Consider the following 57,364-nt stretch of genomic DNA (forward strand, 5'->3'; position numbering starts at 1 on the left):
TTACACCAACGGTCAGAGTGAGGGTAACGCGTCATGATGCCTGAAATCGGCAATTTCCTGTTATGTCTGGCGCTGGCGATATCGCTGCTGCTGAGCATTTACCCCCAGTGGGGCGCGGCGCGGCAGGACGTGCGAATGATGGCTGTAGCACAACCATTGACCTACGGTATGTTTGTGACCGTAGCGCTATCGTTTATGTGTCTGGTGTATGCCTTTGTAGTGAATGATTTTACTGTTTCCTATGTAGCGGCTAACTCAAATAGCCAGTTGCCGGTTTATTACCGAATCGCCGCTACTTGGGGGGCGCATGAAGGCTCGCTATTACTTTGGGTGTTGCTGCTAAGTTGTTGGTCACTGGCGGTAGCATTATTCAGCCGTCAAATGCCGCAGGACGCCGTGGCGCGAGTTTTATCCGTATTAGGCATGATTACCGGCGGTTTCCTACTGTTTATCATCATGACGTCTAATCCTTTCACCCGAACTTTGCCTAACTTCCCGGTTGATGGTCAGGATTTGAATCCGTTGCTACAGGATGTCGGGCTGATTTTCCATCCACCATTGTTATATATGGGATACGTCGGATTTTCTGTGGCGTTCGCCTTTGCCATCGCTTCGTTGATGGCGGGGCGTTTGGATACCGCATGGGCACGATGGTCACGGCCCTGGACGCAGGCGGCTTGGGTATTCCTCACTCTGGGGATCGTGCTGGGCTCGGCGTGGGCTTATTACGAATTGGGCTGGGGCGGTTGGTGGTTCTGGGACCCGGTAGAAAATGCGTCATTTATGCCGTGGCTGGCCGGAACCGCGCTGATTCACTCTCTGGCGGTGACGGAAAAACGCGGTACTTTCAAAGCGTGGACGGTGCTGCTGGCTATCACCGCTTTCTCCCTGTGCTTAATGGGAACCTTCTTGGTGCGTTCCGGCGTATTGGTTTCGGTGCACTCTTTTGCCTCCGATCCGGCGCGAGGTATGTTTATTCTGGCCTATCTGGTGATTGTGATAGGCGGTTCCTTACTGTTGTACGCGGTAAAAGGCGCACAGGTACGCAGCCGTACTCAGCATGAAGTGTTCTCTCGAGAGACATTTTTGTTAGGAAACAACGTATTGCTGATTGCAGCCATGCTCGTTGTGCTATTGGGGACTTTGCTGCCGCTGGTGCATAAACAACTGGGGCTAGGTAGTATTTCCATCGGGGAACCCTTCTTTAATACCATGTTTACCTGGCTGATGGCACCGTTGGCACTGTTGCTGGGGATTGGCCCGTTGGTACGCTGGCGTCGGGATGAACCGAGCAAATTGTGGCGTCGTTTGGGGATGGCCTTAGTGGCAACCACGTTACTGTCAATTTTAGTGCCTTGGTTAATGCAGGATAGTATCGCCGGAATGACGGTAGTGGGTTTGATGATGGCTTTCTGGGTCATTATTCTGACGCTAATGGAATTGCATGAGCGAGCGACGCATCGCCACGGTTTCTGGCGTGGCCTGACTCACCTTTCCCGCAGTCATTGGGGAATGGTTTTAGGGCATCTGGGCGTGGCAGTTACGGTGATTGGCATTGCCTTTAGTCAGAATTACAGCGTTGAGCGCGATGTCAGAATGAAATCGGGAGATGCTATTGATATCCACGATTATCACTTTGTTTTCCGAGATGTTCACGACATTAAAGGGCCAAACTACACCGGTGGAGTAGGTATTATCGACGTTACCCGTAACGGTAAACCCGAAGCGACGCTGCACGCAGAAAAACGCTATTACAGTACCGCTCGCTCCATGATGACCGAAGCGGCTATCGACGGTGGCCTGACTCGGGATCTGTATGCGGCGTTGGGGGAAGAGCTGGAGGATGGTTCCTGGGCGGTGAGGTTGTATTACAAACCTTTCGTCCGCTGGATTTGGTACGGCGGTGTATTTATGGCGGTGGGCGGCATCCTGTGTATGTTGGACCCGCGCTATCGGATGAGTAAGAAATTAAAACGCGGTATCGCACCGGAGGTACCGTAATGAAGTCTAAATTATTGTTTATTCCGCTGGTGCTTTTCCTGCTGCTGGTGGTGGCATTTTTAGTGCAATTGAGCCGCAATGCCGGTGGGGAAGATCCTACGATGCTAGAATCGGCGCTGATTGGTAAACCCGTCCCGACCTTTAAACTAGAATCTCTGGATCAGGCTGGAAAAACCTACGATCAGGCGGTATTGCACGACGGTAAACCTATGTTGCTTAACGTGTGGGCTACCTGGTGTCCGACTTGCCGTGCCGAGCATGAATATCTGAATAAACTGGCGGCGCAGGGAATTCGTGTGGTGGGGCTGAATTATAAGGATGACCGTACCAAAGCGGTGAACTGGTTGAATACGCTGGGGAATCCTTACGCGTTGAGTTTATATGACGGTGATGGAATGCTGGGGTTGGATTTAGGCGTTTATGGCGCTCCTGAGACCTTTTTGATCGACGGACAAGGGATCATTCGCTACCGCCATGCGGGGGATCTTAACGATCGTGTCTGGCAGCAAGAAATTCTGCCGCTCTATAAAAAGTATCAGGAGGGATCATGAGGCTAATCAGTCTGGTCCTCGGCATGTTACTGAGCTGGGCCGCGTTCGCAGCCATTGATACTTATCAGTTTAGTTCGGTTCAACAGGAGCAGCAGTATCGGGAATTAACCGAGCAACTGCGTTGCCCCAAATGCCAGAACAACAGTATTGCGGATTCTAACGCCATTATTGCCGCTGATATGCGCAATAAAGTGTATGAGCTGATGCGCCAGGGCAAAACCAAGCCTGAAATTATCGATTATATGGTGGCGCGTTACGGCAATTTTGTTACTTATGAACCACCAGTGACTGCCGCTACGCTCATTTTGTGGGTGGGGCCAGCGCTGTTTGTGCTGATCGGCGGGGCGGTCGTAATTTTACGCGGGCGTCGCCGTAACCAGATGCTTGCTGAACACGAGTTACCGGAGCAGGAACGGCAGCGTCTGGCTGTCATACTGGCGCAGAATGAAGCGGAAAACCGGAATTTGGCAAATACTGACGGGAAACAACCATAATGGCTTTTTGGCTAATAGTAATCATTGCGCTGGCCGGAGCGGGTGCCCTGTTAGTGGTTCCGGCAATGAAACAAAGCAGTAATAACCGCAAAACAACGCGGGATGATCTGAATAAAGCCTTTTATCAGGATAGATTAAACGAACTGGCAGAAGACGAAGAGCAGGGCGTGGTCGCTGAGCGGCCGGAACTGATCAAAGAGCTACAGCAGAATCTACTGACAGATATTCCTGAGCAATCTGCGGAACAATCCAGCCCGATAAGCCGTTGGGCATTATTGCCCGGCGTGGTGATTTTGGTCGTGGTTGCCGTAGGGTTTTATGTCAAAACCGGTGGTTTAACCCAGTTGCACGCGTGGCGGGAAGTACAGGCGCAAATGCCGGAGTTACGTGCCAGAGTCGCCAATGAACGGGCAGAGCCGCTGACGATGGAAGAAGTGGCGCGCTTGGGTTTAGGGCTGCGCACCTCTTTACAGCAAGACGATAGCAATGTTAACGACTGGATGATGCTGGGCCGAGTGGGTATGGCGCTGAATAATGCCACTACTGCGACGCAGGCGTTTGAAAAAGCCTATCAGCTCGCGCCGGATAATATGGACGTGAAACTCGGCTATGCCGAGGTGTTAACCCGTTCTAACGATCCGCAGGATAACCAGAAAGCCACGCAAATGCTGCGTAGCATGTTAGCGCAGGATCACGGCAACACGCGCGTGCTGAGTCTATTAGCATTTAATGCCTTTGAGCAGGGAGATTTCAAACAAGCCATTGGCGCGTGGGAAGTTATGCTAAAATTGCTGCCTGCCGGCGATTCTCGTGCTGAAGTAATAAAACGCAGTATTCAGCAGGCAAAAGCACAGTCTGGTCTGGAAACAGCTAAACTGGAAGTGACGGTTTCTTTGTCCCCCGACGCAGCTAAAAAATTACCGCAACAAGGGACTCTGATTATTTCGGTCACTGACGGAGTGAGTCCGGTGCCAGTGGCCGTTAAACAGCTACCGCTGAGCCGATTCCCACTGACATTATCGCTGGATGACAGTAATGCGATGATGCCGGAATCGTTGCTTTCTGCTTTGCATCAGGTAAAGATTCGGGTGCGTTTATCGCTGGACGGTACGGCAAATCCTCAGCACGGCGACTGGTTTGGTGAAAGCGTGGTACAGGAATTCAGCGGTAACGGGCAGATTAGCGTCCAGATAAATAGACAGATCCCCTAAGCGCAGGGGCTGAACGTAATTTCATGGAGAAACATATGAATTTTCGCCTGACAGGGCTGGCTTTCGCGAGCGTATTATTGGTGGGTTGCGCCAGTTCTTCACCGGATCAGATGGAACAAGGCCGCTCCGATCCGTTGGAAGGTTTTAACCGGGCGATGTTCAACTTTAACTATGAAGTTCTTGACCCTTATGTGGTTCGCCCCGTTGCCGTAGTCTGGCGTGATTATGTGCCGCAGCCTGCGCGGAACGGCGTGAGTAACTTTATGGGTAACCTAGAAGAACCGGCGAGCATGGTGAACAGCTTCCTAGTCGGCGACCCGTACAAAGCGATGAAGCACTTTAACCGTTTCTTCCTTAACACCTTATTGGGTATGGGGGGGCTGATTGACGTCGCGGGAATGGCCAACCCTAAACTGGCGAAAGAAGTACCACATCGCTTCGGGAGCACCTTAGGCTACTACGATGTGCCTTACGGGCCTTATGTGGTGTTGCCGGGTTATGGCAGCTTTACCGTGCGTCAGGAAGGCGGCGACTTGGCTGATACTGTGTATCCGGTGCTGAGCTATCTGACGTTCTGGATGTCTGCGGGCAAATGGATGATTGAAGGGATTGAAACGCGTGCGCAATTGTTGGATTCCGATGGTTTGCTGCGTAATTCTTCCGATCCGTACCTGATGGTGCGTGAAGCTTACTTCCAGCGTAACGATTTCCTCGCCAGCGGCGGCGTGTTGCAACCGGAAGCAAATCCAAATGCTCAGGCCATTCAGGGCGATCTGGAAAGCATCGATTCAGCCAACTAATCAGGTTGAGATGTCAGAGCGGGTTAAGATGTCAGAGATAGAAAAAAGCGCCTGAAGGCGCTTTTTTTGTTGCCGCGAATTCGTCAACTTCCCGATTCAGGGCGTACAGTCAGATCATCCACCCTGCGGCGCATTACTCGACTTGAATTGGGATTAGAACGCGTAGTTAAAGTTCACGCCGTACAGCATTGCCGTACCTTTGGAGTTGAACTCGTAGTTTGTGCCGCCCAATGCTGGTGGCGTTTTCTCGTTGATGGTCACGTTCTGGCCGTGCATGTAGGAGATACCCACGTCAACAGATGCGTCTTTGTTGAACGCATAGGTAGTACCGGCACTGATCCAGAAACGGTCCTGATCTGGGATCGAGATGGAGCGGTTTTGAGCTGGAACCGGGCTGTCATCGAATGCGATACCGGTACGGAAGGTCCAGTTATCGTCGTAGTAATAGGTCGTACCTAGCGCGATACGGTATGCGTCTTTAAAGCCTTCGTGCTTCTCGAACAGTACCTTACCGTTGTTACCTGTGGCTTTCAGCTCCTGGAATTGGCTCCAACTGGTGTAAGCGAGGCTATAGTGAATCGCCCACTGCGGTGCCACTTTGTTATAGCCGGATACTTCCCAAACTTCTGGCAGGTTCAGCGTCAGAGCACCAGGAACGATTGCACCGCCAGTTCCACCAAAGGCTACTGGTAGCTGGTTGCTGTAATCGCCATCAAAGTCGATTTTCACTTTAGAACGATAAGTGAAGCTGTAACGGTTTTCTTTATCGATTTCATAAAGCACGCCGGCGTTCCAGCCGTAGCCCCACTCTTTACCTTCCATATTGGCGACTTCGGTGCGCGCTGGCAGACCGAAACGGCCACCCGCTTCACCAATGTGACGCACAATTTTCGCATCGGCATAAACGGCGTTGAAGCCCAGACCGAAGCTGAAGTTTTGGTTCAGACGATACGCAGCCGCCAAGTTTAGGTTAGCGGTTTTCAGATCGGTTTTACCGCCCAGAGAGCCGGCGATATAGTCTTCATTAAATTCGGTGGCTAAACCGTAGTTGGAAGTACCGGACGCGCCGATAGCCCATTGTTCATTCAGCGGCATAATGAAGTGGATGTTAGGAATCCACTCAGATGGCGCGATATTTTTAGCGTCGGTGCTGCGGCCTGTCAGCGGAGATTGACCGCTGATATCTACATTAGGATCAACGTAGACAAAACCGCCGGAGAATGAAGGACGGTCAAACATCGTCATAGCAGCTGGGTTGCGGCTACCTACGGATGCGTTGTCGGCGACGGCGCCTTCACCAGAGAAAGAACGGCCCAATGCAGCCGCTGAATATTCATTCAGCTGAAAACCGGCCGCAGAAACGTTCGAAGAAATAATTGCCACTGCAGCTGCCAGAGCTGATCGGGTAAACAGGTTTTTCTGGTTCATGACCAAAACCTCATTTTAATGTGTTTATTATTTAAACTATGTTACATAGCGTAACAAGAGAGCGCGGGATTGTAGGGTCCGTTACCAATCTGACAAATCAGACCAGTGGCTGAAGTATAGGTCTGACCTGCGGGAATGTTGCAAGAATGTTTTTGAAATTGATTGAAATAGATTGCAAAAAATAGATCCACTTAACAAAAAACTTACATACCCATATCAATAAATCTATGACTTATTATATTTGCGATGCTCTAACTGAGATTTTCGTCACTAAATAGGCACATAAACAGTAAGTTCTAGTGATGCGAGGTTTGCAGGAGTAAAATAGCGGCAGATAACAATTTTTGAGCCAGATCACAAATGGCAACTTGCACCTATTTGAAATGTCCCTTGAGGAGAATTGAAGATGTCAGATGCAATTAAACGCTGTAATGCAGAAGAAACCGCAGCCTGTTGCTGTGTAGATGTCGGTACCGTGATGGATAACACCGATTGTACAGCGTCCTACAGCAAGGTATTTGCCAGCCAGAGCGAAGCCGAAGCAATGCTAAACACCCTGATCGAAAAAGCGCGTTCCGTTGAATCCGACCCTTGCCTAATTGAGCCAAGAATCGAGACGGTAGCAGAAGGCGTTCAACTCAGCGTTGACTTTACCTTTGCCTGTGAAGCAGAAATGCTGATTTTCCAGCTGGGCCTGCGTTAATCTTGCCGTATTCAGTGCGGAGCGAAAGCTCCGCGCTATTTAATCACTGAATCTATTTCCTTTTATTATTCTTTCTCCGGTCTCTTCGTTTTCCTCTTTCCCCATCTCTCTTTTTTATTCTGAAAGTTGCTCCTGCTCGCATTTTTGGCCTCTACAGGTTTGCCAAATGTAAACGTTTGGTTAACAATAATCGGATCAGGTCAGACCTGTTAACCTAGCATCCTAATAAATGCCAATTTATCTCTCAGGAGCCTTTATGAGTAAGCCACTTCCGTTAGTGACGCGTCAGGGCGACCGCATTGCGATTGTTAACGGCCTGCGCACCCCGTTTGCTAAACAAGCTACCGCCTATCATGGGGTTCCCGCTGTTGATTTGGGTAAGATTGTTGTCAGCGAGCTGTTGGCAAAAAGTGGAATTGCACCTGAGTTGATCGATCAACTGGTATTTGGACAAGTGGTTCAGATGCCGGAAGCGCCGAATATTGCTCGTGAAATCGTATTGGGCACCGGTATGAGCGTACACACCGACGCCTATAGCGTCTCCCGAGCCTGTGCCACCAGTTTTCAGGCGGTGGCGAACGTGGCCGAAAGTATTATTGCGGGGTCGGTGGGGATAGCCATCGCCGGCGGCGCCGATTCTTCCTCCGTTTTACCTATTGGCGTCAGTAAAGCGCTGGCGCGTACGCTGGTTGATGTCAATAAAGCGCGTACTTTGTCACAGCGCCTGAAACTATTCAGTCGTTTGAAATTCCGTGATTTATTGCCGGTTGCACCTGCAGTGGCGGAGTATTCCACTGGTTTGCGTATGGGGGATACCGCCGAGCAAATGGCTAAAACCTACGGTATTAGCCGAGAAGATCAGGATGCGCTGGCGCTGCGTTCTCACCAACTGGCGGCGGAAGCTTGGCAAAAAGGCTATTTACAGGATGAGGTGATGACCGCTTATATCCCACCATACCGCGCGGCTATCAGTGAAGATAATAATGTGCGCAAAGATTCCACCATGGCGCAATACGCGAAGCTGCGCCCGGCATTCGATCGCAAGCACGGCAGCGTAACGGCAGCAAACAGCACGCCACTGACCGACGGCGCCGCGGCAGTTATTATGATGAGCGAAGGGCGAGCCAAAGCATTGGGGCTGAAACCTTTGGGTTATTTACGCAGTTTTGCTTTTTCCGCTATCGACGTTTGGCAGGATATGTTGTTAGGGCCGTCTTACGCCACGCCGTTGGCATTAGATCGCGCCGGTATCACGCTGGCGGATCTGACGTTAATTGATATGCACGAAGCCTTTGCCGCGCAAACGCTCGCTAACCTGAAAATGTTTGCCAGCGATAGTTTTGCTCAGCAATATCTGGGGCGCAGTAAGGCAATCGGCGAGGTTGATATGGATAAATTCAACGTATTGGGCGGTTCTATTGCCTATGGTCATCCTTTTGCAGCAACTGGAGCGCGGATGATCACGCAAACGTTGAATGAACTGCGTCGTCGCGGTGGCGGATTGGGCTTAACGACCGCCTGTGCTGCCGGTGGTTTGGGTGCAGCCATGATTGTAGAGGTGGAGTAATGGAAAATCGCGTAGAACAGGGCAGGGGAGAAGCTACAATGCCTTCGACCGAGTCGGTGTTTCAGCTTAGTATCCGGCCGGATAACATCGGGGTTATCACCATCAATGTCCCGAATGAAAAGGTCAACACCTTAAAGGCTGAATTTGCAGAGCAAATTGCCGAAGTGCTGCAACAAGTACAGGCTTCGCCGCAATTACAGGGGCTGGTGATTATTTCGGGCAAGCCAGATTCATTTATTGCCGGAGCTGATATCACCATGATCGCCGCCTGCCGCACCTCACAGGATGCAAGGGTTCTGGCGCAAAAAGGCCAGACGACGTTGGCGCAAATTGCCGCGTTCCCGATCCCTGTGGTGGCGGCCATCCACGGAGCCTGCCTGGGCGGTGGCCTGGAGCTGGCTCTGGCTTGCCATAGCCGCGTATGCTCATTGGACGATAAAACCGTTCTGGGGCTGCCTGAGGTCCAATTAGGGCTATTGCCGGGTTCCGGCGGCACACAACGATTACCTCGATTGATCGGCGCGAGTAAAGCGCTGGATATTATGCTGACAGGCCGCCAGATTCGCGCTAGGCAGGCGCTGAAAATGGGGCTGGTGGACGATGCCGTTCCGCAGGATATCTTATTGGAAGTGGCCGTTAGCCGTGCCAAAGCGGGCTGGGTGGATAAGCCGAGCCTGCCGTGGCAGGAGCGTTTGCTGAATGGGCCGCTTGGAAAATCTCTATTATTCAATATCGTGCGGAAGAAAACGTTGGCGAAAACCCAAGGCCATTATCCGGCGGCAGAACGGATTATTAATGTTGTTCGCCAGGGGCTGGATAACGGCGGTCCGAGCGGCTATGAAGCGGAAGCTCGGGCATTTGGCGAGCTGGCTATGTCTCCGGAATCAGCGGCGTTACGCAGCTTATTTTTCGCGACGACGTCGTTGAAAAAAGAAAGTGGTTCAACGGCACAACCACGCAAAATTAGTCAGGTCGGCGTGTTGGGCGGAGGTTTAATGGGCGGCGGTATCGCCAATGTCACCGCGACCCGGGCCGGCTTACCGGTCCGAATTAAAGATATTAATCCGCAGGGGATTAATCAGGCGCTGAAATATACTTGGGACACATTGGGCAAACGGGTACGCAGTAAACGGCTCCGGCCAGCGGAACGGCAGCGCCAAATGATGCTGATTTCCGGCACTACCGATTACAGCGGCTTCGAAAATGTGGATATCGTTGTTGAAGCGGTGTTTGAAGATCTGGCGCTAAAGCGGCAGATGGTAGCCGACATTGAAGCGCACGGAGCGCCTCATACTATTTTTGCCTCCAATACTTCATCTTTGCCTATCAGCCAGATAGCCGCCGAGGCAAAACGTCCAGAACAGGTTATCGGTTTGCATTACTTTAGCCCAGTAGACAAAATGCCGCTGGTGGAAGTGATTCCTCACGCTGGAACCAGCGAAGAAACTATTGCAACCACGGTGGCGTTCGCCCGCAAACAGGGGAAAACGGCAATTGTGGTCGGCGATCGCGCTGGATTCTATGTAAATCGCATTCTTGCTCCCTATATCAACGAAGGGGCGCGCTGTTTGCTGGACGGCGAGCCGATTGAGTCAATCGATAAGGCTTTGGTTGATTTTGGCTTCCCGGTCGGGCCGCTGAATTTACTGGATGAAGTCGGGATCGACGTGGGCACCAAAATCATGCCGATTCTAGTGGAGCAGCTTGGCCCGCGCTTTGCCGCTCCGGCATCTCTGGACGCAATTTTAAAAGATGGTCGTAAAGGGCGTAAGAATGGCCGTGGTTTCTATCTGTACCCGACCAAAACGTCGGGCTTTAAGCTGAAGAAAAACCCAGTCAAGCAGGCCGATCCGAACGTTTATGGGCTATTAGGCGTCACGCCGAAAGCACATATACAGCGTGAAGTTATTGCTCAGCGCTGCGTGATGATGATGCTGAACGAGGCGGTACGCTGTCTGGATGAAGGTATCATTCGTAATCCGCGTGATGGCGATATTGGCGCTGTTTTCGGCATCGGTTTTCCTCCTTTCTTGGGCGGGCCATTCCGTTATCTGGATCGTCTAGGGCTGGATACCGCAGTCCGAACCTTGAAGCTGCTGGAACAGCAATATGGCGAGCGTTTTGCCCCCTGTGAGCGCCTGGTGGTGATGGCTGAGCAGAAGGCTGTGTTCTACCCAGAAACTGAGCTGCCAGCGGAAGAGTCTACTGCGGCAGAATGAGTGGGAAGCCGAAGGAATTCTGCGTTCAGAATTCCTTTTGGTTAGAATGTGAGCGGGATCACCGCCTGTAACTATGCTGTTTTTACCTGCTGTACAGGTGCCAGTGCTCGCGTTACCTTAGCCATAATTTACTGGCTAAGATTTAATAAGCTTTTAAGTTAGTAGCTCTGCATTGTGTAGAGAATAAATAATGGATTAAACTGTTGAGTAGGCTATTTATTAAACAGTAATGGTTGGCGGCGTGTTTTGTTGGTGTAAAAACAGCCGTTTTATTTATGTGAAGTTTCAGGCAAAATGCCCGGCCGCCATAGAGAGACGGCGCGTTATCGTGATGAAGTTGCTTTGTCTTAGGGCAAAGTTCTCGGCGGTACAGCACGCGTTGCGTTTCTGTATAGCGTTATTTTGTTAACAAAAGCGGTGCAATATGCAAGTTCTAATCATGCGTCATGGCGACGCGGCTCTTGACGCAGCCAGCGATGCACAAAGGCCTCTGACCCAATGTGGCAGTGAAGAATCACGGCAGATAGCCGCTTGGTTAAATAGCCAATCGGTGGATATTGAGCAGATACTGGTCAGCCCTTATTTGCGTGCGGAACAAACCCTTGACGTGGTAAGAGAAGCGCTGACGTTGCCGGACGGGCAGGAAGTGATGCCGGAACTGACCCCAGGTGGGGATCCTGCGATGGTGGCTTGTTATCTACAGGCTTTAGCCAAAGAGGGTTGCGCTTCGGTACTGTTGATTTCGCATCTTCCGCTGGTGGGCTATTTGGTTGCCGAGCTGTGTCCGGGCCAATGTGCGCCGATGTTTGCGACTTCTGCGATGGCCTGTGTCGATTTAGACATGAACAGCGGAATGGGCAAGTTGGATTGGCAAGTGAGTCCCTCTCAGCTGATGGCCAAAGTCTGACGGCTTGGGATGATGACCTGAAAACGGATTAGCGGCTGCGGTGTGATACAAACCTCTGCGCCAAAAGCACGATTAACCGGTATCCTGAAAAAAGGCGTGAACAGTTTTGCTGTCACGCCTTTATTTTATTTGGCTAATTTATTATTGGGTTAATTTATTCGGCTAATTCGATCAAAACCAGCAAGGCAGCGGTGCCACCCCATTCTTTCGGCGCCTGATGGAACGCCAGTACGTCCGGATGCTGCGCTAACCACAACGGTGTCTGTTGTTTCAGAACGTGCTTACCGTGTCCGTGCATTACGCAGGCGCAGTGTACGTATTCGCGTTTACAGGCTGCGAGCAAGGCACCCAGCTCTTGTTTGGCCTGCTTTTGGGTGAGTCCATGCAGATCGAGAAACATCTCCGGTGAGTAATCGCCGCGTCGCAGCTTTTTCACTTCAAAATGATCAACTCCGGGGCGTACATAACGGGTAGGGCCTTCGTTATCTATATGAGGTTGGAATTCATCAGAGAAATAATAGCTAGCATCGACCTGCTCTTGTAGCAGGCGAACCGGCGTAATTTTATGCATTTTCTGTGGCGCCTGGCGATGTAAGATGGTGTCTTGTTTGAGTTTTTTGGCACCCGCGATCGATTCCCTGAAAAGTTGCAGCTCCTCATTGCTCAAGTGAAATTTATTTTTCATTATTTATTCTTAGTACCTAATCAATTTCCTCAGTTTACCTGCTGGATATTATCTGTCTAAATAAATGTCGACAAAGTTTTGCATCCTTTTGGCGTATTTTCATCGCTTGCGTATCATTCACATGTGTATAGCTGCTGATTTGTCGCGGGCTTCATGGCAAACTAGGCGCATAAACCTTGATTTTACGCATACCTGTTGGAGAATAAATTGGACAAAATTTTCGTCGATGAAGCAGTGAAAGAACTGCACACCATTCAGGATATGTTGCGCTGGGCTGTCAGCCGTTTTAACGCGGCTAATATTTTTTACGGTCACGGCACGGATAATCCGTGGGACGAAGCCGTTCAACTGGTCTTTCCAACTATCTATCTTCCTATTGATATCCCTGAAGATATGCGCAACGCCCGCCTGACATCCAGTGAGCGCCATCGTATCGTTGAGCGGGTTATCCGCCGGGTTAACGAACGCATTCCGGTCGCTTATCTGACCAATAAAGCCTGGTTCTGCGGGCAGGAATATTACGTCGACGAGCGTGTTCTGGTGCCTCGCTCACCGATTGGCGAACTGATTGAAAACCGTTTTGAAGCGCTGATTCCACATCAGCCAAGCCATATTCTGGATATGTGTACCGGTAGTGGCTGTATCGCTATCGCCTGCGCCTACGCTTTCCCGGAAGCGGAAGTGGATGCCGTTGATATTTCAACGGATGTACTGGCGGTGACCGAGCACAATATTCAGCAGCACGGCGTTGAACATCAGGTTACGCCTATCTGCTCCGATCTTTTCCGCGGTTTACCGCCGATTAAATACGATCTGATTGTGACTAATCCGCCGTATGTAGATGAAGAAGATATGTCCGATTTGCCGCAGGAATTCCGTTTTGAACCGGAATTGGGCCTAGAGGCAGGCTTGGACGGATTGACGCTGGCGCGCCGGATTCTGGCCTGCGCCCCTGATTTTCTCCAAGATGATGGCGTTCTGATTTGCGAAGTGGGTAATAGCATGGTGCACTTGATGGATCAGTATCCTGACGTGCCTTTTACCTGGCTGGAGTTCAACAACGGCGGTGACGGTGTGTTTATGCTGACAAAACAGCAGCTCATTGATTGTCATCATCATTTCAGTATCTATCGCAACTAAGCAGCAGACACGATTGTGCCTGCCGTAATACTTGCCGGCGAGATCGCTCTCTGACCGGCAGACGGATTTTGACTCAAGGGTAAGGAGCCGTGATGGCTGGGAATAGTATTGGGCAGTTTTTCCGCGTCACCACTTTTGGTGAATCTCACGGCATCGCGTTGGGATGCATAATCGACGGTGTTCCGCCGGGTATTCCAATCACTGAGGCGGATATTCAGCTGGATCTCGACCGGCGTCGTCCGGGGACTTCTCGTTACACCACTCAGCGCCGGGAGCCGGATCAGGTTCGTATTCTGTCCGGGGTGTTTGAAGGCGTAACTACAGGTACCAGTATTGGCCTAATGATCGAAAATACCGATCAACGCTCGCAGGATTACAGTGCGATTAAGGACGTGTTCCGCCCTGGCCACGCCGACTATACCTATGAGCAAAAATACGGCGTGCGTGATTATCGTGGTGGCGGTCGCTCATCGGCGCGGGAAACCGCAATGCGCGTGGCCGCAGGTGCCATAGCGAAGAAATATCTGCATCAGAAATTCGGCGTGACGGTGCGCGGTTATCTGGCACAAATTGGTGATATCAGCTGCGATCTATTGGATTGGGATTTGGTTGAACAAAACCCGTTCTTCTGTCCGGATGCCAGCAAACTGGAGCCTTTGGATGCGCTAATGCGCGAATTGAAAAAGGCCGGTGATTCTATCGGCGCGAAAGTGACGGTCGTGGCGGAGCATGTGCCGGTAGGTTTAGGTGAGCCGGTATTTGATCGTCTGGATGCCGATCTGGCCCACGCGCTGATGAGCATCAACGCGGTGAAAGGGGTGGAAATTGGCGACGGTTTTGCCGTAGTCACTAAGCGTGGTAGCGAAAACCGCGACGAAATCACTCCAGAAGGTTTTCAGAGCAACCACGCTGGCGGGATTCTCGGCGGTATTAGCAGCGGTCAGCCGGTGGTTGCCCATCTGGCGTTGAAACCGACTTCCAGCATTATGGTACCGGGGCAGACTATCAATCGCCAGGGAGAAGCCGTGGAAATGGTGACTCGCGGTCGTCACGATCCGTGCGTCGGTATCCGTGCGGTTCCTATTGCCGAAGCCATGATGGCGATTGTTTTAATGGACCACCTGCTGCGTCAACGTGCGCAGTGTGGCGATGTTAACTCTGACGTTCCGCGCTGGTAACTCAATGAAAATATGGATGTTGGGGGCTGCGGCTTGGCTTGCGTCCTCTTCAGTCATGGCTTTGACGCCGTGGCAACAAATCGATCATCCAGTAACCGGTACCTCGCAGGCCATTGGCGGTTTCGCTAATGGTTGCGTCATCGGCGCGCAGCCGTTGCCGCTGGATTCGGCGAATTATCAGATAATGCGTCCCGATCAGCGCCGTTATTTTGGTCATCCGGATTTGCTGAATTTCATCCAGCGGTTTAGCGAGCAGGCTAAACGGCAACAGTTGGGTTTGGTGTTGATTGGCGATATGGCTATGCCTGCGGGTGGACGCTTTAGCAGTGGCCATGCCAGCCACCAGTCCGGTCTGGACGTGGATATCTGGCTACAGTTGCCAACTCAGCGCTGGACTTCACAGCAGTTACTAAAACCTCAGCCGATCGATTTAGTATCCTCGGATGGCAAACAGGTAGTACCGCGGTTATGGCAGCCGCAGGTTGCCAGCATGATAAAACTGGCGGCGAAAGATAGCGAAGTCACGCGGATTTTCGTCAATCCGGCGATTAAGCAGCAGTTATGCGTCAGTGCCGGTAGCGATCGCGATTGGTTGCATAAAGTCCGGCCTTGGTTCGGTCATCGGGCGCATATGCACGTGCGTTTGCGTTGCCCGGCGGACAGTCTGGAATGCGAAGATCAGGATTCACCGCCAGCGGGTGATGGTTGTGGTGCCGAGCTGCAAAGCTGGTTCCAACCTCATCAGCCAAGCGCCAAACCGGGTAAAACTACGCCGCCGCCATTACCGCCATCCTGTCAGGCGTTGCTGGATAACCACTTCGCCGGGAGATAGTCATTGGATTGGTTCACTCTTGGCCCCGAGGTCCTCGGGGTCTTGTTTTTAGTGGCGCTGCTGGCGGGATTTATTGATTCCATCGCCGGCGGCGGCGGGTTATTAACCATTCCGGCGCTATTGGCGGTAGGCGTGCCTCCGACCCAAGCATTGGCCACAAATAAACTCCAGTCTGTGGGCGGTTCTTTCTCCGCCAGCCTGTATTTTATCCGCCGTGGAGCGGTTAATCTCAAAGATCAACGGCTGACTATTGCCCTGACTTTAGCCGGTTCTATGCTGGGGGCGATTCTGGTTCAGCATATGCAGGCCGATATCTTGCGACAGATTCTCCCTCTGCTAGTTATCGGCATCGGGGTGTATTTCCTGCTGACGCCCAGATTGGGAGAGTTGGATCGGCAACGCCGACTGTCAGCGCTGCCTTTCGCATTAATCGCCGGGGGGGGCATAGGTTTTTACGATGGTTTCTTTGGTCCCGGCGCCGGCTCCTTCTATGCGTTGGCGTTTGTCACCTTATGCGGTTTTAATCTGGCTAAATCTACTGCTCACGCCAAGGTACTGAATTTCACCTCGAATTTAGGCGGTCTAACCTTTTTTATTCTCGGTGGAAAAGTGTTATGGGGTATTGGGTTAGTGATGCTGGTTGGGCAGGTACTGGGGGCGCGTTTGGGCGCACATATGGTACTAACTCGTGGCCAAAAACTCATTCGGCCGATGATCGTCGTCGTCTCTTTGGTGATGAGTTGCAAGCTGCTCTATGATAATCACGGCTCGGAAATTCAGGCGTGGCTGGCATTGCAGGGCATCGGCTAATGCTCGCTTGTTACGCAGCTTAATGGGATAATCCCTCTTTATCTATAAGGGCATTATTTGCCCACTGTATTGCCTCTGATGCCAAATTGGCGGAGGCGTAACTTGCGGCTTACCGGGTACACACAGCGTAATCATGTCAGAAAGTTTATCGACTCAAAACCATACTCATCACTATCAAGAACTTATCGATATTTTTAATCGCTGTTTCAGCGAAGAATTCAACACCCGGCTGGTGAAAGGCGATGACGAGCCTATTTATCTGCCTGCTGATGATCAGGTGGATTACAATCGCATTGTGTTTGCCCATGGTTACTATGCCAGCGGTATGCATGAAATTTCCCATTGGTGCATTGCCGGTGAAGAACGGCGCAAGCAGGTAGATTTTGGTTACTGGTACTGCCCGGACGGGCGCGATGCGCTAACCCAAAGCCAGTTTGAGGCGGTAGAAATCAAACCGCAGGCGCTAGAATGGATGTTTTGCGTCGCGGCGGGTTTCCCTTTCAACGTGAGTTGCGACAATCTGGAAGGTGACTGCGAGCCCGATCGCCTTGCTTTTCAACGGAAAGTGCGTGAACAGGTGTTGCAGAATCTGGATCAGGGAATATCCCCACGACCTGCGGGCTTTATTCGGGCGTTGCAATCGTTTTACAATACGCCCCCGCTGGCGGTGGAACACTTCCCTTATCCGGAAGATTTCGACTGATAGCCAGACTGACCAGAAAGTTTATTGAGGAAGAGCAATGATCGCAGAATTTGAATCGCGCATTTTGGCGCAGATTGATGACATGGTAGAGCACGCCAGTGATGATGACCTGTTTGCGGGCGGCTACCTGCGCGGTCACCTAACATTAGCCGTGGCAGAATCGGAAGAGCACGGCGAGCATTCTGCTGAGCAGTTACACGCCCGCGTTCAGCACAGTCTGGATAAAGCCATCAAAGCTGGCGAATTATCGCCGCCGGATCAGGTTTTGGTGCTGGGTCTGTGGGATCGTCTCTTAGCAAACGCGCAGATTTCTCATTAGTTTTATCGCTGCCGTGACGCTGATGGCATCATGGCAGCGGCCTTTCATTCAGGGCGTGCTGGGTTCGGTACCGGTCTGCCTTTCAGCAGTTTTCTAATCCAAAAACGATTCGGGTTTAATGCGGCCAACGTTGAAGTATTCAGCGGCAACGGCTCGCCGAACAGTTGACCGGCTAGAACCTCGGCTACCAGCGGTGCGCTGCATAATCCGCGCGATCCTAACGCTCCCGCCATAAACAGATCCGGATATACCGGCGCTGCATCGATCGGATCGCCGTTTTTGATCTGCTGTTGTAGCCTCTGGTATTGAGCCAGCGTGGCCTGATAGTCCGGTACTGCACCCACCATTGGTAAATGGTCGCGAATGGCGCAGCGCACGCCACAGCGCGCCTGATTATCTGAAACATTCACCTGCTGTACCCAATCCACCTGCGGTAAACAACGCATCAGACGATCGCGATTTTCTTGTTGCTCAGAGGCGCTGAACAGAGTGGAGGTTTCACCGCGCTGATAACTGGCCCCGATACAATGCTGCTGATTATTCGGATTGACCGGCGTCATATAACCGTCGTAGCAGAGTACGTTTTGCAACTTGCTGAGGGTTGGCGTGGTGGGAATATGGGAAACCTGCCCACGTACCGCCGTCAGCGGCAGGAAACGAGTTTGTTCCCACTGAGGTAAGCGATGGCCGGCTGCCAGAATCACCGTCTGATGACGGGTATCTGGCTGATTGGCAAAAGTCAGTTGCCAGCGATGTTCTACCCGCGTCAATTCGATGACTTCATGCTGATAGTGGCAGTTCATGCCTTGCTGTTGTGCCAGAGCCATCAGCGCCGTGGTCAGATCTGAAGGGCAGAGCCAGCCGCCGTTCGGATAATGAATGCCGTCATGCCCACTGTCCACACCCGCTCGCTCGGTTAGCTGGGCATGGCTCATGGATTCAGCAAATTCTTTCGGCCATTGCGTGCCTAAAATCTTTTCGATTTTGCCACGGCTTTTATCATCGTAAGCCAGTTGGCTAACGCCGCACCACTGATGGTCGAAGGCAATGCCTTGTTCGATCAACGCATCGTACTGGCGGCGTGCAAAGGTAAAGGCGCTGGTGTAAAAATCCTCTAACGCATCGCCTTTTCCGTTCAGTAACGGATAAATCGCCCCCTGACGGTTGCCAGAAGCGCCTTGCGCCGGTTTTTCATCGGCACAGTACAGGCTAACTTTGGCTCCACGTCGCAGCAGAGACAACGCGGTTAGGGCGCTAACAATGCCGCCGCCGATAATGGCGATATCCTGAATGTCGCTGGCGGCTGGGCGGGTATACCAAGGCGCAGGATGCGGATTAATGTGATTGTCCGGCAAAAGCCCGGTTAGCATTTCCCTTTTTTGCCCGAAACCTTTCACTTTAGCAACTTCAAAACCGGCCTGCAGCAAGCCTCTACGCACAAAGCCGGCGGCAGTAAAGGTCGCGAAGGTCCCCCTTGGGCGAGCGAGTCGCGCCATGGCGCTAAACAGCAATTCGTTCCACATATCTGGGTTTTTGGACGGTGCGAAACCGTCCAGGAACCAGGCATCAACCTGATTATCCATGCTGGCGTCTAACTGAGGCAGCAGCGTATTAACGTCCCCGAACCATAAATCCAGCGTAATACGCCCCTGATCCAGCAAAATACGATGACAACCAGCCAGCGGCAGTGGCCACTGGGCGCGCAGCTGTTCGGAAAAAGCGGCCAGCTCCGGCCAGCGGCTGTGGGCGACGGCGAGATCTTTCAGGTTTAACGGATATTTTTCGAAACTTATATAGTGTAGGTGCTGAAGCGATGCGTCAGGCTGTTGCTGCCGAAACTGTGCGAAACTTTGCCACAGTGTTAAAAAGTTCAGACCAGTGCCAAAACCGGTTTCTGCGACCACGCAGCGAGGGCGTGAATGCTCCATAAAGCGCTGTGGAAAACCGTTTCCCTTGAGAAAAACAAAACGGGTCTCTTCCAGCCCATCTTGATTTGAAAAGTAGACGTCATCAAATTGTTCCGAAACAGGTGTACCCTGATCGTTCCAACTGAGCGTGGCGGTTTGGATGGGGGTGTTATTCACGTAAGAAGACTCGTATCTCAAGGGGTAGAAGGATTTTAACGAGGTGTTACCTTGGGTGCAAATCGGAAGATAATCTGGTGATATTACGCTGATCGGACTTGTTCGGCGTACAACTGTACGCTAAAGTGCGTTGCAAAATCCCGAAAGCTAAAAGTGGAAGAGGTATTAAATGAAGCGTGCAGTGATTACTGGCCTGGGTATCGTCTCCAGCATTGGTAACAATCAGCAGGAGGTCCTGGCATCTCTGCAGGAAGGTCGTTCTGGTATTACTTTCGCTCAGGAATTTAAAGACGCAGGTATGCGCAGCCATGTTTGGGGCGATGTAAAACTCCAGTCTGAGCCGAAAGATCTGATCGATCGCAAGGTGCTGCGTTTTATGAGCGACGCCTCGATTTACGCTTATTTGGCTATGCAGGAAGCAATTTCAGACTCTGGTCTGACCGAAGAGCAGGTTTCCAACTTCCGTAGCGGCTTGGTAGTCGGTTCTGGCGGTGGTTCACCACGTAACCAGGTTGCCGGTTCCGATGCCATGCGTACTCCGCGCGGCCTGAAAGGCGTTGGCCCGTACATGGTGACCAAAGCTATGGCATCCGGCGTTTCCGCATGTCTGGCTACGCCGTTTAAAATCAAGGGCGTGAACTACTCTATCAGCTCTGCCTGTGCGACCTCTGCTCACTGTATCGGTCATGCGGTTGAACTGATTCAGCTCGGCAAACAGGACGTGGTCTTTGCCGGCGGTGGCGAAGAGCTGTGCTGGGAAATGGCCTGTGAGTTCGATGCGATGGGCGCACTGTCCACCAAGTACAACGAAACGCCAGAAAAAGCGTCTCGTACCTACGATAAAGACCGTGACGGTTTCGTTATCGCAGGCGGCGGCGGCATGGTCGTAGTCGAAGAACTGGAGCACGCATTGGCCCGTGGCGCACATATCTATGCTGAAATCGTCGGTTACGGCGCAACTTCAGACGGCGCAGACATGGTTGCTCCATCAGGCGAAGGCGCAGTGCGTTGTATGCAAATGGCAATGCAAGGTGTCGATACCCCAATTGATTATATGAACGTGCACGGTACTTCTACGCCAGTTGGCGATGTGAAAGAGCTGGGCGCGATTCGTGAAGTCTTCGGTGACAACACTCCGGCAATCTCTTCTACCAAAGCGATGACCGGTCACTCTCTGGGAGCCGCTGGCGTTCATGAGGCTATCTTTAGCTTGCTGATGGTTGAGCATGGTTTTATTGCGCCGAGCATCAACATCGAAAATCTGGACGAGAAAGCCGAAGGGATGAACATCATCACTAAGCCAACCAAACGTGAACTGACGACGGTTATGTCCAACAGCTTCGGTTTTGGTGGTACTAACGCCACTCTGGTGATGCGTAAATACCAGAAATAAACCGTCCCGCGGCTTTTGCGCCATCATTTTTCACAATGATTAAAATTGAATCCCGAGCTGATTGCAGTTCGGGATTTTTTTTATCTATTTATCCCTTTGGTTATTTTCTTAATCCATATCTATAGTTATTGAGGCTTTTGATCGGGAATGTCTTTTCATTCTAATTATTTACATTATGGATGATTGAATAAGCCGCCGGTGATGCTATGACGTGCCATCGAGACCTGTAAGTTGCTATCAAGCTTTTTTAGCGAGCCAGCGCCGTATTCACATTCTTTGCAGTAGGTTTAACTGCAAGGATGTATCAGGTGGAGAATCCCGCTGATTTGCCACTAATGAAACTCGATGCTCAACAAGGGAATTAAGATCTACTCAGTATTTCCTGGGTCAGGCTCTGGTTAACATTGCGATGATTAAAGGGATTTATTTTATTTCGATATCACAACGCCATTTACGGCTTTTCGTCTGAAAGCGAGAAGCTTAGGTTTTATAGAGCTCAAACGAACGGGTGCATTACAATGAAATATCTGTTTTTACTGATATTTATACTTTGCGTGCTTTACATTCATTACCGCGGACGAGCTCGCTATCCTTTTTGGCGACAGCTTTCTGATCATTCCACCTTTGTGGCGCCGCTCAATGTGTTTATGTACCTTTTTTCTAAAGTGCCTAACACGCCATATTTAAAACCCGAAACCTTTCCCGAATTACAGCAATTACAGGCCAACTGGCAAAAGATTCGCGAAGAAGGCGAATCCTTGATGGCGATACAGCAGATTAAGGCTTCGGATAAATATAATGATGCCGGTTTTAACTCGTTCTTTAAAACTGGCTGGAAACGTTTTTATTTAAAATGGTATGAGGATAATCATCCCTCGGCGATGAGTCTGTGTCCGTTTACGACGGAACTACTGCGTGGATTACCTTCGGTCAAAGCGGCCATGTTTGCGGAATTGCCTGATGGCAGCCGTTTGCCTCGCCACCGTGATCCTTATGCCGGTTCTTTGCGTTATCACCTTGGTTTGATTACGCCAAACGACGACCGCTGTTTTATTGAAGTGGACGGCGAACCTTATAGCTGGCGGGATGGGGAAGGGGTATTGTTCGACGAAACCTATCTGCATTTTGCCGAGAATAAAAGCGGTGAGAACCGGCTGATTTTATTTTGTGATATAGAGCGTCCGATGCGTTATCGCTGGGCGCAGCGGGTTAATCATTGGTTTGGTCGGAATTTAATGAGCGCCGCAACCGCGCCAAACAATGATGAAGATCGTACTGGTGGGGTGAATCGGTTATTCAAGTATATTTACGCGATACGTAAAGTGGGTAAACGATTAAAAGCCTGGAATCGACGAGTTTACTATCTGATTAAATGGATATTATTCGGTGGTATTGCCGGATTGATTTTCTTCTCTTTATAACCGACTCTCGTGATAACAGACGAAGAAAGTAAAACTAAGCTGGGGCAATTAGTTGCCCCATAGACATTATTTTTTGCTTTTGTGGATCTTAGCGGCCAGCGATTAACTTAACGCATATTCAGCGGCGGTTTGAGCATGAATGGCGGTGGTATCAAATACCGGTACTGAAGCATCTTCAGCGTTTACCAGCAGGGTAATTTCAGTACAGCCAAAAATAATACCCTTGGCTCCTTGTTGTTCCAGTTTGGCAATAATCCGGCGGTATTCCGCTCGGGATTTTTCGTTGATTTCACCCAGACAAAGTTCCTGATAAATAATCCGATTGACGATTTCTCGGTCCGCAGCGTCGGGCACCACGACGTCGATGTTATGCCTTTCGGTTAAGCGCCCACGGTAAAAATCCTGTTCCATCGTATAGCGGGTACCCAGTAACCCAATTTTTTTCAACCCCTGATGCTTAATCTGTGCCGCAGTAGCGTCGGCAATGTGCAATAAAGGTAAGCCGCTGACCGCCTCAATCTCATCTGCCACTTTGTGCATGGTATTGGTACATACCACGATAGCTTCGGCACCGGCTTTTTTTAACGCCACCGCAGCCTCAGCCAGCAGACGCCCGGCTGCCTGCCAATCACCGGATGATTGCATCTGCTCAATTTCATGAAAATCTACGCTATAAAGCACGATCTTTGCCGAATGCAGACCCCCTAAATTTTTCTTAACATATTGATTAATAATGCGATAATAAGGAATGGTGGATTCCCAACTCATTCCCCCGATCAGACCAAGAGTTTTCATTTATTTTCCTGCCTGTACTAAAAGTGAAGCCGTTGTCAGCCAGAGCGAATTTTTCTTTTAATAAAACCGGGTGCAATAAACCGAGTGGACCGATAGCGCGGAGTAATTCGTAAAACTGTGATTAGGCTCCGCCTTTGTCGTAAGTACCGAACTATGATGGTCTCTGTAATATTTATATATCAATAAATAACGTTCTTAAAACTATATAAATTTAACCTTGGAGCCTGGGATGATAAAAGTGAAAACCGCCGCATCATTAACTTTACTTGCTCTGTTATTACCTGCTACAGAAGTGGCCTTCGCGCAGGAGCAGGGCAATAATGTTCGGTCTGAACAAAATGGTTATCAGTTGGAACAGGTATTGGTAATGAGCCGCCACGGTATTCGTGCGCCGTTGGTTAATTATGGTGATATTTTGTCTAGCGCTACGCCGTTCCAATGGCCGAAGTGGGAAACGCCCGGTGGTCTGTTAACGCCAAAAGGCGCGGAAGTTGAGGCTATTTTCGGCGGTTATTTCCGCGAGTGGCTGGTGCAGAATAAATTACTGACAGCACAGGGTTGTCCGGTAGACGGCAAGGTATTTACCTACGCCAACAGCTTGCCACGCACTATAGATACGGCTCAGCATTTCCTGTTTGGGGCTTTCCCCGGCTGCAATGTACCGGTGCACCACCAAAAAGAAATTGGCAAAATGGACCCGGTATTTAATCCCATCATTACCTTGGATGTGACGCCCGAATTTAAAGCTCAGGCCTTAGCGTCAATTAATCAGCACGCTGGCCCCGGTGGTATAGTAGGGCTGAATCAGCGCTTGCAGCCCAATTATCAAATACTGTCGCGGATATTGGATTTTAAAAACTCGCCGTCCTGTTTGCAGGATAAAAAATGTGACTGGAGCGAGCAACCCAACGTAATTTCACTGGTGCAAAATAAGGAACCGGGAATTACTGGGCCGCTGAAGTTAGGCACCGGCGCGTCTGATGCCTTTATGCTGCAATACTATGAAGGTTTCCCGCTGAAAGACGTAGCTTGGGGGCGAATCACTTCGCCGGAAGAGTGGAAAAAATTGCAGGAAATAAAAAATCAATATCATGAAACCTTATTTGGTTCACCGGCAATAGCGGATAACGCCGCCGAGAAACTGGTTAATTTCATCAGTGCTGCGTTAGATCCGGTGGGAGAGAAAACGCCAAATGAGCAGTTGGCGCAGCAAGCCAAATTAGCGGTGCTGGTAGGGCATGATTCAAATATTGCCTCTTTGCTAGCCGCGATGAAAACCAAAGACTATCAATTACCTAATCAGTATGAGAAAACGCCGATTAGCGGAAAAGTAGTATTTGAACGCTGGAAAGACACCAAAAACAATAAAGATCTGATGAGGATTGAATATATCTATCTTTCAACCGAACAAATTCGCAATAAAACGCCGCTGAGTTTGCAAGCGCCGCCTGAGCGCGTCACGTTGGAAATTGAAGGCTGTCCAATTGATGCCCAAGGTTTTTGCTCTATGGACGATTTCCGACAGGCAATGAAGAAAAATACTCATATCTAAATGGCTATTCGCGGCAGGGGAGTACTCCTGCCGTATTTTACTGATCCGGCTCTCTCGGTTAAGCTGAGGCTAATTTTCCTCGATGGTCAAAGCTTTCTATGACTGGATCTGTATCTTTGCGCACTGGCCTGACGACTTTATTTAAACCTTTTTTACGCGATCGTCTGCTGCATCTTTTACTGCTGGTGGGGATTGGGCTGAGTCTCTGGATGCCAGAGAAAGTTCACGCTTTCCCTGATTATATCGATTGGACCACCATCATTACCTTGCTGGGGCTTATGCTGCTGACCAAGGGCGTAGAGGTGAGCGGTTATTTTGATTTTATTGGCCGTAAGATAATTAATAAACTCCACACTGAACGGCATATGGCGCTGTTTTTGGTATTATCAGCGGCTTTGCTTTCCTCATTTCTCACCAATGATGTCGCTCTGTTTATCGTGGTTCCGCTGATCCTGACTTTAAAAAGAATGTCATCGCTGCCAGTGAGTCGGTTAATTATCTTTTCAGCCATTGCTGTCAATGCCGGTTCGCTGCTGACGCCGATTGGAAATCCACAAAATATCCTGCTGTGGAGTCAATCTGAGCTGTCATTTTTAACTTTTACGCTGCAAATGCTGCCTTTGGCCGCGGCAATGTTGATGACGTTATTTGGGCTGACCTGGCTGTTTTTCCCCGCTCGTCAAATCAGTAAGCGTCGCGATACTACAGAATATCCATATCAATCGGGTTTATTGCTGAGTTGTTTGGCGCTGTATATTTTGTTTGTGGTTAGCGTCGATTTTGGCTGGGGACTTTATGGGTTAGTGGCGGTATTAATTGGACTATTACTGCTAGCAAGACGGGTATTGCTTTATATCGACTGGAGCCTGATTTTTGTGTTTATGGCTATGTTTATCGATATTCGGCTATTAACAGAATTACCGGCGTTGCAAAGCCTATTTGGTGGTATCAGTAGATTGCCACCATCGGGGATTTATCTGCTTGGAATCGGTTCGTCGCAGATCATAAGCAATGTGCCCGCGACGATCCTGTTATTGAATTACGTGCCTTCCAGCGCTTTGCTGGCTTATGCGGTCAATATTGGCGGATTCGGATTGGCAATTGGTTCCATGGCAAATCTTATTGCCTTAAGAATGGCCCAAGAACCGAGTATCTGGCTAAAGTTTCACGCATTTTCACTGCCGTTATTGCTATGGGGAGCGCTGGTGGGCTGGATGTTGCTGTAGCGGGCTCAGGAGAAATCCTGAGCCAACCAATCATCAGATAAACAGTATAAATAATACGGCGAAGGCGATAATCAAAACGATAAAGGCCAACGAGGGCTTTTTCAGCAGAGGTTGCAACGGCGCAGGCAGTGCGGCGATAAACGGATTGTAAATCGGCTGAATAGGGCCTTGTTCGTCGCTGCGCTGTATCGTTGTGGCGCGATCCAAGCGGTTGGAAAACAGCACGTTAATGACATCGTTAAGCTGAGCCTGAGTCAGCGGTGTGGTTGGGCTGGCCTGAAAACGATGCTGAGCATAATCGGTTAACAGTTTCTGCTCAGTGCTGTCTACTGGCTGTTTCAATGCGGCTTGCAGGCTTACTAGCGTTGGCGCGACTTGCTGACTGAGGGCAACTTTGGTCTGTAAGAACTGGCTCATAAGCTGAAAATGACGCGCGGGGAGCGGATCGGTATGCTTAATACCAATCATCTCAAATAGTCCTTGCCAGATTTTAGCTGGCTGTTCACCGGTTGCGGCGCTGAGTTTGGTGACCAGCGATTGCAGGCTTTGGTGCTCGGCGGGCAATAGCGGGCGATCGGTTACGGCGGCAAGCTGCGGCTGCGGGATGGTCAGCGTACCGGATTGCAGTAGTACGAAAACTTGCTGTAATTGCTGATGGCTTAGCTGGCTGAGCACCGTATGACCAAAGTTCTGCCGAATAAAGTCGCTGACTGCCTGACGGTTATTCCCCTGAGGGAGTAGTTCGGTTAACTGTTGACGTAACTGATGATTAGCGTGATTTTCCTGCGCCTGACCCAAACGGGTTTGCAGCAACTGTTCCGCCGGCTGAAAATGTCGTGCCAGCAGCTCTGCGGTATTAGTTAATGATAAATCGTGGCGTAGGGTAGCCCATATTTCCGCCGACTTTACCGGCGTTAGTGCCATAATTCGGACGATCAGCTTTTCCAGCGTAGTACGCTGAGCCGGAGTTAACGCTTGATCGTCACCGCTGTTTAACGGGCTAGTTTTGTTCGGCACAGTAGTTGTGGTGCGATCGCTGGCTATTGGGGCGCCGGGGCCGTTCAAAGGTTGCATTTCACCCGTCCTTCGCTAGGAATAAAATCATGGTTACCCGGCGACTGGCGCAGGCTGGCGCTATAATACCTGTAAATTTGTCCAATCAATACAGTCCGGCTAGGGTTTTATTAAGTGAATGTTTATGTTGTGGGCATTGATAATCTGAATTATGTCGCTAAGATGAGCACACAACGAAAAATAGGGCTTAAATGGTTCATCAACAACGCATTGCAAAATGGTTCCTCTGTCTGGCTTGTCTGGTCGTACTGGTATGTATGACTCAGCGCATGGCCAGCATGCACGCGTTAGAACAAAATTTCGGCCTGATTTCCCTGAGCCAGACGGTTGCCGACGAGCAAGCGTCACCGGCACCTTGTGAGCTAAGTGCTAAATCTCTCTTGGCCGCGCCAACGGTGCTGCTTGAGCTGACGTATTTTGCTTTGGGATTATTGTTACTGTTATTGGTTCCAATCTCACCGTGCGTGATGCGGTTTCCGCCACGACGCGCCATTTCACCCAGTCGATTAAGGGTGCACCTCCGATTTTGCATTTTCCGGGAATAGCGACTCCGCCAGTTGATTTGGTGTGATTAATCTATTTTTGGAGAAAAGTAATGCGCAATATTTGCAAGACAGCTTTGTTCTGTCTGTCGCTGCTATGGCTGCCCAGTCTGTGGGCTGCGGATAGCGGTTGGCTCATCAGTCCGCTCAATGACCATGCTAAGGTACGGCTGCGCGCCGAACCTACCGCCGAAGGCGATACGCGTCTCTTGCTGTCGGTCGCGTTGGAAAAAGGCTGGAAAACCTATTGGCGTTCGCCGGGCGAAGGCGGTATTGCACCGTCCATACGTTGGGATCATGCGCCTGCTCAGGTGACATGGCACTGGCCAACGCCGCAACGCTTTGATGTATCTGGAATCTCCACTCAAGGCTATCAGCAGCATGTCTCGTTGCCGATAGTGATTTCAGGTGCGTCGGATTCAGGGCTATCGGGAACGCTGACCCTATCAACCTGTAGCAATGTCTGTATTTTGACGGATTATCCTTTCCGTTTGGATCTAAGTAAAACCGACACAACTCCGCGTTTTGACTACGATTTTGCACAAGCCCTAGGGCAGGTGCCGATAACCAGCGGTCTGGTGGATGAGATTACCGCGGGTTATGGCAACGGCGAAGTGCAGATTTTGGCTCAGCGCAGTGCGGGTTGGAAACAGCCAGAACTGTTCTTTGACACTCTCGAAGATGCTGATTTGGGCAAACCGGTGATTGCCATTTCTGGCGAGAAACTGGTGGTTCGTGTTCCGGCCAGCGACGGCTGGGGAGACCGCGCGCCAGATCTGCGAGGGAAAAATCTAACGCTGGTGATCAGTGACGGCGGTGCAGCACAGGAGGCCACGGTTAAACTGGGGGATAGCGTTTCGCTGCCTAATACTGTCACCGCCTATTGGCAGTGGATTTTGATGGCGCTGGCCGGTGGGTTGATTCTAAACCTGATGCCTTGCGTACTCCCGGTACTGGCGATGAAGTTAGGCTCGGTTTTGCAGGTCGAAAACCAAAGCCGCCGTAGCGTGCGATTGCAGTTTATTTTCTCGTCGATGGGAATTCTTTTCTCGTTCTGGTTATTGGCGTTGCTGATGACCGGGTTACGTCTTGGCAACCACGCCCTCGGCTGGGGGATTCAGTTCCAAAGCCCGTGGTTTATCGGCTTTATGGTGCTGGTGACGGCGTTATTCAGCGCTAATCTGTTTGGTCTGTTTGAAGTGCGGCTTTCTTCCTCGGCAACTACCCGCATTGCGACTCAGGGCGGCAATGGCTTGGGTGGACATTTCTGGCAAGGCGCCTTGGCGACACTGCTGGCGACGCCTTGCTCCGCGCCTTTCCTCGGCACGGCTGTAGCCTTTGCGCTCGCTGCACCGCTTCCAGCACTTTGGGGTATTTTTACTGCGCTTGGGGTCGGAATGAGTTTGCCTTGGTTGCTGATCGCCGCTTGGCCGAAACTGGCGCTGTGCCTGCCACGCCCCGGTCGCTGGATGAACCATCTGCGGGGGATATTGGGCCTGCTAATGCTAGCGTCCTGTCTGTGGTTAATCAGCCTGTTGAGCAGCCATATCGGCATCCTTTGGACATTGATTATTGCCGGTATTTTCCTGTTGGCGCTGTTGCTGGCTATTGGGCGTCATTATGGTGTCCGTATTGCCGCTATTGTCAGTCTCATCAGCCTGTTAGTGATTGGCGTGGCGTTGCTGGTCGGTGCGTTAACCGCAGACCTGTGGCGTAAACCGCTGCACGATCAGGTGCCATGGCAGCCGCTTAGTGAAACGGCGATTCAGCAGGCGCTGAAGGAAAATAAGCGGGTTTTCGTTGACGTGACCGCTGATTGGTGTGTGACCTGTAAAGTTAATAAAATCAATGTATTGATGCGTGATGATGTGCAAAAGGCTCTGATGGAGGATGACGTGGTCGCTCTACGCGGTGATTGGACGCGTCCTTCGCCAGAGATGACTGCGTTCTTACGTAAACGCGGCAGCGTTGCCGTGCCGTTTAATCAAATCTATGGCCCAAATAGCCCGCAGGGCGTGGTGTTGTCCCCTCTGTTAAGCCGTGAATCCCTGCTAGACGTTTTAGCCACCGCTAAAGGAAATAAATGATGAAAATTATCACTCTGTTGGTACTTTCCCTGATAACTGCACCGGTATTTGCGGCACCTTTTACTCCGGAGCAAGAGCTGCGCATTAAAGAATTAATCGGCGAAACTCTGATTTCTAATCCAGAAATTCTGGAGAAATCGGTTAATGCGTGGCAGCAAAAGGCTAACGATGAGCAAGGTAAGCAACTGAGCACTTTGATTAAAGCCCATGAAAAAGATCTGTATCAGGACCCAGGTAGCCCGCGCTTGGGAGCGGAAAAACCGAAGTTAACGCTAGTTTCCTTTACCGATTATAACTGCCCGTATTGCAAAACCTTCGATCCACTTTTGGAAAAGATCGTTAAAACTTATCCTCAGGTGGCTTTAGTGATCAAGCCGTTGCCATTTAAAGGCGAAAGTTCAGTGCGCAGCGCACAGGTGGCTCTGACGCTGTGGCAGCAGCATCCGGAGCAATTTTTACCGTTTCATCAGCGCTTGATGGCGAAAAGAGGCTTCCATGATGCCGCGAGTATCGCTGCCGCTGAGAAAAAAACCGGCGTAGTTGCGGTGGAACCCACGGAGCAAAGTCTGAACGTATTGCGGACTAACCTGCGTCTAGCCGATCAACTGGGTATTCAAGGAACTCCCGCCACGTTAGTCGGCGACCAAATGGTGCCAGGGGCAATATCCTATGATCAACTTGAGGAAATCGTTAAGGCGCAACTGGCGCAGGCGGAAAAATGAGCCGGCTGAAACGCTGGAGCCGTGAGCTGCTTATACTGCTGGCAGTGGTGCTGGCGCTGACCGTAGCTATGGATTGGCTGCGCAGCCCGCAGGCGCCACCGAGCTGGGAGGGGGAATCACTGGTTGCTCTGGATGGGCAGCCGGTGTCTCTGAAAGCGCTGAGTGAGGAAAAACCGCTGTTGGTATATTTCTGGGCCAGCTGGTGTGGCGTATGTAAATTTACTACGCCTAGCGTGAACACCTTGGTTGCTCAAGGGGAAAATGTGATGACTGTAGCGTTGCGCTCCGGGGATAATCAGCAGGTGGAAAAGTGGTTGGCAAAGAAAGGTCAGCGCTTGCCGGTAGTCAACGATCCTTCGGGGCAACTCTCGGCCCAATGGCAGATAGGGGTTACTCCAACAATCGCTATTTTATATCGCGGAGAAATGGTCAGCAGTACCAGCGGTTGGACCAGTTTGTGGGGGATGAAACTGCGGTTGTGGTGGGCCGGTTTTTGATTAAACTAAGATAGTAAAAATCCGATAGTGCATTGAACTGCACCTTACTCAGTTGGCTATCCTACTGAGTAAGGTGCAGTTTTTATCAACTACTGGCGTAGCCTGAGTAGGCTTTGGTCATCGCCTTTCATTAACAACACCATTCAGCCAATTTTGCTTTCCATGCGACATATTCTGGTGAGGGGAGTTTGAAGAAACCAATGGAATATCTTTCAGGCGTAGCCTGAAGCAATAGGGTACACACCAGATCCTGAAGCCAAGACGTATCTTCCAGATTTTCAAATGTAGCTATATCTTTAAGTTTATCTATTGATTCATCTACATAAAGCAATGAATCCCTTATGTTTTGATATTTCTCCTTCTGAGCGGCGTATTTGTTAGGGAAAATAAATTTTGTGACTTTCCCCCAAAAACTTTTAGGGGAGTTATGTATTTTTAAATTGGTTACTGCATCCCAGATGATTGGTTGCAATCCTATTTCACTTCTCAGTAATAGTGGAGGCTGGTTTTTTAATTCTAGCAACGCTTCTGAATCAGCATCGTATTTACTGAAATGAGTGCTAATATGGTCGTCAATGCTTTTTTTGTTTTTTTCAAGTGTTTTGTAGTCACCTTGGAGCATATCTGCTTTAGAAAGGGGTAACGAATGGTTGATTAGGTTGGTATTTTTTATATCTGATTGGTAATTACTATTAAGTCTTATATTTAATAATGTTTTGAAGGTTTTACTGAGTAGAGAGCATGTTAAGTATAGTTTATAACTATTCTCAATATCACCTTTTAATTTATCAATGTCAGCTTGAGTTGGCATAAATTCTTTAATTTCTAACTGAGGCTCTTCAATGGTTGATATTGGTAGTGGATGCTTTCGCACTTCTATTTTAATATCTCCACCCAGAAGTTTATTAAACACTTTGGTCATTCTGGTGATTTTGAATACCTTGTTCAGTACGCCATTTTGTTTTAAGACAACATCTAATTTATTATATAGCGTTCCGCTACCGTGACCTTTTAATATTTGTTTGATCAGCATGGCTATTTTTTCCGGTTCCGGCGGTAAATTCCTTACTCTGACGATATTTTTACCTGAAATTTCAGGTAGCTCTATATATTTGTGAATGTCTTTATTTTCATTGCTAATTTCACCTAACAGATAACCAATATGTATTTCTTGATTCTTAGGGGCATCAATATACTCTTGCAGCCAGTTTCCAATGTCGTTGCCTATCGCGCTGATGGTTGCATCATCAAGTTTTTTGTTTGTTTTGATTATTGTTGGTAACGAGTTATCTATTGAAGAGGTTGATGGTTGTTCTGTGCAGTCTTTTTTTGCAAATGCATAGTTGTTATGGATTGATTTATCCATATTATCGGACTTGTTTTCCCGTGATATGTTAAATGCTTTTATTGATTTTATGAATGAATTGCCTGTGGTCTTGTGCTGATTTTTGGGGCTTTGATTTAACATGGGAGACGTAGATGCTTGATTGATTTTTTTGAACTTTGAAGCAAACCCACTACGTACTTTGTCGGAGAGAGGCTTTAATACCAGTTGTGTGTTATTCGTTAAGTTTGTCACTTTTGGCATAGTCATCATCTCATATTTCTCAGTGGAGATAATACTATTGCTAAATATTATTAGTGGTGCTATCAAGAAGTGATTATTTTATTAAATAATTAACTAATATATTAGATTTCTATGTTCAGGGTTGAGAACGAAAAATAATAGTATTGCAGATGATTTCATTTGTTGGCATTTTGCTAGTGCAAAACAGTTTTCATTGATTGGTATTGCGAATGGAAATATGCCGTCTCGGCCTGAGCAAGAATAGCTTGAGGCCGGAAGGCATGGAATGATTTTTAATCAGTTAGCTTTTATCCGTTTGCCGATTGGGGGGTGATTCAACCTTGATTTCAACAATTGGCGTCGGAGCTTTACGTAGTAGAATCCGCAGGCGTTGTGCCAGAATGACACCGGCCAGCGTGATTCCTCCGCCAATCAGGTGATAACTGTGTAACTGTTCGTGCAGGAAGCTCACGGCTATAATGGCAGTGAATACTGGCGTTAGATTCATAAAAATTGATGCGGTATTGGCGCCTAAACGCATCACGCCGTGAATCCACAGGTAAGGCGCGATAATTGACGCAGGGATCCCGGCAAACAACACCAACGGGATATTTTGCGCGTTAAGCTGCACATCGCTTGCCAGCAGGAAATTAGGGATTAACAACAGCACGCCAAACACAATCTGCATGTACAGAGATTGCCAGTTCGGTAGCTGAATATTCCAGCGTTTGGTGAGTACGCCATACAGAGCGTAAGAGGTAGACGCCGCCAGCATCATCGCCTCGCCTTTACCAATACCGTGCTGCAGTAACTGAGCCGGATCGCCAGCGCTCACCAGCCATACCAGCCCACCCAGCGATAAAATACTGCCTAAAGCGATGCCTACTGTGGGAGCAACCCGGAGTACGACAATGCTGATTAATACGGTTAACAACGGAATCAACGAGCTGAGAATCCCCATAAACAGGGCGCTAACGCTGTGTGCCGCGTAATAGGCCAGGCTTTGATACAACACCATACCCAACAGACCCAGAATGAACAGTTTCCACCAGTAAACCTTAATCGCCGACCAGTTGCGAAGCACGCTCATGAGTAAAAAAGGGGTAAGAGTGATTAACGCCAGTAACCAGCGATAGAAAGAGATTGCCGCTGGATCGATAGCCGTGGCAGAGATTTTACTGACCACGGCATTGACCGACCAAATGATCACCGCGAACAGAGGGAAAAGCACATTCATGATAACTATTCTCATTTAAACTAACTTGCCCGCTAGTCTACTCCTGTCTGATTTATTATATATACTGATAATCGGACAAGATTCAGCGCAATTAAGACATTTGCTCTGTTGCGAACGCCTTAGTGACAAAAATCCGATTAACCATGGTGTCTTAATTATGGCTTCTTCCTTGCTACCCAAGGCGCTGGCTGCGCCACCTAAAACCCTGTTGCTCCGTTGTGAAGAACTCAATGCGAATACGGAGTTTTTGCCGCATTCTCATCAATATGGGCAGTTAATTTGCGTCAAATCTGGCGTAGTTGCCATGAGCGTCGGTGGGCAGCGTTTCCTTGCTCCGCCGGAGTTCAGCCTATGGATACCCAGCGGAATGGAGCACTCTAGCTATAACCGGCGGCCAACCAAATATCGGGCCATAGATATTGCGTTGGATTTATGCAAAGAGCTGCCGGATTCTCCCTGTCTGATTAACTTTAGCCCGATCATTAATGTCATTCTGGAAGATTGCTTTAAGCGCGGGATGTCTGCGCCGCAGACGCCGCAGGAGCACCGTCTAGTACAAGTGTTGATCGACCAGCTGAAAATCTCGCCGATACAACGGACTTATTTGCCCACTTCGCAGGATAAACTGCTAGCACCCATTTTATCCGCGCTGGAGCGCTGTCCGTCAGACAATACGTCGTTATCTCAATGGGCTAAACGGGTTTACAGCACCGAACGTACGTTATCTCGCCGCTGCCAGAAGGAGTTAGGCATGCCTTTTAGCGAGTGGCGGCAGAGACTGCGGTTTCTACATGCTATTTCTCTGTTAGAACAAGGAAAAACCGTCAATAGCGTGGCGTTGGAAGTGGGATACAGTTCGGCGTCGGCCTTTATTGTTATGTTCCAGCAAATTTCAGGCACCACGCCGGAACGCTATCGGCGTGGACAATAGACTTTCCGAAGAAAGCCGCAGTTATAACGTTGGGTTCCAGTTCATTCAGTGGCAAAATAGCTTCCATCTTTTTCATCGGTATGGCAGCGCGCTGTCGGAGAGCAAAGTGAAAATTCTGGTTGACGAAAATATGCCTTACGCCAAGGACCTGTTCCAGCGTTTAGGTGAAGTGCAAGCGGTGCCGGGGCGTCCAATTCCCCTTGAGGCTTTGACCTACGCGGACGCGCTGATGGTGCGCTCTGTCACTAAAGTCAACGCGGAATTGTTACAGGGTACTGGTATCGGTTTTGTCGGTACCGCCACCGCCGGCACGGATCATGTGGATGAGGCTTGGCTACGTCAGCAAGGGATCGGTTTTTCGGCGGCTCCCGGCTGTAATGCTATCGCGGTGGTGGAATACGTTTTTTCTGCCCTGATGATGATGGCGGAGCGCGATGGATTCTATCTGCGTGATAAAACCGTTGGAATTATCGGCGTAGGTAATGTGGGGGCGCGGCTTAACGCTCGCTTGCAAGCCTTAGGCGTTCGGACGCTATTGTGCGATCCACCGCGTGCGGAGCGGGGGGATCCAGAGGTGTTCTGGCCGTTGGAAAAACTGGTGCGGGAAGCGGATGTGCTGACTTTCCATACGCCGTTAAACAAAAATGGCCCTTATCAAAGCCTACATATGGCGGACGCTGATCTGCTGGCCGCGTTGCCGGATAACCGTATTCTGATCAATGCCTGTCGCGGGGCTGTCGTCGATAACACGGCGCTGCTGACGGCGTTGGAAAAAGGTAAAAAACTCAGCGTAGTATTGGACGTGTGGGAACCTGAGCCTGAATTATCGCTGCCACTGTTGGCGCAGGTAGATATCGGTACGCCACATATCGCCGGTTATACGCTGGAAGGCAAAGCGCGCGGCACCACGCAGGTATTTGAAGCTTTCAGCCGGCATATTGGTGAGCCGCAATCGGTGGAATTGTCCTCATTGTTACCGCAGCCGGAATTTAGCCATATTCGGTTAAATGGCGGGTTGGATGAAGGCAAATTAAAGCGATTAATGCACTTGGTGTATGATGTGCGCCGCGATGATGCGCCGCTGCGACAGGTTGCCGGTATTCAAGGTGAATTTGATCGGCTGCGTAAGCATTATCAAGAACGTCGCGAATGGTCATCGTTGTGCGTACAGTGCGACGATGAAGCCAGCGCCGAATTGCTGCAAAAACTGGGCTTCACGACTCAGCTTTTGTAGGCATTTCAGTTTGTCAGCGAGTTAAACGCGGCAAATGACCTGAATGTAGATTATCAAGGCGGTATTTACCGCCTCTTTGTATTTGAACGAATTATTGTGGAGAAAACCAACATGTCTGACGGCTGGAATATTGCTCTGTTAGGAGCGACGGGCGCAGTAGGTGAAGCTTTACTGGAGCTGTTACAAGAGCGCCAGTTCCCGGTTGGTGAATTGTATCCTCTGGCCAGCGAGCGTAGCGCCGGAGCTACGGTGCGTTTCAATGGCAAAAGTCTGCTGGTGGAAAATGCGGCGGAGTTTGACTGGTCGCAGGCACAGCTGGCCTTCTTTGTGGCAGGCAGCGAAGCCTCTGCGCTGTATGCGGAAGACGCTGGTAATTCCGGTTGTCTGGTGATTGATAGCAGTGGCCTGTTTGCCATGGAACCTGACGTTCCATTGGTAGTGCCAAGCGTCAACCCACAGGTTCTGGCTGATTATCGTAACCGTAATATTGTGGCGGTAGCCGATAGCCTGACTAGCCAATTACTGACGGCAATCAAACCGTTGACCGAGCAGGCCGGTTTGTCCCGTTTACACGTGACCAGCCTGATTTCGGCTTCTGCTCACGGCAAAGCCGCCGTGGACGATTTAGCCGGTCAAAGCGCCAAATTGCTGAACGGCATCCCAGCTGAAGCTGCTATCTTCCCGAAACAGCTGGCGTTTAACGTCTTGCCACTGCTGGCGGATGAAGAGGGCAGCGTGCGTGAAGAGCGCCGTCTGGTCGATCAGGTGCGCAAAGTGCTGCAAGACGAAGGCCTGCCGATTTCCGTCAGTTGCATTCAGTCGCCGGTTTTCTACGGTCACGCACAGGTGGTTCATTTGGAAGCCTTGCGTCCTATCGCCTCAGATGAAGCTCGCAGCGAACTGGAAAGCTGTGAAGATATTCAGTTGACGGAAGAAGATGATTTCCCAACGCAGGTTAGTGATGCTTCTGGCAGCAACTATCTAAGCATTGGCTGTGTGCGTAACGATTACGGTATTCCTGAGATTCTGCAATTCTGGTCCGTTGCCGACAATATTCGCTTCGGCGGCGCGCTGATGGCGATAGAAACCGCAGAGCGCCTGTTGCAGGAGCAACTGTACTAATGTCTGAGCTTGAATTATCCCCGCAGCCGGAGCAGGCTGCGGGTCTGAAGATCGCGCTGGGCATTGAATACAACGGCAGCCGCTACTTTGGCTGGCAGCGTCAGCAGGAAGTTGCCAGCGTGCAGGCCTGTCTGGAAGCGGCGCTGACCCGAGTGGCCAACGAACCTATCTCCGTGCAGTGCGCCGGTCGTACTGACGCAGGCGTGCATGCAACCGGTCAGGTAGTGCATTTTGTCACCTCAGCGGTGCGAAAAGATGCGGCCTGGACCATGGGCGTCAATACCCATTTGCCGCCGGATATCGCCGTGCGTTGGGTCAAAACCGTCAGTGAAGATTTCCACGCGCGTTTCAGCGCTACCGCTCGTCGCTATCGTTATGTGATTTATAACCATCGCTATCGTCCGGCTATTTTGGCGCAAGGTGTGACCCACTGCTATATGCCGTTGGATGAGGAAAAAATGGAGCGCGCGGCGCAGGCGCTGTTGGGGGAAAACGATTTTACCTCGTTCAGAGCGGTGCAATGTCAGTCCCGCACGCCGTGGCGAAATGTAAAACATGTAAAAGTTTCCCGACAGGGCGCTTATATCGTGGTAGATATCAAGGCCAACGCATTTGTTCATCATATGGTGCGGAATATCGTTGGCAGCTTGATTGAGGTTGGATGCGGTAATCAAGACGAAAACTGGATGGCAGAACTATTGGCGCTGAAAGATAGAACCAAAGCGGCGGCAACGGCGAAGGCCGAAGGGTTATATTTAGTGGCGGTAGATTATCCGGAACACTTTGATTTACCTCAGGTGCCCATGGGGCCGTTGTTTTTGGCTGACGATTAGTTCTTAGTTGTGAATCGCTTTGAGCTAAGAATGGTTTTTTGCTGAGAATAACTTTTGGCTGAGAAAGAATTGGGTTGAGAATAGTGTCCGGCGGCTAGCAAATATATTTAGAGCAACTCATCTACCTTATCCAGGTGGGCGGCGGTGCGCTCGCTAATCGAGAGTATTTATGGAATTTATACGGTTCGTTATTGATTTTATTCTGCATATTGATGTCCATCTGGCAGAGTTGGTAGCGCAGTACGGTATTTGGGTTTATGGCATCCTGTTTCTGATTTTATTCTGTGAAACCGGTTTGGTTGTGACACCGTTCCTGCCAGGGGATTCCCTGCTGTTTGTCGCAGGCGCGCTGGCTGCATTGCCAACCAACGATCTCAATGTACACACCATGGTGGCCTTAATGGTGATTGCCGCGATTATCGGTGATGCGGTTAACTACACTATTGGTCGCGTATTTGGTGAAAAGTTATTCAGCAATCCCGATTCGAAAATATTCCGACGCGCCTATCTGGATAAAACTCACCAGTTTTATGAGAAACATGGCGGGAAAGCGATTATTCTGGCTCGATTTGTTCCTATCGTGCGCACATTTGCGCCGTTCGTCGCCGGTATGGGTAAAATGTCCTACCGTCACTTTGCGGCTTATAACGTGATAGGGGCGTTGGTATGGGTGTTATTATTCACCTATGCTGGTTATATTTTCGGAAACGTGCCTTTTGTACAGAACAATCTGAAATTACTTATCGTAGTAATTATTGTTGTTTCCATTTTGCCGGGTGTTATTGAGGTTTGGCGGCATCGCCGTGCGGCTGCCCGCCAGAAAAATAAGTAAAAAAGTTGCAGTAACCAAGGGTTCGACCAGTTTTTTATCCACAGTGTCGGGCCAATATGGTTTAATGTGTAACATTAATGGTCTGTTCCTGCGGACACTCCGATATCCTGTGCCTAGTCACGCTTCGTTGGCGTGGTGTTTAGGCACTTTTTATTGGCGGTGTTTTCAGGAAGATAGTTACAGCATGAACAGCGGACTGGCATCGGCCAGGTTCAAACAGAAAGGTCATCGATGAGCTGGATTGAACGAATTCTTAACAAAAGCAACATCACGCAAACCCGTAAAGCGAGTATACCTGAAGGGGTGTGGACAAAATGTGATAGCTGTGGACAGGTTCTGTACCGCGCCGAGCTAGAGCGTAATCTGGAAGTTTGTCCTAAGTGTGATCACCACATGCGTATGTCGGCGCGTCAGCGTTTACATACATTGTTGGATGCAGGCAGTGAAGTTGAACTGGGCAGCGAACTGGAGCCGAAGGATATCCTGAAGTTTAAGGATTCCAAAAAGTATAAAGATCGCCTTTCTGCGGCGCAGAAAGAAACCGGTGAAAAAGACGCATTGGTCGCAATGAAAGGCACCTTGTACGGTATGCCTATCGTGGCGGCCTCCTTTGAATTCGCCTTTATGGGCGGTTCAATGGCTTCCGTAGTGGGCGCACGTTTTGTTCGCGCGGTAGAACAGGCATTGGAAGACAATTGCCCATTGGTCTGCTTCTCCTCCAGCGGCGGGGCTCGTATGCAGGAAGCGTTGATGTCATTGATGCAGATGGCAAAAACCAGTGCGGCGTTGGCAAAAATGCAAGAGCGCGGTTTGCCTTACATTTCTGTTCTGACCGATCCGACCATGGGTGGCGTTTCCGCCAGCTTGGCGATGCTGGGTGATATCAATATCGCCGAGCCAAAAGCGCTGATCGGCTTTGCCGGCCCGCGTGTTATCGAGCAGACCGTGCGCGAGAAGCTGCCACCGGGCTTCCAACGCAGTGAATTCCTGATCGAGAAAGGCGCGATTGATATGATCGTTCGCCGTCCGGTAATGCGTGAAACCTTGGCCAGCATTCTGTCTAAACTGACCAACCAGCCGCAGCCTATCGTGGCTGAAGCCAAAACTGTCGTCGTCGATAACGACGACGCAGTGGAAGGCTAATTCGGCCTGCGGGCATCATTTTTACCGAGTGATGCCCGATTATCGCTGACAGAAATTGCGAGCTAAAGGTTGATTAACCACAGGGTAATGTAACCGGCGTCTGTCAGGCGTTCTGCCTGGCAAACACCATGGAATGAATCCAAGGCCAGTGACGGGACTCATGAATAATCATCAAATTCCCCAAGCCACGTCGCCTTTGGCCGCGTGGCTTTACTATCTTGAGCGTTTACATTCTCAGGCCATTGATATGGGGCTGGAGCGTGTCAAACAGGTTGCCGAGCGGCTCGATCTGCTAAAACCGGCGCCTATCGTTTTCACCCTCGCCGGTACCAACGGTAAAGGCACCACTTGCTGTACGCTGGAAGCGATTTTACTCGCCGCTGGCTTACGAGTGGGCGTCTACAGCTCCCCACATTTGCTGGAATACACCGAGCGGGTACGCATTCAAGGCCATGAGTTGCCTGAATCTGAACATAGTCAATCTTTTGCCCATATCGAAGCCGGTCGTGGCGATATTTCCCTGACTTATTTTGAATTCAGCACGCTATCCGCTTTGCATCTGTTTAAACAGGCAAAACTGGACGTGGTGATTCTGGAAGTTGGGCTGGGCGGGCGTTTGGATGCAACCAATATTGTGGATTCAGACGTCGCTGGCGTAACCAGTATTGCGTTGGATCATACCGACTGGCTGGGGGCAGATCGCGAAAGTATTGGCCGCGAGAAAGCCGGCGTATTCCGCGCAGGTAAGCCTGCGGTGGTCGGCGAGCCGGATATGCCGGAGTCCATCGTTGCTGTAGCCACAGCGTTGGGCGCGCATTTGTATCGCCGCGATGAGGCTTGGAAATTTAGTCGACAGGATGCTAGCTGGAACTGGCAGTGCGGAGCCGATGAACTCAAGGATCTACCGTTGCCAAATGTCCCCCTAGCTAATGCAGCCACGGCGTTGGCGGTATTGCACTATTCGCCGCTCCAGATTGGTGAAGAAGCTATCCGTCAGGGGCTGCTCGCGGCGCAGTTACCGGGGCGTTTCCAAATAGTCAGTGAACGACCTATGCTGATTCTGGACGTTGCTCATAATCCTCATGCCGCCGGTTATCTTGCCGAACGCCTGTCACAATTACCGGCGACTCAGGGTAAAGTTCGCGCGGTAGTGGGTATGCTGGCGGATAAAGACATCGCGGGTACGCTGGCGTGTTTAAACCCGCAGGTTGATGAATGGTACTGTGCGCCGCTGGAAGGGCCGCGGGGAGCCAGCGCAGAGGCTTTGGCGCAACATCTTAAAGTATCGCGGCAATTTACGGATGTAGCAACGGCGTGGCGTCAGGCAATGCAGGATGCGACAGCGGAAGACGTGGTTATCGTGTGTGGGTCTTTCCATACCGTGGCTCATGTGATGGAAGCATTGAAAACGGGGAGTGCGAGTGGCCAGTAAATTCCAGAACCGTTTAGTGGGTACCGTCATTTTGGTGGCGCTGGGCGTCATTTTATTACCCGGTTTGCTGGATGGTAAGAAAAAGCATTATGAGGATGAGTTTGCCGCTATCCCATTAGTGCCTAAGCCCGGTGATGCGGAAGAAATCGACGTGGTGCCGCCGGTGAACCAGCCTTTACCGACGCAGCCGCCAGAAGGCGCGGCGGAAGCCCTCGGTGCCAATAAAGGCGAAGAATCAGCCTCTCAGGCGGCTAACGGTGCAGGTAGCGTTTCAACTCTGCCACCGGCCGTCAGTAAGCCTATTGAAACTAAGCCTCTATCGCCAAAACCAATAGAAGTTAAGCCGATAGAAGTTAAACCAATAGAAGTTAAACCAATAGAGAAAAGACCGGTCGCGCCTAAACCGGTTGAGGTGAAACCTAAGCCTGAAGTTAAGCCGATAGAAACCAAACCTGAGGCGAAAGTGGAAGAAAAAGCGCCGGCAGGGCAGGCCTATGTGGTTCAACTGGGTGCGCTGAAAAACGCGGCCAAAGTGAATGAGATCGTCGCGAAGTTACGCTTATCTGGTCATCGCGCCTATACGGTGCCAGCTACGCCGGTTCAAGGTGAGATTACCCGCGTATTTGTTGGCCCGGATGCTTCAAAGCAGAATTTGCAATCGGCGTTGCCTGAACTGAATGCCCTAAGTGGCCTGAATGGGCAGGTTAAGGCATACAATACCGGCCGCTAAAGTGAGTTACCTTTGTCCCGCCGCGGTAGAACGACGGCTGGCAAAGGGCTACAGCTAAGTTTGTGCGGCGATTGTTGTTTTTAAAATCGCCGCACTTTATTTATCGGAGCGCAGGAATTCCCCTACGCAAACGTTTTCTTTTTCTGTTAGAATTCGCCGCGAACAGGATGTAGGGGCGATTTCATCATTGGAATAGTCATGGTTTGGATTGATTACGTCATTATTGGAATTATCGGATTTTCTGCTTTAGTCAGCTTGATCCGTGGTTTTGTCCGTGAAGCATTGTCACTTGTGACATGGGGATGTGCGTTTTTTGTTGCCAGCCATTTTTATGCTTATCTTGCCGTTTACTTCACGCGTTTTGAAGATGAACTCGTACGCAATGGCATCGCGATCGGCATCTTGTTCATTGCGACATTGATCGTCGGAGCAATTGTTAACTACGTGATTGGCTCGCTGGTTGAACGTACCGGGTTATCGGGAACGGACAGAGTGTTGGGGATCTGTTTCGGCGCACTGCGAGGTGTGTTGATCGTTGCCGCCATACTGTTCTTTCTGGATACCTTTACCGGCTTTTCGCAAAGTGAAGACTGGAAACAGTCGCAGTTGATTCCGCAGTTCAGTTATATCATCAGGTGGTTCTTTGACTATCTGCAGAGCACGTCGAGTTTCTTGCCGAATCAATTACCGATTCGGAGCGGCTTATGAGGAAAGACACATGTGCGGTATTGTCGGTATCGCCGGTTTTACACCGGTAAACCAGTCGATTTATGATGCGTTAACGGTGCTTCAGCACCGAGGTCAGGATGCCGCAGGCATCGTCACCATTGATGCCAATAATGGATTCCGTCTGCGTAAAGCGAACGGTTTGGTGAAGGATGTTTTTGAAACCCGGCATATGCTCCGGTTGCAGGGAAATATGGGTATTGGCCACGTTCGCTACCCAACTGCCGGCAGCTCCAGCGCCTCTGAGGCCCAGCCTTTCTACGTTAACTCACCGTTTGGTATTACGCTGGCTCACAACGGCAATCTGACTAACGCTCACCAGTTGAGAAAGCAGTTGTTCGAAGTCTCCCGCCGTCATGTGAATACCACTTCAGATTCAGAAATTCTGCTGAATATCTTCGCCAGTGAACTGGATCGCTTCCAACATTATCCGTTGGAAGCAGACAATATTTTTGCTGCCGTTGCCGCCATGCATCAGCTTATTCGCGGTGCTTATGCCTGCGTTGCGATGATCATAGGCCACGGTATGGTTGCTTTCCGCGATCCGAACGGTATTCGCCCGTTGGTGATTGGTAAACGCACCCTAGGCGATGGTCGCAATGAGTATATGGTTGCCTCTGAAAGCGTGGCGCTGGATACGCTGGGCTTTGAATTTTTGCGTGATGTGGCTCCGGGCGAAGCGGTGTATATCACTGAAAAAGGCCAGTTGTTTACTCGTCAGTGCGCAGAAAATCCTAAGTACAATCCTTGCTTGTTCGAGTATGTCTATTTTGCTCGCCCTGACTCCTTTATCGATAAAATCTCGGTCTACAGCGCCCGTGTGCGCATGGGGCAGAAGTTAGGGGTTAAAATTGCCAAGGAATGGGAAGATCTGGATATCGACGTTGTTATTCCGATTCCTGAAACCTCCTGCGATATCGCGTTGGAAATTGCCCGTATTCTGGATAAACCGTATCGGCAGGGTTTTGTTAAAAACCGCTATGTGGGCCGTACCTTTATCATGCCGGGGCAGCAGGAGCGCCGTAAGTCTGTGCGGCGTAAACTGAATGCCAACCGCGCCGAGTTCCGGGATAAAAACGTACTGCTGGTAGATGATTCCATCGTGCGTGGCACTACGTCCGAACAGATCGTGGAAATGGCTCGCGAAGCCGGAGCGAAGAAAGTTTACTTTGCTTCCGCTGCGCCAGAAATTCGTTTCCCTAACGTTTACGGCATTGATATGCCGAGCGCCAATGAGCTGATTGCTCACGGTCGTGAAGTTGACGAAATCAAACAGCTGATCGGCGCTGATGCCCTGATTTTCCAGGACTTAAGCGATTTGATTGACGCGGTGGGTGAAGACAACCCGGATATTACTCAGTTTGAGTGCTCGGTATTTAACGGCATTTACGTCACTAAAGACGTCGATCAGAGCTATCTGGAATATCTGGAGTCTTTACGTAGCGATGACGCTCAGGCGCTGCGTAGTCAAAATGAAGCAGAAAACCTTGAGATGCATAACGAGGGTTAATTCTCCGCACGCTATTTCGCTGAGTCAATAGCGTTGCAGCGTGAAGTGCCAAGGGGCTTTCTGTGTATTAAAAAGGTGCAATCGGCTAATCAAAGCGGTGCACCTTTTTTTTGTCATATCTTGCTAATATTTCTGTGATACGGCACAGTTTGCCCATATTCCATTATTTTTCCGCATTTTCCTTTGAATACGCGGCCAGTCCGAGGCAGTTCTTCATGAGGCGACTTATTATCGGTATTTCCGGCGCTAGCGGGGCGATTTACGGCGTTCGGCTATTACAGGTGCTGCAAAGCGTCGCGGATGTGGAAACTCACCTGATTATCAGTAATGCTGCCCGCCAAACTTTGGCGCTGGAAACGGATCTGAGCCTGCGAGATGTACAGGCGCTGGCCGATGTAGTTCACGATGCCCGAGACATTGCTGCCACTATTTCCTCCGGTTCCTATAAAACTACAGGCATGGTGATTTTGCCGTGCTCGATCAAAACCCTATCCGGCATTGTACATAGCTATACTGATGGACTGCTCACGCGTGCTGCCGATGTTGTGCTGAAAGAACGCCGCCCGTTGGTCCTGTGCGTGCGGGAAACGCCGCTGCATTTAGGTCACCTGCGCCTGATGACGCAAGCTGCTGAATTAGGAGCAGTTATCATGCCGCCGGTACCGGCTTTCTATCATCGGCCAACCAGCGTGCAGGATATTATCGACCAAACGGTTAATCGGGTAATAGATCAGTTTGATATCGAATTGCCCCAGGATCTGTTTGTTCGCTGGCAAGGCTCCAATTAACAATATTTCCCCAAATTGATACATTTGTGCAACATCGCACTGAAATTAAGCAGATTATGCACCACAATGATCCTGCTGAGTTTCCTGCGTGGTTGGACGGATTTCGCATTTTGTCCTCTTAGCGGGCGCTGAGGTCTTTCGAACTGTCGATTTGAGTGGTTATCGCGCTGATAAAGAGCCTGGTGGAAATCCTTTCATCATTCGTCATTACTGGCACGATTACTGCAAATTGATTTACGAAAGCTCAGGGATGACAGAATAGCAACGTACTCCGTGGCATCGAAAATCAATTTGAGGGTAATGTATGAAAAAGCAGATATTGGCCATTTCTATGGTACTGGCTCTGGCAACCGCCAACAGCGCTTTTGCTGCTGTACCTAAAACGTTGAAAGTAGGCACCGACCCTACTTATGCGCCATTCTCGTCTAAAAATGCCAGCGGTGAGCTGGTGGGTTTCGATATTGATTTAGCGAAAGAACTCTGTAATCGCATTGAGACTAAATGTACCTTTGTCGACAGCGATTTCGATGCGCTGATTCCCTCTCTGAAAGCGAAAAAAATCGATGCCATTATCGCTTCCTTGTCCATTACTGAGAAACGTCAGAAAGAAATTGCCTTCACTGACAAACTCTACGCGGCGAACTCTCGCCTGATTGCCCAGAAAGGCTCGACCATTCAACCCACGCTGGAATCTCTGAAAGGCAAGCGCATTGGGGTATTGCAAGGTTCAACGCAGGAAGCCTTTGCCAATGCTTTATGGCAACCAAAAGGGGTAGATGTGGTGGCTTATCAGAATCAGGATCTGATTTATGCCGATCTGGCTTCCGGACGTATCGACGCGGCCTTCCAGGATGAAGTGGCAGCCAGCGAAGGCTTCCTGAAGCAAAAAGGAGGAAAAGATTACGCCTTTGCCGGTCCTTCGGTAAAAGATGACAAATTCTTCGGCGTGGGTACCGGTATGGGTTTACGTAAAGATGATACCGAGCTGAAAGCGGCGCTGGATAAAGCCTTTGCCGAAATGCGCAAAGACGGCACTTACGACAAGCTGGCGAAGAAATACTTCGATTTTAACGTTTACGACTAGTTTTGCCGACAGGTTGCTTAGCCTCTGCCATCAACGGCAGAGGCAATTTCTGACAACCAACCAGACCCACACTCAGTGATAGCAGGAAAAACCAATGCTAGAGGGATATTCCAAACTGATATTTGATGGTGCGCTGGTGACGCTGGAATTAGCGTTGTGCTCGGTGCTGCTGGCCTTGGTGATAGGCATGGTGGGCGCTGGGGGGAAATTATCCGCTAATCGCTTGTTGTCCGGCGTATTTGAGTGTTACACCACCCTGATTCGCGGGGTGCCTGATTTAGTCTTAATGCTGCTGATCTTTTACGGTTTGCAGATCATCTTAAACTCCATCACTGAATCTCTGGGATTCAGTCAGATCGATATTGATCCATTATCTGCCGGTATTATTACGTTAGGTTTTATTTACGGTGCGTATTTTACCGAAACCTTCCGCGGTGCTTATATGGCTGTTCCCCGTGGGCAAATCGAGGCGGCGACCGCTTTTGGTTTTTCCCAGAGCAAGATATTCCGTCGGATTATGTTTCCCGCCATGATGCGCTACGCCTTACCCGGCATTGGTAATAACTGGCAGGTGATCCTCAAAGCGACGGCTTTGGTCTCCATTTTGGGTTTAAACGATGTGGTTAAAGCCACGCAGCTGGCGGGCAAAGGGACTTACGAACCGTTCTTCTTTGCTATGGTAGCCGGTGCGGTTTATCTGATTTTCACCACTTTATCCAATGGTGTGCTGTGGTGGCTGGAACGCCGTTATTCTCAGGGTGTGAAGAGGGCTGAGCTATGATGGATATTCTGCATCAATACTGGCAGTCACTGCTTTGGAGCGATGGCTACCGTTTTACCGGCGTGGCGATAACGCTGTGGCTGTTGATTTCCTCGGTGGTGATGGGGGGGCTGCTGGCGATTCCGCTAGCGGTAGCGCGAGTATCACCAAATCGCGCGATGAGTCTGCCGGTATGGTTCTTCACTTATATCTTTCGCGGCACGCCGCTCTATGTACAGCTTTTGGTGTTTTACTCCGGCATGTACAGTCTGGAAATTGTGCGCGGCAGCGAGTTTTTAAACGCCTTTTTCCGCAGCGGGCTGAATTGTACCATTCTGGCGCTGACTCTGAATACCTGTGCCTACACCACGGAAATCTTTGCCGGAGCCATTCGGGCGGTGCCGCACGGGGAAATTGAAGCGGCGAATGCCTACGGATTTTCCCGATTTAAGCTCTACCGCTGCATTATTTTACCTTCGGCGCTGCGTATCGCCTTACCGGCTTACAGTAACGAAGTGATCTTGATGCTGCACTCCACGGCGCTGGCTTTTACCGCTACCGTACCGGATATCCTGAAAATCGCGCGGGATATCAACGCCGCGACCTATCAGCCTTTTTACGCTTTTGGCATTGCGGCGGTGCTGTATCTAATCATTTCATTTGGTTTGATTAGCCTGTTTCGTCAGGCGGAAAAGCGTTGGTTGGCACATATTAAGCCGCAGTCGACGCATTAAAGGTTTATCCCGTCGGGGCTACGGGATAGGGCATTTTAAATCAGGGATGCGCAGGCTCCCCGCTGGCGCCAAGTACGGAGAGAATGATGATAACAACATCCGAAACCAAATTAGCCGTAATCGAGCTGCATAAGCACTATGGCGAGCATGAAGTATTAAAAGGCGTCTCGCTATCGGCGAAAGCCGGTGACGTGATTTCCATTATTGGATCATCAGGATCGGGGAAAAGCACCTTTTTGCGCTGTATCAACTTTCTGGAGAAACCCAGTGAAGGTTCTATTAGCGTGAATAATCAAGATATTAAGTTAGTTCGCGATAAAGACGGACAACTGAAAGTATTCGATAAAAAACAGCTGCAATTATTGCGTACCCGTCTGACGATGGTATTCCAGCATTTTAATCTGTGGAGCCATATGACGGTGTTGGAGAATGTAATGGAAGCGCCAATTCAGGTGCTCGGCCTGAGCAAATCGGTGGCGAAGGAGAGAGCGATTCGCTATCTGGATAAGGTCGGTATTGATGAACGGGCGCGGCAAAAGTATCCGGTTCATCTGTCTGGTGGCCAGCAGCAGCGGGTTTCCATTGCGCGGGCGCTGGCGATGGAGCCGGATGTTTTGCTATTTGACGAACCGACTTCGGCGCTGGATCCTGAGTTAGTTGGGGAAGTCCTGCGAATTATGCAAAAACTGGCGGAAGAAGGGAAAACCATGGTGGTCGTGACTCATGAAATGGAGTTTGCCCGCCACGTTTCCAACCATGTGATATTCCTGCACAAAGGGGTTATCGAGGAAGAGGGGCCACCGGCCGAATTGTTCGGTAATCCGCAAAGTACGCGCCTGAAACAGTTTCTCTCAGGCGCATTGAAATAATCAAAGGATAGATAATTAGAGGTGTGGACGAGGAAGAGGTTTTTGCAGCACATCCCGCAGCGCCTCTTCCAAATCAAAATAACGGAAACCGAAGCCAGCCTCTTCTAGACGTTTCGGCAATGCTCTTTGGCTACCTAACACCAATACTGCAGACTCTCCCATCAGTAGCCGGATCGCGGCGGCAGGGACGCGCATAAAGGCCGGGCGATTCAATACGTCTCCCAGCGTAGCGCTGAACTGCTCATTATGTACTGGATAAGGTGCAACCATATTGAACGGGCCGCGCAGCTCGTCGCTGGTAAGCAGGTAATGAATGCCATTGACCATATCATCCAAATGAATCCATGGCAGATATTGACGTCCATCACCGATAGGTCCGCCCAAGCCTAGCCGAAAAATCGGCAACATTTTTGCCAGGGCGCCTCCGTTGGCGGCCAGCACGACGCCGGTACGCAACAAACACACGCGCGTCTGCGGGCTTTCTGCCGCCAACGCCAGATTTTCCCAACGTTGGCAAAGTTGGTGGGTAAATTCATCATGAGGCGTTTCTTCCTCGGTGACAAAAGAGTCTCCCTGATCGCCGTAAAAACCCACGGCAGAACCAGAAATTAGCACTTGAGGCGGTTGATGACCGGCTTTAATCAGATTGGCGATGCGCTCGGTTATTTGCCAGCGGCTTTGGCACAGACGCTCTTTTTGCTGCACCGTCCAGCGCTTATCTGCAATAGGCTCACCGGCGAGGTTAATTACCGCATCAAAGTCATCGAGGTTCTGTCTGTCATCCAGCGTAGACCAGCAGGTAACCTGTTGACCCAATACCCGTTTAGCGCGATCGGGATCGCGGCTCAGCACAGTAATGGAGTGCGAGAGGCTTAGCAGCCGCTGGGTCAGGCTGCGACCGATCAGCCCTGTGGCGCCGGTTATCAAGATACGCATGGTAAACCTCCGTTTATCTCTGGCCCAGTTTCACTCTCGGCACGGTTCTTGATGATGTCATCATCACATCAGATTGTCTGCGGAAACGCTGAGTAAAAAAGTCTTTTTCGCGCTCTTTTAGCATAGGTGATCCGGGGCATTTATCCCACGATATAGAGCACATCCTGAGTGAATTATTTCTAGCAGACAGCGGCGATAAACTGCCTGTAACCGAATGATATTTCGATTAATAAACCGATAGGAAACGGATAAAACGAGGAAATCCAGAGAAAATCACCGGGTTGCTTAAAATATTCGATTTATTACTTATCTCTTTACTTTTGCTGCCGATAACACTTTATAGGTATTGGCGAATATGGATGAGCGGAAAAAGATGAGCTGTCACTGTGCTGAAATAGCGAGTCTGAGTTCGAAATAGAGCAGGAAATGCGGCCTGCGAAGTCATCAGCTTGCCATTGTCAGTGCAGGGGATTGTCTAATATACGTATAAATGCCCCACAGCGGGGCATTGAGGGCAGCTTAGCTGGCTTTGGTTAACGCATAGGCGCGAAGAGTTGCCGGGCGGCTGGCAATGCTCTGGAACCAGCGTGCTACAGCGGGATAGTCGGCCAAATCGATATTCTGATTCTTATGGGAAACAACCCAAGGATAAGTGGCGATATCGGCAATACTGTAATTTTCACCGGCCAGATAGGTGTGTTTTTGCAGTTGGGTATCTAACACGCCGTACAGACGCTGGGTTTCTTTCTGATAGCGCTCAATGGCATAAGGTACTTTTTCCGAAGCATAAATGCTGAAGTGATGATTTTGGCCGAGCATAGGGCCAAAACCGCCGACCTGCCAGAACAGCCATTGCAACGTTGCCGTGTGTTCACGTAGCTCAGCGCTCAGAAACTTGCCACTCTTTTCAGCCAGATACAGCAAGATCGCGCCGGATTCAAAAATACTGATGGGATCGCCGCCGCCGTCAGGACGATGATCGACAATTGCCGGGATCTTATTATTCGGTGATATGGCGAGAAAATCCGGTTTGAACTGATCGCCGGCGCTGATATTTATCCGGTGAATATTATAAGGGAGACCCGCTTCTTCTAAAAACAGGGTGATCTTGTGTCCGTTAGGGGTTGGGGCGTAATAGAGATCAATCATAACATTCTCCAAAGCGGCATCAGACAGGGGGAAATACTGACTTCATTTGTTTTTTAACACCAAAACAGGCTCAGGCACATAGAAACAAGGTAACAAACTGAGAGTGAATACGTGAAGATAAATTGATCTACGTATTGTCCACAGATCTACAATAACTAAGAAAATTCAGTGTGACTTTGATAGGTTACCTGCATCAAAATCGACCCAACGCTGGGGCACAATTTAACCATAAATATGACGAGTCCCCTTATTTATACTTGATTGCAGGATTTCTGCTAGAGTGGAAACACTGTGTCGAGGGAGCTTAAGTACACATGAAACTCAATATTGAGATTAACTGCTCTTATGTATGTGAGCCGATATACAGGAAGGATGGCAGCCTACTCGCTGCTGAATTGCTCAGCCGTTTTACGACAAAGCCTTTGGCTTTGCCAATTAATCCGGAAGATTTTTTTAATGAGTTAGACAGCGAGGGGAAAGGAAAACTGTTCCGCGATCAGCTGTTGGCGGCGCAGAAGTACAGCCAGTGGTTTGTCGATAATGAGGTACTGCTTTCCATCAATATTGATTTTGATACGGCAGGAATTATTGTCAGAGACAGCAAATTGCAGGCGTTACTAAATACCATGCCGTTTTTGCGCCTGGAATTAATGGAGACTTTTTCCAATTTATCCGATGGGAACAATAATCCGTTGTTGCGAGACTTGGCTGAACTCTATCCGTTATGGTTAGACGATCTTGGACGCGGAGATTCCAGTCTGAACGCGGTGACGGCCAATATCTTCGAATATGTCAAAATTGATAAGCACTTTTTCTGGCAGCATAATAAGCACACCTTCCCGATTCTGATTAATAACGTCAAAAAATACTGCGAGGGCGTTATCGTTGTTGGCGTAGAAAATCAGATCGAATCCGAGCAATTGCAGGGCAGTAATATTGATGCCATGCAGGGTTATTTATTTAACTCTCTGACTTTGGATGAACTGACCCAAACACCCCGCTAACGGGTCGTTAAGTGATGCGGTTAACTTTTCCGCACTAACTGATGATTTTCTCTACGACAACACCTGTGTTGCATAAATGAAAGCGCTGTTTTATTCAATGCACGGATAATAAGTCGTTTATTCTCGGAATAATCTCAATTATTGAATGTTAAACTAGGCCGTATTTATTAATGATGGCTGAGAGGGCGATAACCTGTCAGGCGCCGTTGCTGATGATCAAAAATAAGGTGATGCCATGAAGTTAATGTTTGCTTCTGATTTACATGGTTCGCTTACTGCAACCGATAAAGTATTGGAAATTTTTAACCGCAGCGGTGCGCAGTGGCTGGTTTTGTTAGGTGATTTGCTCAACCACGGGCCGCGCAATGCTTTGCCGGAAGGCTATCAGCCGGCACAGGTTGCCGAGCAACTTAACGCTTACGCCGATCGGATTATTGCCGTACGGGGAAACTGTGACAGTGAAGTGGATCAGATGTTGCTCAACTTCCCCATGATGGCGCCCTGGCAGCAGATTATTTTGCCGGAAAGACGTTTGTTTTTAACCCACGGTCACCTTTATCATCCTGCGGAGCGTCCTCCATTGCGTTCCGGGGATGTCTTGGTTTATGGTCATACACATCTGCCGCAGGCTCAGCTACAGGGAGATATTTTTTGCTTCAATCCCGGCTCGATCAGTATTCCTAAAGGCGGTAATCCAGCGAGCTATGGCATGTTGGATAAAGGTGAGTTGCAGGTTTTGACCCTACAAGATGATAAACCTCTTGCCCGGCTGGTTTTAACCGATGAGTTTTAAACGCCGATGTTTATCCTCGGTTAAAAATACCGTTTTACACATACTTATAATGTTGTTTTTGAAAAACACTTGATCAACAAATGCGCGCTTATCGTGGCGCCCAGATAGAAGGTTTCAGAGGATGGTGGAGCAAAATCCAACAGTGAGCACGGAATGGGTTGATATTGTTGATGAGCATAATGAAGTGATTGCTCAGTCCAGTCGTCAACAAATGCGTGCTCAACGTCTACGCCATCGTGCTACCTATATTGTGGTGCATGATGGTATGGGGAAAATATTGGTACAGCGTCGTACTGAAAGTAAAGACTTCTACCCCGGTAAACTCGATGCAACGGCGGGGGGAGTGGTGCAAAGCGGTGAAAACTTCCTCGAATCCGCCCGTCGTGAAGCGGAAGAAGAATTGGGTATTGCCGGTGTGCCTTTTGCCGAGCACGGCCTGTTCTATTTTGAAGAGGATTGCTGTCGCGTGTGGGGCGCATTATTTAGCTGTGTTTCTCACGGGCCTTTTGCGCTGCAAGCGGAAGAAATTGAAGAAGTGCGTTGGATGCAGCCCGAAGAAATCACCGCTCGCTGTGATGAATTCACTCCGGACTCTCTGAAAGCGCTATCGTTGTGGCTGAGCCGCAATAATGAACAGGATTACGGCAAGATCACCGTTCGGGAAGATTAACTTCGCCGATAATCTCGCGGTTATCAATAAGTGTTGCTGGCAATGAATAACAAAAGGCTCCGAATAATCGGAGCCTTTTTCATATCGAATATGAGTAAAAATCTTAGCGAACGATAATACCCAACAGAATGCCTAGCGCGCCGAAGTCAGCGTCGCTGAAGGTCGTATTGGCAAAACCGATATCACCCAGCACAGGCAGTAGGAATACCGGCAGGAAGGTAATCAGCAGGCCTTGGGCGAAAGCCCCCAGAATAGCCCCGCGACGACCACCGGTCGCGTTACCGAACACGCCCGCAGCGGCACCGACAAAGAAGTGTGGAACGACGCCTGGGATAATCACCGTCATATTCAGTAGGTACAGGGCAAACATACCAATCAAACCGGCGGCGAAGCTACTCAGGAAGCCGACCAATACCGCATTGGGTGCGTAAGGGAATACGACGGGGCAATCCAGCGCTGGTTTGGCGTTAGGTACCAGTTTGTCTGAAATGCCTTTAAATGCCGGTACAATTTCTGCAATCACCATGCGAACACCTTGCAGAATGATGTAAACACCCGCTGCGAAGGTAATGGACTGCATGATAGAGAACATAAACCAGTTTTTGCCGCCGCTCAGTTCTTTCACCACATCGGCCCCGGCAAACAGGCAAGTTACCAGGAAGATAATGCTCATGGTGAAAGAGATGGCAACTGGTGTATCCCTTAGGAATAGCAGGCTTTTCGGCACGTTCATGTCTTCGGTCGAATGCTCTTTATTACCGAATTTGCTGCCGATAAAACCGGCCAGCACATAAGATAACGTCGAGAAATGACCAATAGCCACGTCATCGGAACCGGTTACTTTTTTCATGTACGGATGAGCAATCGCTGGGAAGAACACCATTGCCACGCCGACGACCAATGAACCAACGGCAATCAGCGTAATGCCGCTCATGCCCGCCGTTGCCAAAATCACTGCCACCATCATCGACATAAACAGCGTGTGATGGCCTGTCAGGAAGATAAATTTCCATGGGGTGAAACGGGCGATCAGAATATTGATCACCATAGCGAAGAACATGATCATCGCCATTTCTTTACCGAAGCTTTTTTGCGCCACGGAGACAATGGCTTCGTTGTTCGGCACGACGCCCTGAATACCAAAGGCGTGCTGGAAAATGTTAGCGAAATCACCCAAAGATGAAACCACCAGACCGGCGCCGGCACCCAGAATCACAAAACCCATGATGGTTTTGACAGTGCCTTTAATACATTCGGTTACGGGTTTTTTCTGAGCGATTAGGCCGATTAAGGCGATAAAACCGACTAATACCGCCGGTTCAGACAACACATCGCTCATCAGAAAACGAAAGAAATCCATATTGACCTCCGCTTACAGCGCGCCTAATTCGGTTAATGCAACGGACAAACGCTCTTTCATGGCTTTTTTATCGATCATGTTATCCAGTGCAACAATTTTGCCCGTCACGGATTGCGCGATCAGTTGTTCGGCGATGTCTTTGGTGCCAACATAAATATCGCTTGGTGTGCCTTTGGCTGAGCCTAAATCCACATGATCGACTTCAGCGCTGACGGCCAGCTCTTTCAGAATGTTTTTAATACTGATTTCCATCATCAGGCTAGTGCCTAAACCGTTACCGCAAACCACTGTGATTTTCATTTTCTTTCCCCTTGGAATTGGTGATCCTGACTGCTTCGGTGGCTAAACCGTCGCCAATCGCGGATTAATAGCGCGCAATGACTGATAAAATGTCTTGCGTCGTTTTGGCGTTTAACAAGCTGCTTACGTCATTATCGTTATCGAACAATTGAGCGAGTTGAGAAATAGCCTCAATGTGGCTATTGCTGTCCGTCGCGGCTAACACGATTAATAATTTTACTGGGTCGTTCTCTTCAGCATCGAAGTTGACGCCGGAGGAAATCACCGTGAGCGCCAGTGAAAGCTTATTGACGCCTTCTTCTGGGCGAGCATGGGGCATGGCGATACCGGGGCCAACAACGTAGTAAGGCCCTATTTCCTCATGAGAGCGATAGATGGCATCGACGTAGCGTGGCTCAATGGAGCCATTATCAATCAATGGCTTACATGAGATGGCGATAGCATCCCGCCAATCTTTGGCCTGTTCTACTACCTGAACGACGTTTGCTGTTAACAATGTCTTTAACATGAGATGAATCACTCCCGATAACAATTCACATGAGAGTAGATATTTCGCTCACTGATTAATGTGATGTCTATCTCATTTGATAGCGCTACCTGATAGCGCTATCAAAAATTGTGATAGCGCTATCATTTAACCGATCCTGGTCTTTGGCTATATCTGCCTGAGGCATATACAATGCGACTCAATACCTGCGCTGCTAATAGTAGGCGGAGCGCAACAGACAGGCTGAAAACGGTGAGTTTCAGCAGACAGGGAACCCAGAATGGAAAAAACGCGTAAGCGCCGTAACACCGGGAGAGTCACGCTGCAAGAGGTGGCCAACTATGCCGGTGTCGGAACCATGACCGTTTCTCGCGCATTGAGAACCCCGGAGCAGGTTTCTGACAAGTTACGGGAAAAGATAGAACAGGCAGTTGAAGAGCTTGGCTATATCCCTAATCGGGCAGCAGGTGCGCTGGCGTCCGGGCATAGCAATACCGTAGCGGTGCTGATTCCATCGCTGACGGATAAGGCCAGCTCGCGCTTTATGCAGGCTTTACAGCAGGTGCTGAATAAAAACGAATTTCAGCTGTTATTAGGCTGTCACGAACACAATCAGCACAAAGAAGCCGAAATCTTAATGACCTTATTGCAGAGTAATCCGGCTGCGCTGGTTATTTTTGGTTCGCAGCTGGCAGAGAAAACCTATCAAATTCTTGAGCGAGCAAATATTCCTACGGTGAATGTCGTTGGCTCGCGTTACAGCAAAGCGGAAATCACGCTGGAGGCGGCGTTTTTTGAAGCCGCGCATAGACTCACGGATCATTTGCTGGATCAAGGTTATCAGCATATTGGTTACGTGGGGGCGCATATGGACAACCGCTTGCAACGGCAATTGCTGAATGGTTGGCATAAAGCCATGCTGAGCCGCTATCAGAATTCAGATCAGATTGTGACGACACCGGACGCCGCCAGCCTGCAATTTGGCCGCTATGCGCTAACAGAAATGCTGTTGCGTCAGCCTGAGCTGGATGCGGTGATTTGTAGCCATGAAGATATTGCGTTAGGCATCATGTTTGAATGTCAGCGGCGTTTGCTGAAGATCCCCGGTGATATAGCCGTGGCCTGTCTGGACGGCTCAGACAGTTGTGACCAAACGCATCCTACCCTGACGTCTATTCGTATTGATTACAAAAAAATGGGGCGAGAGGCAGGGAAGCTGCTCATTGATATGCTTAATGATAGTGATGATGACGAGGAACCTCGGATGCAGACTTTCAGCTATCAGTTAGAGTTAAGACAAAGCAGTTAAGGCAGTTAAGGATAGACTGACAGATTTCACCGTTTAAACCATAAAAAACGCCAGCACTAAGGCTGGCGTTTATCATTCAAACCGAAGCGTAAATTAAGACGCGTCGGCCTGAGCAGACTGAATAGCAGTCAGAGCAACGGTGTAAACGATATCGTCGACGAGTGCGCCACGGGACAAATCGTTAACCGGTTTGCGCATACCTTGCAGCATTGGCCCGATAGAGACCAGATCCGCAGAACGCTGTACCGCTTTGTAGGTGGTGTTACCGGTGTTCAGATCTGGGAAGATGAACACGGTAGCCTGACCTGCAACCGGAGAGTTAGGCGCTTTGGATTTTGCTACGTCTGCCATGATTGCCGCATCGTACTGCAACGGACCATCGATGATCAGATCTGGGCGTTTTTCCTGTGCCAGACGGGTCGCTTCACGTACTTTCTCAACGTCACTACCTGCGCCGGAATTACCGGTTGAGTAGGAAATCATCGCAACGCGTGGTTCGATACCGAAAGCGGCCGCTGAATCAGCAGATTGAATTGCGATTTCAGACAGTTGCTCTGCGGTTGGATCTGGGTTGATTGCGCAGTCACCGTAAACCAGAACTTGGTCAGGCAGCAGCATAAAGAACACGGAAGAAACCAGCGAGCTGCCCGGTGCAGTTTTGATCAACTGTAGCGGTGGACGAATGGTGTTCGCAGTGGTGTGAACCGCACCGGAAACCAGGCCGTCAACTTCGCCTTGTTCTAGCATCAGCGTACCCAGAACCACGTTGTCTTCCAACTGTTCGCGGGCGACGACTTCGGTCATGCCTTTGCTCTTACGCAGTTCGACTAAACGTGGAACATAACGTTCGCGTACGGCAACCGGATCAACAATCTCGATGCCT

Annotated in this window: 55 protein-coding genes and 1 pseudogene (2 of these 56 cut by a window edge); 43 read left to right on the forward strand and 13 right to left on the reverse strand. The window is 49.9% G+C overall.

All coding sequences use genetic code 11. The annotated features are described in order from the left end of the window. The 6 genes in view from ccmE to mlaA are tightly spaced (at most 35 nt apart) and all read left to right on the forward strand, a layout consistent with a single transcriptional unit that may run on beyond the window. Positions 1-37: the end of a cytochrome c maturation protein CcmE gene (gene ccmE / locus AD970_RS03605; RefSeq protein ID WP_049596967.1), read on the forward strand. It extends 458 nt beyond the left edge of the window; only the last 37 of its 495 coding nucleotides appear in the window; the start codon falls outside the window, past its left edge; the stop codon is at positions 35-37. Next, entirely contained in the window at positions 34-2,001 is a 1,968-nt protein-coding gene (locus AD970_RS03610; RefSeq protein ID WP_049596968.1) for a heme lyase CcmF/NrfE family subunit, read from the forward strand. Before ccmE ends, AD970_RS03610 begins: the two co-directional genes overlap by 4 nt. Further along, positions 2,001-2,552 carry a DsbE family thiol:disulfide interchange protein gene (locus tag AD970_RS03615; RefSeq protein ID WP_049596969.1) on the forward strand — a complete coding sequence of 184 codons (552 nt, stop codon included), beginning with the start codon at positions 2,001-2,003 and terminating at the stop codon, positions 2,550-2,552. Before AD970_RS03610 ends, AD970_RS03615 begins: the two co-directional genes overlap by 1 nt. Then, positions 2,549-3,046 (forward strand): cytochrome c-type biogenesis protein, encoded by a 498-nt coding sequence (locus tag AD970_RS03620; protein ID WP_049596970.1) that lies wholly within the window; start codon positions 2,549-2,551, stop codon positions 3,044-3,046. Before AD970_RS03615 ends, AD970_RS03620 begins: the two co-directional genes overlap by 4 nt. Then, positions 3,046-4,257, forward strand: a complete 1,212-nt coding sequence (gene ccmI, locus AD970_RS03625; protein ID WP_049596971.1) for a c-type cytochrome biogenesis protein CcmI — start codon at positions 3,046-3,048, stop codon at positions 4,255-4,257. The genes AD970_RS03620 and ccmI overlap by 1 nt, the downstream gene beginning before the upstream one ends. A 35-nt stretch (positions 4,258-4,292) precedes the next feature. Further along, positions 4,293-5,057, forward strand: coding sequence for a phospholipid-binding lipoprotein MlaA (gene mlaA / locus AD970_RS03630; RefSeq protein ID WP_049596972.1), 765 nt, complete (start codon positions 4,293-4,295; stop codon positions 5,055-5,057). 153 nt (positions 5,058-5,210) lie between these two features. Here the strand turns inward: mlaA and fadL are convergent, their stop codons facing one another. Further along, positions 5,211-6,485 (reverse strand): long-chain fatty acid transporter FadL, encoded by a 1,275-nt coding sequence (fadL, locus tag AD970_RS03635; RefSeq protein ID WP_049596973.1) that lies wholly within the window; start codon positions 6,483-6,485, stop codon positions 5,211-5,213. Between the two features lie 406 nt (positions 6,486-6,891). Here fadL and AD970_RS03640 point away from each other — a divergent pair, with 406 nt between their 5' ends. The 4 genes and pseudogenes from AD970_RS03640 (at position 6,892) to sixA (ending at position 11,881) form a co-directional block, all read left to right on the forward strand. Then, the gene (locus AD970_RS03640; protein ID WP_072080590.1) at positions 6,892-7,188 is read left to right on the forward strand and encodes a YfcZ/YiiS family protein; all 297 of its coding nucleotides are present in this window, start codon (positions 6,892-6,894) and stop codon (positions 7,186-7,188) included. 256 nt (positions 7,189-7,444) lie between these two features. Further along, positions 7,445-8,755: an acetyl-CoA C-acyltransferase FadI gene (gene fadI, locus AD970_RS03645; protein ID WP_049596974.1), complete on the forward strand. Its 1,311-nt coding sequence runs from the start codon at positions 7,445-7,447 to the stop codon at positions 8,753-8,755. A gap of 56 nt (positions 8,756-8,811) precedes the next feature. Continuing rightward, positions 8,812-10,974: pseudogene (gene fadJ, locus AD970_RS03650) on the forward strand (fatty acid oxidation complex subunit alpha FadJ); the annotation flags it as partial. A gap of 424 nt (positions 10,975-11,398) precedes the next feature. Beyond that, on the forward strand, positions 11,399-11,881 hold the full coding sequence (gene sixA, locus AD970_RS03655) for a phosphohistidine phosphatase SixA (protein WP_049596976.1): 483 nt from the start codon (positions 11,399-11,401) through the stop codon (positions 11,879-11,881). Between the two features lie 154 nt (positions 11,882-12,035). Here sixA and smrB read toward each other — a convergent pair whose 3' ends face one another. Next, positions 12,036-12,566, reverse strand: a complete 531-nt coding sequence (gene smrB / locus AD970_RS03660) for an endonuclease SmrB (RefSeq protein ID WP_049596977.1) — start codon at positions 12,564-12,566, stop codon at positions 12,036-12,038. 207 nt (positions 12,567-12,773) lie between these two features. On the opposite strand from smrB, the gene prmB reads away from it, so the two are divergent. The 6 genes from prmB (at position 12,774) to AD970_RS03690 (ending at position 17,548) form a co-directional block, all read left to right on the forward strand. After that, positions 12,774-13,706, forward strand: a complete 933-nt coding sequence (prmB, locus tag AD970_RS03665; protein WP_049596978.1) for a 50S ribosomal protein L3 N(5)-glutamine methyltransferase — start codon at positions 12,774-12,776, stop codon at positions 13,704-13,706. A 92-nt stretch (positions 13,707-13,798) separates the two neighbouring features. Then, complete coding sequence (aroC, locus tag AD970_RS03670; RefSeq protein WP_049596979.1) at positions 13,799-14,884, forward strand: chorismate synthase; 1,086 nt, start codon at positions 13,799-13,801, stop codon at positions 14,882-14,884. Positions 14,885-14,888: 4 nt separating this feature from the next. Then, positions 14,889-15,716: a penicillin-insensitive murein endopeptidase gene (gene mepA, locus AD970_RS03675; protein ID WP_049596980.1), complete on the forward strand. Its 828-nt coding sequence runs from the start codon at positions 14,889-14,891 to the stop codon at positions 15,714-15,716. 3 nt (positions 15,717-15,719) lie between these two features. Next, positions 15,720-16,526, forward strand: coding sequence for a sulfite exporter TauE/SafE family protein (locus AD970_RS03680; RefSeq protein ID WP_049596981.1), 807 nt, complete (start codon positions 15,720-15,722; stop codon positions 16,524-16,526). 133 nt (positions 16,527-16,659) lie between these two features. Next, positions 16,660-17,229 (forward strand): elongation factor P hydroxylase, encoded by a 570-nt coding sequence (locus tag AD970_RS03685; protein ID WP_049596982.1) that lies wholly within the window; start codon positions 16,660-16,662, stop codon positions 17,227-17,229. A 37-nt stretch (positions 17,230-17,266) separates the two neighbouring features. Continuing rightward, entirely contained in the window at positions 17,267-17,548 is a 282-nt protein-coding gene (locus AD970_RS03690; RefSeq protein ID WP_049596983.1) for a YfcL family protein, read from the forward strand. Positions 17,549-17,592: 44 nt separating this feature from the next. Here the strand turns inward: AD970_RS03690 and mnmC are convergent, their stop codons facing one another. Then, on the reverse strand, positions 17,593-19,632 hold the full coding sequence (gene mnmC / locus AD970_RS03695; protein WP_049596984.1) for a bifunctional tRNA (5-methylaminomethyl-2-thiouridine)(34)-methyltransferase MnmD/FAD-dependent 5-carboxymethylaminomethyl-2-thiouridine(34) oxidoreductase MnmC: 2,040 nt from the start codon (positions 19,630-19,632) through the stop codon (positions 17,593-17,595). Positions 19,633-19,801: 169 nt separating this feature from the next. Here mnmC and fabB point away from each other — a divergent pair, with 169 nt between their 5' ends. Both fabB and lpxO read left to right on the forward strand, forming a co-directional pair. Next, positions 19,802-21,025: a beta-ketoacyl-ACP synthase I gene (fabB, locus tag AD970_RS03700; RefSeq protein WP_049596985.1), complete on the forward strand. Its 1,224-nt coding sequence runs from the start codon at positions 19,802-19,804 to the stop codon at positions 21,023-21,025. Positions 21,026-21,543: 518 nt separating this feature from the next. Continuing rightward, positions 21,544-22,446 carry a lipid A hydroxylase LpxO gene (gene lpxO / locus AD970_RS03705; RefSeq protein WP_049596986.1) on the forward strand — a complete coding sequence of 301 codons (903 nt, stop codon included), beginning with the start codon at positions 21,544-21,546 and terminating at the stop codon, positions 22,444-22,446. A 102-nt stretch (positions 22,447-22,548) separates the two neighbouring features. Here lpxO and AD970_RS03710 read toward each other — a convergent pair whose 3' ends face one another. After that, the gene (locus AD970_RS03710; protein WP_049596987.1) at positions 22,549-23,241 is read right to left on the reverse strand and encodes an aspartate/glutamate racemase family protein; all 693 of its coding nucleotides are present in this window, start codon (positions 23,239-23,241) and stop codon (positions 22,549-22,551) included. A gap of 229 nt (positions 23,242-23,470) precedes the next feature. On the opposite strand from AD970_RS03710, the gene agp reads away from it, so the two are divergent. Both agp and AD970_RS03720 read left to right on the forward strand, forming a co-directional pair. Then, positions 23,471-24,793, forward strand: a complete 1,323-nt coding sequence (gene agp / locus AD970_RS03715) for a bifunctional glucose-1-phosphatase/inositol phosphatase (protein ID WP_049596988.1) — start codon at positions 23,471-23,473, stop codon at positions 24,791-24,793. Positions 24,794-24,891: 98 nt separating this feature from the next. Then, positions 24,892-26,019: an SLC13 family permease gene (locus tag AD970_RS03720; RefSeq protein ID WP_049596989.1), complete on the forward strand. Its 1,128-nt coding sequence runs from the start codon at positions 24,892-24,894 to the stop codon at positions 26,017-26,019. 33 nt (positions 26,020-26,052) lie between these two features. Here the strand turns inward: AD970_RS03720 and flk are convergent, their stop codons facing one another. Next, on the reverse strand, positions 26,053-27,093 hold the full coding sequence (gene flk, locus AD970_RS03725; protein WP_049596990.1) for a flagella biosynthesis regulator Flk: 1,041 nt from the start codon (positions 27,091-27,093) through the stop codon (positions 26,053-26,055). A 191-nt stretch (positions 27,094-27,284) separates the two neighbouring features. On the opposite strand from flk, the gene AD970_RS03730 reads away from it, so the two are divergent. From AD970_RS03730 to AD970_RS03745, 4 genes are read left to right on the forward strand one after another with little or no spacing between them, the layout of a single operon-like run. Next, positions 27,285-27,638, forward strand: coding sequence for a hypothetical protein (locus tag AD970_RS03730; protein ID WP_049596991.1), 354 nt, complete (start codon positions 27,285-27,287; stop codon positions 27,636-27,638). A gap of 50 nt (positions 27,639-27,688) precedes the next feature. After that, positions 27,689-29,722 carry a protein-disulfide reductase DsbD family protein gene (locus AD970_RS03735; protein WP_049596992.1) on the forward strand — a complete coding sequence of 678 codons (2,034 nt, stop codon included), beginning with the start codon at positions 27,689-27,691 and terminating at the stop codon, positions 29,720-29,722. Next, positions 29,722-30,444 carry a DsbA family protein gene (locus tag AD970_RS03740; RefSeq protein ID WP_049596993.1) on the forward strand — a complete coding sequence of 241 codons (723 nt, stop codon included), beginning with the start codon at positions 29,722-29,724 and terminating at the stop codon, positions 30,442-30,444. The genes AD970_RS03735 and AD970_RS03740 overlap by 1 nt, the downstream gene beginning before the upstream one ends. Beyond that, positions 30,441-30,941: a protein disulfide oxidoreductase gene (locus AD970_RS03745; protein WP_049596994.1), complete on the forward strand. Its 501-nt coding sequence runs from the start codon at positions 30,441-30,443 to the stop codon at positions 30,939-30,941. The genes AD970_RS03740 and AD970_RS03745 overlap by 4 nt, the downstream gene beginning before the upstream one ends. Before the next feature lie 130 nt (positions 30,942-31,071). On the opposite strand, the gene AD970_RS03750 is transcribed toward AD970_RS03745, so the two are convergent. Continuing rightward, a complete protein-coding gene (locus tag AD970_RS03750; RefSeq protein ID WP_049596995.1) occupies positions 31,072-32,538 on the reverse strand; it encodes a hypothetical protein in 1,467 nt (488 codons plus the stop codon). Between the two features lie 271 nt (positions 32,539-32,809). Further along, positions 32,810-33,745 carry a DMT family transporter gene (locus AD970_RS03755; RefSeq protein WP_049596996.1) on the reverse strand — a complete coding sequence of 312 codons (936 nt, stop codon included), beginning with the start codon at positions 33,743-33,745 and terminating at the stop codon, positions 32,810-32,812. Positions 33,746-33,902: 157 nt separating this feature from the next. Between AD970_RS03755 and AD970_RS03760 the strand changes: the two genes are divergently transcribed. The 15 genes from AD970_RS03760 to hisP all read left to right on the forward strand — a co-directional run bounded on the left by AD970_RS03760 (position 33,903) and on the right by hisP (position 48,473). Continuing rightward, the gene (locus AD970_RS03760) at positions 33,903-34,676 is read left to right on the forward strand and encodes an AraC family transcriptional regulator (RefSeq protein ID WP_049596997.1); all 774 of its coding nucleotides are present in this window, start codon (positions 33,903-33,905) and stop codon (positions 34,674-34,676) included. 106 nt (positions 34,677-34,782) lie between these two features. Continuing rightward, the gene (gene pdxB, locus AD970_RS03765) at positions 34,783-35,910 is read left to right on the forward strand and encodes a 4-phosphoerythronate dehydrogenase PdxB (RefSeq protein ID WP_049597176.1); all 1,128 of its coding nucleotides are present in this window, start codon (positions 34,783-34,785) and stop codon (positions 35,908-35,910) included. A 111-nt stretch (positions 35,911-36,021) separates the two neighbouring features. Beyond that, positions 36,022-37,032: an aspartate-semialdehyde dehydrogenase gene (locus tag AD970_RS03770; RefSeq protein WP_049596998.1), complete on the forward strand. Its 1,011-nt coding sequence runs from the start codon at positions 36,022-36,024 to the stop codon at positions 37,030-37,032. Continuing rightward, positions 37,032-37,865 (forward strand): tRNA pseudouridine(38-40) synthase TruA, encoded by an 834-nt coding sequence (truA, locus tag AD970_RS03775; protein ID WP_049596999.1) that lies wholly within the window; start codon positions 37,032-37,034, stop codon positions 37,863-37,865. The genes AD970_RS03770 and truA overlap by 1 nt, the downstream gene beginning before the upstream one ends. A 169-nt stretch (positions 37,866-38,034) precedes the next feature. Beyond that, positions 38,035-38,697 carry a DedA family protein gene (locus tag AD970_RS03780; protein WP_049597000.1) on the forward strand — a complete coding sequence of 221 codons (663 nt, stop codon included), beginning with the start codon at positions 38,035-38,037 and terminating at the stop codon, positions 38,695-38,697. 231 nt (positions 38,698-38,928) lie between these two features. Continuing rightward, positions 38,929-39,840 (forward strand): acetyl-CoA carboxylase, carboxyltransferase subunit beta, encoded by a 912-nt coding sequence (gene accD / locus AD970_RS03785; protein ID WP_049597001.1) that lies wholly within the window; start codon positions 38,929-38,931, stop codon positions 39,838-39,840. A gap of 160 nt (positions 39,841-40,000) precedes the next feature. Continuing rightward, positions 40,001-41,272 (forward strand): bifunctional tetrahydrofolate synthase/dihydrofolate synthase, encoded by a 1,272-nt coding sequence (gene folC / locus AD970_RS03790; RefSeq protein WP_049597002.1) that lies wholly within the window; start codon positions 40,001-40,003, stop codon positions 41,270-41,272. Then, positions 41,262-42,002: a cell division protein DedD gene (dedD, locus tag AD970_RS03795; protein ID WP_049597003.1), complete on the forward strand. Its 741-nt coding sequence runs from the start codon at positions 41,262-41,264 to the stop codon at positions 42,000-42,002. Before folC ends, dedD begins: the two co-directional genes overlap by 11 nt. A 198-nt stretch (positions 42,003-42,200) precedes the next feature. Next, on the forward strand, positions 42,201-42,710 hold the full coding sequence (gene cvpA, locus AD970_RS03800) for a colicin V production protein (protein WP_049597004.1): 510 nt from the start codon (positions 42,201-42,203) through the stop codon (positions 42,708-42,710). Between the two features lie 10 nt (positions 42,711-42,720). Then, on the forward strand, positions 42,721-44,238 hold the full coding sequence (purF, locus tag AD970_RS03805; RefSeq protein ID WP_049597005.1) for an amidophosphoribosyltransferase: 1,518 nt from the start codon (positions 42,721-42,723) through the stop codon (positions 44,236-44,238). Positions 44,239-44,453: 215 nt separating this feature from the next. Next, positions 44,454-45,026, forward strand: a complete 573-nt coding sequence (locus tag AD970_RS03810; RefSeq protein WP_049597006.1) for a UbiX family flavin prenyltransferase — start codon at positions 44,454-44,456, stop codon at positions 45,024-45,026. 304 nt (positions 45,027-45,330) lie between these two features. After that, positions 45,331-46,110 carry a lysine/arginine/ornithine ABC transporter substrate-binding protein ArgT gene (gene argT, locus AD970_RS03815; RefSeq protein WP_049597007.1) on the forward strand — a complete coding sequence of 260 codons (780 nt, stop codon included), beginning with the start codon at positions 45,331-45,333 and terminating at the stop codon, positions 46,108-46,110. Positions 46,111-46,204: 94 nt separating this feature from the next. Then, positions 46,205-46,891 carry a histidine ABC transporter permease HisQ gene (locus tag AD970_RS03820; protein ID WP_049597008.1) on the forward strand — a complete coding sequence of 229 codons (687 nt, stop codon included), beginning with the start codon at positions 46,205-46,207 and terminating at the stop codon, positions 46,889-46,891. Further along, the gene (locus AD970_RS03825; RefSeq protein WP_049597009.1) at positions 46,888-47,604 is read left to right on the forward strand and encodes an ABC transporter permease; all 717 of its coding nucleotides are present in this window, start codon (positions 46,888-46,890) and stop codon (positions 47,602-47,604) included. The genes AD970_RS03820 and AD970_RS03825 overlap by 4 nt, the downstream gene beginning before the upstream one ends. Before the next feature lie 83 nt (positions 47,605-47,687). Then, positions 47,688-48,473: a histidine ABC transporter ATP-binding protein HisP gene (gene hisP, locus AD970_RS03830; protein WP_049597010.1), complete on the forward strand. Its 786-nt coding sequence runs from the start codon at positions 47,688-47,690 to the stop codon at positions 48,471-48,473. A gap of 15 nt (positions 48,474-48,488) precedes the next feature. On the opposite strand, the gene AD970_RS03835 is transcribed toward hisP, so the two are convergent. Next, positions 48,489-49,409, reverse strand: a complete 921-nt coding sequence (locus tag AD970_RS03835) for a TIGR01777 family oxidoreductase (RefSeq protein WP_049597011.1) — start codon at positions 49,407-49,409, stop codon at positions 48,489-48,491. A 519-nt stretch (positions 49,410-49,928) separates the two neighbouring features. Next, entirely contained in the window at positions 49,929-50,558 is a 630-nt protein-coding gene (locus tag AD970_RS03840; RefSeq protein WP_049597012.1) for a glutathione binding-like protein, read from the reverse strand. Between the two features lie 314 nt (positions 50,559-50,872). Here AD970_RS03840 and AD970_RS03845 point away from each other — a divergent pair, with 314 nt between their 5' ends. The 3 genes from AD970_RS03845 (at position 50,873) to yfcD (ending at position 53,025) form a co-directional block, all read left to right on the forward strand. Next, positions 50,873-51,562: an EAL domain-containing protein gene (locus tag AD970_RS03845; RefSeq protein ID WP_049597013.1), complete on the forward strand. Its 690-nt coding sequence runs from the start codon at positions 50,873-50,875 to the stop codon at positions 51,560-51,562. 235 nt (positions 51,563-51,797) lie between these two features. Continuing rightward, the gene (yfcE, locus tag AD970_RS03850; protein WP_049597014.1) at positions 51,798-52,355 is read left to right on the forward strand and encodes a phosphodiesterase; all 558 of its coding nucleotides are present in this window, start codon (positions 51,798-51,800) and stop codon (positions 52,353-52,355) included. A 121-nt stretch (positions 52,356-52,476) separates the two neighbouring features. Beyond that, on the forward strand, positions 52,477-53,025 hold the full coding sequence (gene yfcD / locus AD970_RS03855) for an NUDIX hydrolase YfcD (RefSeq protein WP_049597015.1): 549 nt from the start codon (positions 52,477-52,479) through the stop codon (positions 53,023-53,025). Between the two features lie 103 nt (positions 53,026-53,128). Here the strand turns inward: yfcD and AD970_RS03860 are convergent, their stop codons facing one another. The 3 genes from AD970_RS03860 to AD970_RS03870 form a co-directional block, all read right to left on the reverse strand. Continuing rightward, entirely contained in the window at positions 53,129-54,385 is a 1,257-nt protein-coding gene (locus AD970_RS03860) for a PTS ascorbate transporter subunit IIC (RefSeq protein ID WP_049597016.1), read from the reverse strand. A gap of 12 nt (positions 54,386-54,397) precedes the next feature. Further along, the gene (locus AD970_RS03865) at positions 54,398-54,685 is read right to left on the reverse strand and encodes a PTS sugar transporter subunit IIB (RefSeq protein WP_049597017.1); all 288 of its coding nucleotides are present in this window, start codon (positions 54,683-54,685) and stop codon (positions 54,398-54,400) included. A gap of 64 nt (positions 54,686-54,749) precedes the next feature. Continuing rightward, positions 54,750-55,193, reverse strand: coding sequence for a PTS sugar transporter subunit IIA (locus AD970_RS03870; protein ID WP_049597018.1), 444 nt, complete (start codon positions 55,191-55,193; stop codon positions 54,750-54,752). Positions 55,194-55,452: 259 nt separating this feature from the next. Here AD970_RS03870 and AD970_RS03875 point away from each other — a divergent pair, with 259 nt between their 5' ends. Continuing rightward, the gene (locus AD970_RS03875) at positions 55,453-56,481 is read left to right on the forward strand and encodes a LacI family DNA-binding transcriptional regulator (RefSeq protein ID WP_049597019.1); all 1,029 of its coding nucleotides are present in this window, start codon (positions 55,453-55,455) and stop codon (positions 56,479-56,481) included. A 93-nt stretch (positions 56,482-56,574) separates the two neighbouring features. Here AD970_RS03875 and pta read toward each other — a convergent pair whose 3' ends face one another. Then, positions 56,575-57,364, reverse strand: the end of a protein-coding gene (pta, locus tag AD970_RS03880; protein WP_049597020.1) for a phosphate acetyltransferase. It continues 1,343 nt past the right edge of the window; the window shows 790 of its 2,133 coding nt (coding positions 1,344-2,133); its start codon lies beyond the right edge, outside the window; it ends in the stop codon at positions 56,575-56,577.

Source organism: Yersinia nurmii, from assembly GCF_001112925.1.
Taxonomy (GTDB): Bacteria; Pseudomonadota; Gammaproteobacteria; order Enterobacterales; family Enterobacteriaceae; genus Yersinia; species Yersinia nurmii.

Bases quoted from the DNA above. Each gene is read 5' to 3' on its own strand.
- AD970_RS03610 (WP_049596968.1), top strand. From the start codon at position 34: ATGATGCCTGAAATCGGCAATTTCCTGTTATGTCTGGCGCTGGCGATA.
- AD970_RS03615 (WP_049596969.1), top strand. From the start codon at position 2,001: ATGAAGTCTAAATTATTGTTTATTCCGCTGGTGCTTTTCCTGCTGCTG.
- AD970_RS03620 (WP_049596970.1), top strand. From the start codon at position 2,549: ATGAGGCTAATCAGTCTGGTCCTCGGCATGTTACTGAGCTGGGCCGCG.
- ccmI (WP_049596971.1), top strand. From the start codon at position 3,046: ATGGCTTTTTGGCTAATAGTAATCATTGCGCTGGCCGGAGCGGGTGCC.
- mlaA (WP_049596972.1), top strand. From the start codon at position 4,293: ATGAATTTTCGCCTGACAGGGCTGGCTTTCGCGAGCGTATTATTGGTG.
- fadL (WP_049596973.1), bottom strand. From the start codon at position 6,485: ATGAACCAGAAAAACCTGTTTACCCGATCAGCTCTGGCAGCTGCAGTG.
- AD970_RS03640 (WP_072080590.1), top strand. From the start codon at position 6,892: ATGTCAGATGCAATTAAACGCTGTAATGCAGAAGAAACCGCAGCCTGT.
- fadI (WP_049596974.1), top strand. From the start codon at position 7,445: ATGAGTAAGCCACTTCCGTTAGTGACGCGTCAGGGCGACCGCATTGCG.
- sixA (WP_049596976.1), top strand. From the start codon at position 11,399: ATGCAAGTTCTAATCATGCGTCATGGCGACGCGGCTCTTGACGCAGCC.
- smrB (WP_049596977.1), bottom strand. From the start codon at position 12,566: ATGAAAAATAAATTTCACTTGAGCAATGAGGAGCTGCAACTTTTCAGG.
- aroC (WP_049596979.1), top strand. From the start codon at position 13,799: ATGGCTGGGAATAGTATTGGGCAGTTTTTCCGCGTCACCACTTTTGGT.
- mepA (WP_049596980.1), top strand. From the start codon at position 14,889: ATGAAAATATGGATGTTGGGGGCTGCGGCTTGGCTTGCGTCCTCTTCA.
- AD970_RS03685 (WP_049596982.1), top strand. From the start codon at position 16,660: ATGTCAGAAAGTTTATCGACTCAAAACCATACTCATCACTATCAAGAA.
- AD970_RS03690 (WP_049596983.1), top strand. From the start codon at position 17,267: ATGATCGCAGAATTTGAATCGCGCATTTTGGCGCAGATTGATGACATG.
- fabB (WP_049596985.1), top strand. From the start codon at position 19,802: ATGAAGCGTGCAGTGATTACTGGCCTGGGTATCGTCTCCAGCATTGGT.
- lpxO (WP_049596986.1), top strand. From the start codon at position 21,544: ATGAAATATCTGTTTTTACTGATATTTATACTTTGCGTGCTTTACATT.
- AD970_RS03710 (WP_049596987.1), bottom strand. From the start codon at position 23,241: ATGAAAACTCTTGGTCTGATCGGGGGAATGAGTTGGGAATCCACCATT.
- agp (WP_049596988.1), top strand. From the start codon at position 23,471: ATGATAAAAGTGAAAACCGCCGCATCATTAACTTTACTTGCTCTGTTA.
- AD970_RS03720 (WP_049596989.1), top strand. From the start codon at position 24,892: ATGACTGGATCTGTATCTTTGCGCACTGGCCTGACGACTTTATTTAAA.
- flk (WP_049596990.1), bottom strand. From the start codon at position 27,093: ATGCAACCTTTGAACGGCCCCGGCGCCCCAATAGCCAGCGATCGCACC.
- AD970_RS03730 (WP_049596991.1), top strand. From the start codon at position 27,285: ATGGTTCATCAACAACGCATTGCAAAATGGTTCCTCTGTCTGGCTTGT.
- AD970_RS03735 (WP_049596992.1), top strand. From the start codon at position 27,689: ATGCGCAATATTTGCAAGACAGCTTTGTTCTGTCTGTCGCTGCTATGG.
- AD970_RS03740 (WP_049596993.1), top strand. From the start codon at position 29,722: ATGAAAATTATCACTCTGTTGGTACTTTCCCTGATAACTGCACCGGTA.
- AD970_RS03745 (WP_049596994.1), top strand. From the start codon at position 30,441: ATGAGCCGGCTGAAACGCTGGAGCCGTGAGCTGCTTATACTGCTGGCA.
- AD970_RS03750 (WP_049596995.1), bottom strand. From the start codon at position 32,538: ATGATGACTATGCCAAAAGTGACAAACTTAACGAATAACACACAACTG.
- AD970_RS03755 (WP_049596996.1), bottom strand. From the start codon at position 33,745: ATGAATGTGCTTTTCCCTCTGTTCGCGGTGATCATTTGGTCGGTCAAT.
- AD970_RS03760 (WP_049596997.1), top strand. From the start codon at position 33,903: ATGGCTTCTTCCTTGCTACCCAAGGCGCTGGCTGCGCCACCTAAAACC.
- AD970_RS03770 (WP_049596998.1), top strand. From the start codon at position 36,022: ATGTCTGACGGCTGGAATATTGCTCTGTTAGGAGCGACGGGCGCAGTA.
- truA (WP_049596999.1), top strand. From the start codon at position 37,032: ATGTCTGAGCTTGAATTATCCCCGCAGCCGGAGCAGGCTGCGGGTCTG.
- AD970_RS03780 (WP_049597000.1), top strand. From the start codon at position 38,035: ATGGAATTTATACGGTTCGTTATTGATTTTATTCTGCATATTGATGTC.
- accD (WP_049597001.1), top strand. From the start codon at position 38,929: ATGAGCTGGATTGAACGAATTCTTAACAAAAGCAACATCACGCAAACC.
- folC (WP_049597002.1), top strand. From the start codon at position 40,001: ATGAATAATCATCAAATTCCCCAAGCCACGTCGCCTTTGGCCGCGTGG.
- cvpA (WP_049597004.1), top strand. From the start codon at position 42,201: ATGGTTTGGATTGATTACGTCATTATTGGAATTATCGGATTTTCTGCT.
- purF (WP_049597005.1), top strand. From the start codon at position 42,721: ATGTGCGGTATTGTCGGTATCGCCGGTTTTACACCGGTAAACCAGTCG.
- AD970_RS03810 (WP_049597006.1), top strand. From the start codon at position 44,454: ATGAGGCGACTTATTATCGGTATTTCCGGCGCTAGCGGGGCGATTTAC.
- argT (WP_049597007.1), top strand. From the start codon at position 45,331: ATGAAAAAGCAGATATTGGCCATTTCTATGGTACTGGCTCTGGCAACC.
- AD970_RS03820 (WP_049597008.1), top strand. From the start codon at position 46,205: ATGCTAGAGGGATATTCCAAACTGATATTTGATGGTGCGCTGGTGACG.
- AD970_RS03825 (WP_049597009.1), top strand. From the start codon at position 46,888: ATGATGGATATTCTGCATCAATACTGGCAGTCACTGCTTTGGAGCGAT.
- hisP (WP_049597010.1), top strand. From the start codon at position 47,688: ATGATGATAACAACATCCGAAACCAAATTAGCCGTAATCGAGCTGCAT.
- AD970_RS03835 (WP_049597011.1), bottom strand. From the start codon at position 49,409: ATGCGTATCTTGATAACCGGCGCCACAGGGCTGATCGGTCGCAGCCTG.
- AD970_RS03840 (WP_049597012.1), bottom strand. From the start codon at position 50,558: ATGATTGATCTCTATTACGCCCCAACCCCTAACGGACACAAGATCACC.
- AD970_RS03845 (WP_049597013.1), top strand. From the start codon at position 50,873: ATGAAACTCAATATTGAGATTAACTGCTCTTATGTATGTGAGCCGATA.
- yfcE (WP_049597014.1), top strand. From the start codon at position 51,798: ATGAAGTTAATGTTTGCTTCTGATTTACATGGTTCGCTTACTGCAACC.
- yfcD (WP_049597015.1), top strand. From the start codon at position 52,477: ATGGTGGAGCAAAATCCAACAGTGAGCACGGAATGGGTTGATATTGTT.
- AD970_RS03860 (WP_049597016.1), bottom strand. From the start codon at position 54,385: ATGGATTTCTTTCGTTTTCTGATGAGCGATGTGTTGTCTGAACCGGCG.
- AD970_RS03865 (WP_049597017.1), bottom strand. From the start codon at position 54,685: ATGAAAATCACAGTGGTTTGCGGTAACGGTTTAGGCACTAGCCTGATG.
- AD970_RS03870 (WP_049597018.1), bottom strand. From the start codon at position 55,193: ATGTTAAAGACATTGTTAACAGCAAACGTCGTTCAGGTAGTAGAACAG.
- AD970_RS03875 (WP_049597019.1), top strand. From the start codon at position 55,453: ATGGAAAAAACGCGTAAGCGCCGTAACACCGGGAGAGTCACGCTGCAA.